We start from the raw sequence: 55,393 nt of genomic DNA, 5'->3' as shown, positions 1-55,393 counted from the left end.
TGCTTGCCTTCGGCCAGGGCCTGCTCGGCCGGCGACAGCTCCCCGGTCTCCTGCTGGGGGGTACCGGAGGTGGGGACGGTGCTGGGGGGCGCGGGGGGCGGAGTCGCCGCGGCGGCGGCGGCCGCCTCCTTCTTGCGGGCATCCGCCACCTGCGCCACCAGCTTCTCGTGCTCGGCCGCGAAGAGCCGGGTGTCGGCGCTCTCGTTCAGCGCCGTCTCGGCGTCGGCGAGCTTGCCGCTTGCCAGCGCGGCGCGGGCATTGGCCAGCCGCTCCTCCACCCGCTGCTCCGCCTTGGCCAGGCCCAGCAGCTTCTCCGCCTCCGCCGGCCGCCGGCCCTGCGCGTCCTTGGCATTGGAGAGGTAGTCCTGGGCCTTGGTGAACTCGCGGGCGTCGATGGCCTCCTGGGCCATGGCCAGCCGCTCCGCGAGCGAGGGACCCGTCGGCTCGGGAGCTGCCTCGGGCGGCGCCTCCGGAGGCTTCGCGGCGGTGTCCGGCTCGGTGTCGGGGGGCTGCCGCTCCTGCGTGGGCGGCTCCGGGTCCGTCCCCTGCTGCGCCACGGGCGCCACGGGGGGCTCCGAGGGCTGCATGCGCATGTAGTAGAAGCCCGCGGCAGCGACGCCCAGCAGCAGGGCGACGAACCCCGCCACCAGTGGCATCTTCGAGCGCGAGCCGCCCTCACCGGCGGGAAGCTCGTCCGCGGCGTCTCCGGCGTGGAGGAAGCGCAGCTTCACGTGCCCCAGCTCGATGACGTCGCCGGAGCCGAGCGTGGCCTGGGCGTAGCTCTCGCCATTGACGGTCAGCCCGTTGGCGGACTGCATGTCGATGACGCGCCACTCACCGCCGTCCTCGCGCACCAGCTTGGCGTGCGTGCGCGACAGCGAGCGATGATCCAACGTGATGTCGTTGTCGTCGGTGCGCCCGATGCGCAGCTCCGTGCGGATGCAGGCGAACTCCTGACCCTTGAGCTCATCCGGGGTCAGCACCAGCAGGCGCGGCGCGTCCTCGGCGGGCACGTCCATCAACTTGCGGGGGCGGTCCGCCTCCACCTGATCCAACCGGATGATGGAGGTGGAGTGCCGGCGCACCTCGGCGGAGGACGGCGGGGTGTGGTCGTGCTCGTCCCCGTCCCCCTCGTCCTCGGCGGCGGGAGAGGCGGAGGCGTCGTCTTCCTCCTCCTGTTCCTCCTGCTCGCCCATGGGCTCGAGCGCGGGCTCCGTCTTGCGGAGGGCAGAGGGTACCTTGGTCGTGATGGGGCCTGACACGCTGGCAGCGCCTTCGGCGGTCTGCAGGGCCAGGTCGTAGTCGCCGATCTGGATCAGGTCACCCTCTTTCAGGGGCGACTGACCCGCGATCCGCTCTCCGTTGATCCGGGTGCCATTGTAGCTCCCCAGGTCTTCCACCACGACGTGGCCATTCAGTCGTACCAATCGTGCGTGACGACGGGACACATTGCGTTCCGTCAGGCGGATGGTGTTTCCCTCCTGACGGCCAATGGTGATCTCGTCACGCACGAAGGGAACAACGGTCTTGCGCCCTTCGTCGTCTTCGATGATGAGCTTCAGCACGGGTCCGATCCGCGTACAGTCATAGCAGAACGGGCTTTACCTGCACAAGCCATGTATCCCCCTCAAAAGACAGGGCTTTCTCCCCAAGAGGAGGGGCAACCGGGCCTGTTGTCCATCGGTCAGTCGGCCGTGACGGGGGGGCCGGGAGGGTGGCCCTGGGTCACATTGGCCCTCGCGGTGGTGCTGGTGGGGGTGCACGGGGTGTTGGCCCTCGCCGGGCCGGTGGACGTGGACGCGCTGGTGCGGTGGGGGGCCAAGGCGGGGCCGCTGGTGGTGGAGGCAGGTCAGCCGTGGCGGCTGGTGACAGCCAACTTCCTGCACCGGGACTGGCCGCACCTGGGGCTCAACCTGCTGGTGCTGGTGGCGGCCGGCACGGCGCTGGAGCGGGTGTGCCGGCGCCGTGACTACGCCGCCCTGCTGGGGGCCGCGGGGCTGATCACCATGGCGGGCTCGCTGGGGTGGTCGGGCGCGGTGAGCGTGGGGGCCTCGGGGCTCGTCTACGCGTGCGTGGGCGCGCTGCTGGTGCTGAGCCGGCGCTACCGGGGGCGGCTCGCGAAGTCGCGGTGGATGTCCGGGGAGAGCGCGCTGCCCACGGTGCTCGTCTTCCTCTGGATGGGGTGGACGTCGGTGGGCGTGGACAACGCCGGGCACCTGGGCGGGCTGCTCACCGGGCTGCTCGTGGGCGCCTTCCTGGAGCCGCGAGCGCTCAGCCGGGGGCTCGTCCGCCCGGTGGGGCTCGTCATTGTCGCGGGCCTGGTGGCGGCGCTGGTGGTGGGGGAGCGCTCCGGCTGGCGGCTGGAGCGCGACGACACCTTCGGCGTGTCGGTGCTGTTGCCGGAGGGCTGGCGCGGCGAGGAGGACGGGCAGGGCAGGCGTTCCTTCTCCAACGGCTTGCCGGGCCTGGGGCGGGCCACCTTCTCCGCGGAGGTCATCGAGGTCGGCGAGCCCGGGGACGGCGCGGTGCAGGCGCGGCACTTCGAGGAGGAGACGCTGGTGCCCGGCGCGCCGGGGCCGGAGGGGCGGACGCTGAAGGTGACGGGGCCCGTGCCGACGCGGGTGGGCGGCCGGGACGCGCGGCGGGTGCGCGCACGGCTGGAGGGGCCGGGCGGGGACACGTTCCTCCTGGCCTTCTTCGTGCCGCGCGGCGAGTGGGTGTACCGGCTCGTCTTCACCTGGCCCGCGGCGTACCCGGACTACGAGGCGGTGGTGGACCGGATGGTGGCGGAGCTGCGCTTCGGCGAGCCCGCGCTGCTGCGCGAGGCCCGGGCGCGGGCGCTGCTGGTGCCGGGCGCACCGGGGCCGCTGCGGGTGCTGGGCGGCGAGCTGCGCCGCTGGGGGCAGGCCGAGGCCGCCGTGGGGCCGCTGACGGACGCGGTGCGGCTGGCGCCCTCGCACGTGGAGACGCGGGTGGAGCTGGCGCGGGCGCTCTTCGAGACGGGACGCGTGGACGAGGGCTGCCACGCGGCGGCGGAGGCGCGGGTGTACGGGCCCTCGGACACGGGGGCGCTGGAGGCCGGCGTGCGCTGCGAGCTGGCGCGCGGTGACGTGGCGCGCGCGCTGGAGCGCCTGGAGGAGGCGCGGCGGGTGGACCCCCGGGACGCGCGGCTGCGCGCCGCGGAGGTGTCGCTGCGGGCCGTGCTGGAAGCCCCGGCCCGTCCGTGAGGACGACCGGGCGCTCCGCGTGGGGGAGCGCCCGGCCTCGAGTGCCGTCAGTCCTCGTCCTTGAGCAGGAAGTCGTTGTTGATGACCTTGAACGACAGCCTGCCGCCGCCCAGCGTGGGCGAGGGCCGCTCGACGAGGGGCCTCACCACGATGCCCTCCTTGCGGTTCTTCGTGCCCGGGTAGAAGCCCTGGGCGAGCGTCAGGTAGTGCTCCAGGCCGTGGTCGAACGTCCGCGCCGCCTCGCCGGTGACGACATGCTCCACCGGCACGGTGCGCAGCCCGTGCTCAGCGCAGAAGGCGATGAAGTCCGCATGGCCCAGGAAGCGGCCCGTGCGCGTGTCGTGGACGCTGAAGATGAACAGGTCCGGCTCGGTGAGGCCCAGGCGGTTCTTCTGGATGCCGGGGCCGCACAGCTCGCCCTGCACCGCGAAGCCCGGGGGCAGCACGGTGTCGAGCGCGTACTTCGCCGCCGCGCTCCACACCGGGTTCGCCCCCCGCCGCAGCGCCCAGTTGCGCGAGCACGCCACCAGCTCGCCCTCCAGCGGCCGGAAGAACGTCGCCGAGGAGCCGTCCAGCTTCGTCGTCACGAAGAAGTCGTGGCCGCGCAACTCTTCCAGGACGCCCAGCGCCGACTGGAGGCGGATTTCGTCCGTCCTCGGCACCTGGCCCGGGAAGGGCCCGGCGACCTCCCGGATGTCGGGCAGCGCCGGCTCGAACTTCACGACGCCGAGCGCGTCGCGCACGTCCGTCCCCTGGGCCGGCACCTCGCCGGAGAGGATGGACGTGGGCAGCGCGAGCCCCTGCGACAGCACGCCCCTCAGGCGCGCCGTCTTCACCCGGAAGCCCCTCGGCCGCAGGAACTCCGCCCACGGCTGGCCCTCCGGCAGCAGGCTGTCGATTTCGAAGAAGACGCACGCGTCGCCCGGGGCGAACTCGCCCTTCTTCACCACCACGTCCCAGCCCATCACCCGCGCCTTCACGATGTTGTCGGCTCCGGGAATGGGCTCCACGTGGTCGATGCACTGAATCGAAACGAGCTTTCTCTCCATGTCGCCCTCCTTCCCGCCGGCAATGGCGCCGGGGCTCCCAGGGGACGGGAGTCGCCCTCCGGACTGACAGCAGTCTACGCGACGGCCAGGGCCGCCTTCGACGGCGCCCGTCTGGCAACGCGTCACCACCGCGCGCTGAAGGCCCGCACCGCGAGCGCGGCGCCCGCCGTCCACTCGCTCCCCCTCGCGAGCCCCGCGTCCCGGTGCACGTACGCGCCGGACACCTGCAGCACCACCGGCTGGTCCTCCACCGCGAACAGCACCCGCTCCACGCCCGCCCCGGCCCGAGCGCGGAAGAACGTGCCACCCTCGAAGCCCAGGCTCCAGCCCGCCAACCCGGACGCGTGCAGCGCCCACAGCCCGTCGGCGGACTCCAGCCCCGTGTCGAGCATCAGCGTGGTGAAGGGCGACACCGTGTGCTCGTTGCCGTCGCGCGAATGCCGCAGCGTGTGGCTCGCCGCCGGTCCCACGGCCAGCCACACGCGTGCCGTCTCCGCGCGCACCGGGTCCACCAGCAGCCCCACGCGCGCCGTCTCCAGCGTCCAGCCCGGGCCCTCCCAGACGCGCCGCTCCAGGTGGCCCAGGCGCGGCGCCAGCGTCACGTCGAAGGGGAAGGGGATGCGCACCGGGCGCGCGGTGGGCAGGAGGATGAAGCCCTCCTCCAGGTGGCGGCGCAGCGTGCCGTCATAGGCCGTGGCGGTGAGCCCGCGCTGCTCTCCGCCCCAGGCCTCCACGCCCAGCAGCCGGTGGCTGTTGAACCAGGGCGTGCCCTTGCTGCGGCTGGTGCGCCCCGTGCGGATGAGCACGCCGGCTCGCAGGGACTGCGCTCCCTCGCCGTCCCGCACGCGCAGGCCGGTGCCCAGCAGCAGCCCGTCTCCCGGGTCGAAGCAGATGGGGAACCGCCCCCCTCGCTCATCCGTGCGCAGGCAGGCCTCCGTCTCCGAAGCCGGGGACGCCTCCGTGGCCGTGGAGGCGAGCAGCAACGCCAGTCCGAGCGCGAGCACGCGCCTACTCCCTCGCGGCCGTGGCCATGGGGGCCGAGCGGCGCGCCGGGGCCCACAGCGAGAAGCGCAGCCCCGCGGAGGCCGACCACTCCCACCGCGCCGGGACGTTCCTCAGGTCCTCACGCCACGCGCCGCGCCCGTCCACCACCAGGCTCAGCGGCTGGTCGTTGATGGCCAGGAGGATGAGCTCGTAGCCGGCCTTCACGCCCAGCCGCTCGGGCCGCAGCGGGCGGCCCTCCACCGCGCGGGCCAGCAGCACCTTCTCCGCCTCCACGCCCAGGCGCAGGTGGTGGAAGCCGTCGCGGTCCAACGTCAAATCCCCCTCCAGCACCGCGCCCGGCACCAGCGTGGTGAAGCCGTTCTTGTAGTCGCGCTCCACGGACGGGCCGGCGCGCACGCGCACGTAGGACACCATGTCCTTCGAGTGCCACAGGTCCAGCGTCGCGTGCACCGCGCCCCAGGTGAGGAAGCCCGCCTCGGCGCCCTCGCGCTCCAGCTCCTCCACGCCCAGCACCTCCATCCACAGGCCCAGGTTGATGTTGATGTCGTACCGCCGCGGCTCACCGAAGAAGGTCGTCACGCGGAAGAGCGGCTTGGCGCGCTCCACGCTGAAGTCGTAGCGCATCAGCGTCGTCTCGAAGGACGGCAGGCCCAGGAACAGCTCCGTCTCCAGGAGGCGCAGCCGGTGCAGCAGCTTCCCCTCGCCCTTGAGCTCCATGGAGATGCCGAAGTCCGCGCGCATGCGGCCCTCCACCTCACCGTTGCGCCACAGCGGAGCCCAGGCGCCGCCCAGCCACAGGCGCCGGTTCAGGTCGAAGTTGAACTGCATCACCCGCCCGCGCTCGTCGCGGTACCAGCCCAGGGGCGCGTCGGCGACGGCGGGCTCCAGCCGGTACGTCTTCAGCCAGCGCGCGTCCTCGAAATAGGACTCGTCGGTGCAATGCCCCACCCGCTCCAGCGGACGCTCGGTCTCCACTCCGTCCGCGTCCAGCTCGTACATCGGCGCCACGAGGCACCGCTTCGTCGAGTCCATGCACTGCGCCCGCCACTTCCCCGACGGCACCGCCTTCGTCGGCGGCAGCGTCAGGCATACGGTGGCGATGTCCGGTCTCTGCACGGGAAGGGGCGAGGCCGGGGGCTGGATGACGGGAGGGCTGGCGGGTTGCTCGCCCAGGTGGGACAGGCGCTCCCGGGCCTGGGTCTCGGCGTCGTCGCCGCCTCCTGCCTGTGCGAGCAGGAGGGCACATCCCAGGGCCACGGCAGGTGCGAGCATGATGTCTCCTCGAAGGGGGCGGCCCGGGGCAGAAGAAAATCGGGAAGGGCCTGCGCGGGCAACCGTTACAAAGCCCGTGCCCCCGGCCGGTCTCCGGGCTTTCGCGGGGTTGGACTCCCCACACCGTGCAGGCTCCTGCACAATGGCGCGTCCCCCTGCACACCCCGGTGCCCCGTGGCCGTGGTCGACCGGAGGGGGCGGCGGGGATATAAGGCCGCGGTCCGTGCCCTGTCGCGCGGCCCATCCGCCCGAAACGACTCAAGGAGCTTCAGCCCGTGGCGAGCGAAGGCGAACAGCAGCGGGAGCAGACCTTCACCGAGGCCGTCCTCGGCAAGGAGACGCTCTCGGCGAATTGGATGAAGCGGTGGTTGGCGCTGTCCTTCAGTGCGCGCGTCGTGGTGGCCACGGCCGGCTTCGCGGCGCTGCTCTTCCTTCCCTACCTGGGGGCGGTGGGGCTCTGGGACTGCTGGGAGACGCACTACGGCGAGGTGGCTCGGATGATGATCGAGCGCCGCGACTACGTGTTCCCCTTCTGGGAAGGCTCCTGGTTCTTCTCCAAGCCGCCGCTCACCATGTGGATGCAGGCGCTGGGCATGGAAGTCGTGGGCACCGTGCGCACCGAGGGCGCGCTGGGCCTGTACACCGAGTGGGGCATGCGCGTGCCCTTCGCCCTGCTGAGCATCGCCGCGGTGGCGCTGCTGTCGCTGGCGGTGGCGCGCGTGGTGAGCCGCCGCGCGGGCCTGGCCACCGGCTTCATCCTGGCCACCATGCCGCTGTACTTCCTGCTCACCCGGCAGACGGTGACGGACACCCCCTTCGTCACCACGTTCATCTGCGCCATGGCGTGCGCGCTCATCGGGCAGCTGGATGAGACGACGAAGCACCGCGCCGCGTGGTGGTACGGCTTCTACTTCTTCGCCGGCCTGTCCACGCTGGCCAAGGGCCTGCTGGGCGTGGGCCTGCCCGCGGTCATCCTGGTGCTGTACGCCATCCTGGCCGTCATCCCCTGGGACGGCGCCAGCCTGGAGTCACACCTCAAGTGGCTGACGAGCAAGGGCTTCCGCAAGGACGTGCGCGAGGGCCGCAAGGCCATGCCGGTGCTGTGGGGGCAGATGTTCCGGATGCACCTGGGCACGGGCATCCTCGTGTTCCTCGCGGTGGCGGTGCCCTGGTACCTCACCATGTCCCTGTTCAAGAACGTGGACGATGAGGGCAAGCTCTTCTGGTACCGCTTCTTCGTCCACGACCACCTCAACCGCCTCACGGCGGGCGTGCACACCACCACGCCGGGCGGCAGCTTCATCTACTTCATCGAGCAGGGCGGCTACGCCATCTTCCCCTGGGTGGCCCTGCTGCCGGGCGCCTTCGCCGTCGTCTCGCGGCTGAAGCTGCGCTCGGCGAGCAAGGCGGACCACCTGGCCCTCATCGCCGTGCTGTGGGTGGCCTTCTCGTTCTGGCTGCTGGCCTCCAGCGCCACCAAGTTCCACCACTACGTCTTCCCCGTGCTGCCGGGCCTGGCCATCCTCCTGGCGCTCTTCGCCGACCGGCTGTGGGAGGAGGGCATCTCCGCGCACGCGGTGAGCCTCATCTTCGGGCTCGTGCTCTTCGTCCTCGTGGGCAAGGACCTGGCGGAGAACCCGAAGAACTTCACGGACCTGTTCGTCTACAACTACGACCGCCCGTACCCGCAGGACCTGGTGACCAAGCCCATCGCCTTCTTCGCCTCGCGCCCGCTGTGGACGGGCGACCTGGTGACGCTGGTGCTGCTGGCCTTCGGCGTGTACCTGTCCCTCGACGCCTTCTCGACGCGCTCGAAGGACAAGGCGACGCCGGGCTCCCGCACGGTGGCGCTGCTGCTCCTGCTGTGCGGCGCGGCCATGCTGGGCGCGGTGGCGTCGCAGGCGCAGGTGTCTGCGGAGGCCCTGCTGGGCCTGGCGCTGCTGGCCTCGGGAGGCTTCCTGGCCTGGCAGACCACGCGTCCGGACACGCAGGGGCGCTCCTCGCTCCGGATGCTGGCGGGCCTCATCGCGCTGGCGGGCGTGGCGCTCGCGGTGCGCGGCTTCCGCCAGCCGGTGGCGGAGGACTCGCTGCTCAAGGCGCTCTCCGAGCCCGTCAACATCAAGAGCACCCTGGGCTTCACCTTCGCGGTGGCCGGGGCGCTGGCGGTGGTGGCGGCCGTCCTGCGCGCGCGGGTGATGCTGTTCGGCACCTTCTGGGCGCTGGCCGCGGGCGTGGCCCTCTGGTTCAACTGGAGCCACTGGGTGGACCTGTCCCACCACTGGACGCAGCGCGACCTCTTCTGGCGGTACTACGCGCAGCGCAAGGCGGACGAGCCCATCGTCGCGTTCATGATGAACTGGCGCGGCGAGACGCTCTACTCGCGCAACACGGTGGAGCAGTACCGCAGCACGGACTCCAACACGCGCATGCGCAACCTGGCGGCGCGGCCCGGCCGCGAGTGGGTGCTGGTGGAGCACAACCGGCTCAACCTGCTGCGCAACGCGGTGGGCGCGGACAAGGTCGTCACGCCCGTGGACCGGGACATCAACAACAAGTTCGTCCTGGTGACGGTCGATTGAGCGGTATCCACGTCGAGGGCCTGGGAAAGCGCTTCGGGGACCGCACGGCGGTGGAGGGACTCTCCTTCCACGTGCGGCCCGGTGAGGTGTTCGGCCTGCTCGGGCCCAACGGCGCGGGGAAGACCACCACGGTGCGCATGCTCACCGGCCTGCTCAGCCCCAGCGAGGGCGTGGCCACCGTGTGGGGCCACCGCGTGGACCGCGACGGCGAGTCGCTGCGCAAGGTGGTGGGGCTGCTCACCGAGCAGCCCGGCCTCTACGACAGGCTCACTGCCCGGGAGAACCTGCGCTTCTTCATGAAGCTGCACGAGCTGGACGAGGCGAAGGCGTGGCCTCGCGCGCAGGACTACCTGCGCCGCTTCGGGCTGGGCGGGCGCGACGCGGAGCCGGTGGGCGGCTTCTCCAAGGGCATGCGCCAGAAGCTGGCCATCGTCCGCACGCTGGTGCACGACCCGCAGGTCATCTTCCTCGACGAGCCCACCAGCGGCCTGGACCCGGAGTCCGCGCGCACGGTGCGCGACGCGGTGGCGGAGCTGGCGTCGGAGGGGCGCACCATCGTCCTGTGCTCGCACAACCTGTCGGAGGTGGAGCGGCTGTGCGAGCGCGTGGGCGTGGTGAAGCGCCGGCTCTTGGCCATTGGCCCGGTGCGCGAATTGCGGCGCGCGGGGCAGGCGCTGGACGTGCGCGTGGAGGGCGAGGCGGAGCGCTTCCTCAACGTGGTGACGTCGCTGCCCTTCGCGCCCAACGTGCTGGCGGAAGGGGCGCGGCTGCGCGTCATGCTGACGGACGAGGCGCACGCCCCGGACGTGCTGGCGTGCCTGGTGGGCGCCGGGGCGCGGGTGCACAGCGCGGTGCCGGCCCAGCGGCCGCTCGAAGAGGTGTACCTGGACCTGCTGCAAGAGGGGAGGGGGTAGCCCATGGCGTTCCGTCCCCGGCGGGCGATGGCGGTCTTCTGGAAGGACTTCCTGGACCTGCGGAAGAACGTGGGCCTGCTGGCGTCCATGGCGGTGCTGCCCACCGTCATGGTGCTGGTGCCCATCGGCGTCGTCTGGTCCTACGTGCGCACGCCCAACCACGCGGACCTGCGCAGCGTGGCGCTGTTCTATGACCCCAGCCTGCCGCTGGGGGCGAGCGCGGCGCGCTTCCTCATCGACAAGACGCTCACCGACTGGTTCGGCATGTTCCTGGTGATGCCCGTCTTCGTCCCCATCCTCATCGCCTCGCAGAGCGTGGCGGGGGAGAAGGAGCGGCGCACGCTGGAGCCGCTGCTCGCCTCGCCGGTGACGGCGGCGGAGCTGGTGACGGGCAAGAGCCTGGCGGCGCTGGTGCCCGCGGTGGTGATTACCTGGGTGGCCTTCCTGTTCTTCTGCGTGGGCGTGGACATCGTCGCGTGGCCGCTGGTGCAGATGCCGCTGATGCCCAACGCGCTGTGGACCTTCGGCGTCTTCGTCATCGCCCCGCTGTTCGCCTTCTTCGGCAACGGCGTCGCAGTGCTCATCTCCGCGCGGGTGAGCGAGGCGCGCATGGCGCAGCAGCTCTCCGCGCTGGTGGTGCTGCCCCTCGTCGGCATGGTGGGCGGACAGGTGGCCGGCTTCCTCAAGGCGGGGCTGGGCTACTACGCGCTCCAGGGCGCCGTGGTGCTGGTGCTGGACGCCATCCTCTTGTGGGCGAGCATCCGCCTGCTGGACCGTGAGCGCCTCGTCAGCCGCTGGGGCTGACGTCCGCTACCGGGCCCTGAATGGCCGCCGGAAGGGCGAGCGGCTAGGCAATGGCCAGTGAAACTGGCATGTTGCGAGCAAGCAGCCGGGCGAAGGCGGGCGCGCTTTCGTCGTGGGTGCCACGTTCTTAAGAGGGGCGGGTGGCGGCGCGGGTTGACCGGCTGCCGACGCGGCCACGGAGGCGCTGACGAGCAATGGGTATCTTCGACAGCATCAAGGGCGAGGCGAAGCGCAACTTCATCGCGCGGGCGGACTCGGCGAAGGGCGAGATCATCTACAAGTATCCGGAGAACAACATCCGGATGCTGACCCAGCTGACCGTCGACGCCGACGAGGTCGCCCTCTTCGTGAAGGACGGCAAGGTCGAGGGCAAGCTGGGGCCCGGGCGGCACACGCTCGACACCAACAACATCCCCTTCCTCGCCCGGTTGATGGAGAGCTTCACCGGCGGCAACCTCTTCATCTCCGAGGTCTTCTTCGTCTCGGTGCGTGAGGTGGCCGGCGTGAAGTTCGGCGGGCCCATCGGTGACGTGAGGGACCCGGAGACGGGCCTGGGCATCGGCACCATGGTCTACGGCGACTTCTCCATCCGCGTGACGGACCCGGAGAAGCTGGTGGTGGGCCTGGTGGGCATGGGCCGCACCAGCAACGACGAGCTGCTGGGCTGGTTCAAGAACCAGGTGCTCAAGGTGACGCGCGACCGCATCGCCGAGCTGCTGGTGAAGAAGCGCTGGCCGCTGCTCGACGTGACGAGCGGCGCGTACACGGAGGAAATCGAGACCGAGGTCATCGGCGGGCTGAAGCCGCACGTGGACACCTACGGCCTCACCGTGGTGCGGATGGGCAACTTCCACGTCAGCATCAAGCCGGAGGACGAGGCGACGCTGAAGAAGCTGTCCAAGGACGTGGCGTACTCGCGCCTGGCGGGCGGCTTCCAGCAGTACGCGCAGGGGCAGGCGATGCTCGGCGCGGCCGAGGGCATGGCCAAGGGCGGCGGCGAAGGCGGCGGCGGTGCCGGCAACGCGCTGGGCGGCATGGGCATGGGCATGGGCTTCGGCATGGCCCAGCAGTTCATGAACCAGCAGGGCCAGCAGCAGCGCCCGCAGGAGCCGGCGCCCCAGGCGGCTCCCGCCGACACGCGCAGCCCCGCGCAGCGCCTGAAGGAAATCAAGGAGCTGAAGGACGCGGGCGTGCTCTCCGACGAGGAGTACAACGCCAAGCGCGCGGAGCTGATGAAGCTCCTGTAGTGCCGCGCTGACCGCGCTTCCCGGGGACAGGCTCCCGGGAGGATTGAAGGCCTCCGTCCTCGAGCAGGGCGGGGGCCTTCGCCGTTTCAGGGCTTCAGCGTCCGTCACCCGCCTGCGGCACCGGCGTCTTCGGTGCGGCCTGCTTCTGCTCGGGCGGCGGGGTGAACTCCTCCAATCCGGGTGCCGGGGGCGGCTGGGTGAAGTCCTCCAGCCCGGGCGCCGCGGGGAGGATGGCGTCCTCCACGCCCTCCAGGTGGAGCTTCATCGGCACCTGGAGCGTGGTGCCCAGCCGCAGCAGCAGCACGTCCGGGGAGATGGTCTTCTCGCCAATCGCCTCGGCCACCTCGCGCGCGGACAGCGCGTTGCCCTTCGCCCACAAGTCCCTGAGGAACTGGCCGGACTGCGTCGAGCGCCACCACGCCGGGCCGAAGCGCGCCTTGAGCTGCGCCTGGAGCTGCCCCGCGAGGAACCACGCGCGGAAGCTGTCCGCGGACTGGAAGAAGTCCTCCTGGTCCACGAGGTAGCGCGCCACGTCCTCGTCCGTCATCGGGATGTCGTCGGTGCGCGACATGACCTCGCGGTACAGCTCCTTCGGGTCCGCCTCCACGCGCCGGTGCAGCTCCAGTTGGTACAAGAGCCGCCCCGCCGCGTGACGGATGAGGTACAGCTTGTGCGCGCTGGACGCCGCCAGGTACTTCGAGCGCTGCTCGCCCGCGACGCCCGCGTGCTCCTCCAGCCACACCGGGTCCTCCACCAGGTCCTCGAAGAGCGCCGAGTACGCCTCGCCCACCGTGGGGTTGCCCAGCCGCGCCAGCTCGAAGCGCGTTTCCTTCGTGAAGGCCGAGTGCAGCGCATGTCCGAACTCATGCAGCACCCGGGCCTGGTGCAGCACGCCCGAGCCCGGCTTGAACGACAGCCGCACGTCGTCCGGCACCCGCACCGCCAGCGCCAGCGGGCGCGAGCTCTTGCGGGGCAAATCCCGCGAATCAATCTTCACGTTGGGCAGCTCTTCCAGGTCGATGTTCATCCCCGACAGCGTGCCGTGCGCCTTGAGCAGCGACTCGCCCTTGGGGAAGGCGTCCTCCACCTCGCGCGAGCGGAACAGCCGGGGGATGTCCGCGCGGGTGATGTCCTTGAAGGGCATGCCCAGCTCGCGCTGGCTCAGCCGCTCCATCACCACCCGGTACGGCGCCTGCGTGGCCTGGAGGATTTCCTCCGCCAGCACGCTCAGCTTCCCCAGGTCCGCCTGCCGCAGCTCGCCGCCGAAGGCCTCGTACGAGGCGAAGCCCAGCTCGCGCACCAGCTCCTCCGCGCGCTCCTCCTTCCGCCGCAGCGTCTGGTTGAGCCGCTCAATCGCGGGCGTGGCCGCCGCGTACATGGCGCGCCGCCGCGCCACCGTCCGCTCGTTGGCGAGCAGCCGCTCCAGGTCCCGGTAGCGCAACTCCTTCCCGTCGACAGTGAAGGTGAGGGACGCCTCCAGGTTGGCGGCCGCGTCGTTGAACTCGGCGAGCGCGCGCGAGAGGTACTCGCCGGCGAAGTGCGAGTGCAGCGCGGTGAGGGCGCGCACCTCGCGTGCGTCCGTGGTGAGCTGCCGGAGCCGGTCGATTTTGCGGATGTTCTCGATGCTGAACAGGGCCTCCTTGCCCGCGTACGTCCCGGCGACGTCCACGTGGCGGCCCTCCGTCCAGAAGACCCACACCAGCCGGTGCTGCGCCTCCAGGAGCGCCTCGGCCTGCGTGGTGAGGTCCTTCACGTCGGCGGTGAGCTGCTGCTGCTCGGAGAGCGCCTTCCGGGCATCCGCCGGTGGACCCTTGGGACAGGCGGTGATGCAGAAGGCAACAGCGAGCAGCAGGGGAATCCTTGGGTGCATGTGGGGCCTCATGTTACTTCCGCGCTGCCCATGCCCAACCTTTCTCAATGGCGGGCTGCCCGGGGGCGTCAGGCCCTCTACTCCGCCCTGCGACGTTTCTTCGCCTCCCATGACTACCTGGAGGTGGAAACGCCGCTCCTCATCCCCGCGCCCGGCATGGAGCCGCACATCAACGCCTTCGAGGCCGGCTTCATCCCGGAGACCGACGTCGGCCGCGCCCGCACCCTCTACCTCCACACCAGCCCCGAGTACGCGATGAAGCGCCTGCTCGCCGACGGGGCGGGGCCCCTGTTCCAAATCTGCAAGGTGTTCCGCAACGGTGAGGTATCCCCCACCCACAACCCGGAATTCACGATGCTGGAGTTCTACCGGCCCCGGGCGGACTACCACGACATCATGGAGGACCTGGAGGGTGCGCTCGCCGAGGCGGGACGCAGCGCGACGGAAGGGGAGCCCGGCGCGGACCCGGCCTTCTTCACGCGCACGCCCTACGAGCGGCTCACGGTGCGTGATGCGGTGCTGCGCGCCACGGGGGTGGACATCCGCGTCCATGCGGACGGGCCCTCGCTCAAGCGGGCGGCCGAGGCCGTGGGCGTGCGCACCGGCGACTCGGAGAGCTTCGACGACGTCTTCTTCCACCTCTTCCTGCAGCGGGTGGAGACCGGGCTGGGCCACGAGCGTCCCACCTTCCTGATTGAGTACCCGGCGTCCATGGCGGCCCTCTCCCGGCTGAAGCCCGGGGACCCTGCGGTGGCGGAGCGGGTGGAGCTGTACGCGAAGGGCCTGGAGCTGGCGAACGGGTTCTCCGAGCTGACAGACCCGCAAGAGCAGCGGGCCCGGTTGGTGGAAGAACAGGAACTCAGGCGTCGGCTGGGGCGGTCCGTGTATCCACTGGACGAGCGGTTCCTTGACGCGGTAGGTCGAATGCCGCCCTCGGCGGGCATCGCCGTGGGGCTCGACCGAATCCTGATGTTGCTGCTCGGGGTCCAGCGCATCTCGGATGTCCTCCTCTTCCCCGCCCACGAGTTCGTGTGATTCGCAAACTCCTGCAGACGGCGTTCGCCGGCTCGGCGGCGGTGGGCCTCACGGGCGTGTTCTCCACGGTGGTGTCGGCGCTGTCGCTGCGGGAGGACGTGGAGCGCGCGGACCAGGCCCTGGTGCTGTGGGGCCGCTCGGTGCTGGCGTCGGCGGGGGTGCGGCACGAGGCGGTGGGGCTGGAGAACATCCCGGCGGAAGGCCACGTCGTCTTCGTGAGCAACCACCAGTCGCATTTCGACGCGCCGCTGAACTTCGCGCACATCCGCAAGCACACGCGGTACGTGGCCAAGGCGGAGCTCTTCAAGATTCCGGTGTTCGGCGCGGCGCTGCGGCGCGCGGGCAACATCCCGGTGGAGCGCACAGGGGGCCGGGGTGACAGGGACCGCCTGTCCGAGGCCGCGCGGGCCGTGCGCGAGCGGGTGAGCGTGCTCTTCTTCGCGGAGGGCACGCGCAGCGAGGATGGCCTGCTGCGGCCGTTCAAGAAGGGGGCCGCGGCGCTCGCCATCCAGGCGGGCGTGCCGGTGGTGCCCCTGGCCGTGTCAGGCACACGGCTCATCCTTCCCAAGGGAGGCCGCGCGGTGCGGTGGGGCCAGCGCGTGGCGCTGGTGGTGGGCAAGCCCATCCCCACCGAGGGCCTGACGCTTCAAGACCGCGACGCGCTCACGCGCCAGCTGGAGGACGCGGTCGCTCAACTCTATGCCGAGGCGTGCAAGCGCTCGGGAGACGTCCCATGAAGAAGCCCGTACAGACCACATCCCAGGCTCACCCGTGGCATGGCATCACGCCCGGGGACGAAGCCCCTTCCATCGTCACCGCGTACATCGAAATCGTCCCCACGGACGCCGTGAAGTACGAGCTGGACAAGGAGTCCGGCATCCTGAAGCTGGACCGGCCGCAGCGCTTCAGCAGCCAGTGCCCCACGCTCTACGGCTTCATCCCGCAGACGTACTGCGATGACCTGGTGGCGAAGCGCTGCGCCGAGCGCACGGGGCGCAAGGACATCCAGGGCGACCGCGACCCGATTGATATCTGCGTGCTGACGGAGAAGGTCATCTCCAACGGCAACCTGCTCGTGCGCGCGGTGCCCATTGGCGGCTTCCGGATGGTCGACGGCAACGAGGCCGACGACAAGATCATCGCGGTGCTGGAGTCGGACCTGGTGTACGGCGAGCTGCAGCACATCGCCCAGCTGCCGCGCGCGCTGCTGGACCGGCTCAAGCACTACTTCCTCACCTACAAGCAGATTCCGGGGGAGGGGAAGCGCAGCGTGGAAATCGCCGAGGTCTACGACCAGCCCGAGGCGCTCGAGGTCATCAAGCGCAGCATGAAGGACTACGAGCGGCTCTACGGCCCGAAGGGCAACATGACGGAGAGCCGTGCGCGGCCGGCGCGCAAGGCGCGCACGCGGGCCCGCGCGAGCTAGCGGACCTCGAGCAGCCGCACGCGCTTGTAGATGCGGCGGTCCAGCGGCATGCGGGTGTCGATGAAGCCGAGCGCTTCGTCGAACTCGAAGGTGAAGGACGGGATGGGCGGGCTGATGGAGATGATCAGCTCGAACTGCCACAGGCTGGTGATGCGCTCGCGGTTGCCCACGGCTTCTGCGGGCGGTGGGGGCAGCTTCTCCGCCGCGGCGCGCACGTCCTTGATGGCTTCCTGGTCCACCTCGGGCTGGTGGCTGGGTTCCACGAGCTTCACGTCCAGGAGCTGTCCCTGCGCGTCCTGCACCACGCGGATGACGGCGCGGCGGGTGGCGCGGAACTCCTCGCGCATCTTCTGCCGCAGCTCGCGTCGGGTCTGCAGCGTGGCGTCTCCCGCCGTACTGACGGGCCTGCGCCGGTCCCCCTCCGGTGCGTCCTTCGCGCCGAAGGAGCCCGAGTTGCCGTAGTGCTCCGCGCGCTCCATCCAGATGCGCGAGTAGGCCCGGCCGCGCTCCATGCCCATGTCGAAGTAGCCCTGCAGGCCGTGCTCCTTCACCGAGCGGTCCGCGTCCCACGCCTTCATCAGCGCCTTGCCGAGCTGGCTGAAGTACGGGTGCACGAGCCCGCGCTCCACCTTGCCCCGGCCGATGCCCTCGGAGACCAGGTCCTGCACGAGCGCCTGCGCCGAGTCCCGCGGGTCCGGTACTCCCGCGTCGAGCGTGGCCACCGGGTCTCCCCGGTCCACCGGCGCCGTCACCGCTCGCGCCGCGAGCAACAGCCGCGAGCCCGTCCCTTCCGCGCGGGGCATGTCCGTGGGGAACAGGTCCGCTCGCTGCCCCTCCGCGCGGGGCATGTCCGTGGGACGGGGTTCCGCTGGCTGCACGTCGGCGCGAGGGGACACGTCCGCTCGTGGCACGTCCGAGGGCGGGGCCCCGTCCGTTCGGGGGCGGGCCACTTCAGCCCGGGCCACCTCGGCGGGAGGTGTGTCTGGAGCCTTCGGGCTGTCGCCGCGCGGAATCGCTGACGGTGGGGGCGGGGCCGTCCGTGGCCTGTCCTCGCGCGGCCCCTTCATGTCCGGGGAGGGAGGGGCCGGAGCCTCCGCCACGGCAGCCGGCTTCGGTGCGGGCGGGGGCTCGGGCGCATTCGGCCCGGCCACCTCCACCTCGACCCACTCCACCGGGGACGCAACCGGCGCCGGAGCACGGCGCACCTCACGGGACTCCCCGAGTACGAGGAGCCACAGGAGCCCATGGACGCCAAGACTGGCCACGAGCGCGAAGAGGAGTCGTCGAGAGGGAGCCGGCGACATGGCCCCTGCTTTTAACCCCGCCTGCTCTCCGCGCCCGTGAAACCGTGGGGCAAAAGGGGGGAAGGGTAGGAAAGACCACCCTCCCGCGCTTAGGCTTCTCCTACACGGAGGAGTACACCCAGGATGGCAACCTCGCTGCTCGCGACGGACGGCTACAAGTTCAGCATGGCGGAGGCGGGCTGGCCCCTGCGCCAGGAGACCTTCTACTACTCGCACCGCAAGGGCGGCCTCCAGGTCATGCCGCTCGACCTGGCCGCCTACGTCAAGGCGATGCTCCCCGACCCGAAGCCCGAGGACTACGAGTTCCTCGCACGCTACGACTACGAGATGGGCGTCGGCTTCAAGGCCGCCATCCTCCGCAAGGAGAAGCTCACCGTCCGCGCGATTCCCCGCGGAGCCCTCTTCTTCCCGCGCGAGCCCATCCTCACCGTCACTGGTCCCTCCGCCCTGGTGTCCTGGGTGGAGCCGCTGCTCCTGCAACTCAACTACCGCATCCAGGTGGCCACCCAGGCGCTCGCGGACCGTGACGTGCTCGCCCGCGCGCTCGCCACCGTCACCTGCGAGGAGCAGAAGGCCATCGCGCTGGAGACGCTCGACGCCGTCGGCGTGAAGGCCGTCCCCATCACCGTCGACACGGAGGGCTACCTGCGCCGCGTGCGCGCCACCGTGAAGGAGCTCATCGACATCGTCGAGGACCCGGCCCGCATCTTCGAGGTGGGCCTGCGCGCCGCCACCTGCATGGAGCACCACGAGCTGGCCCTGCGTGCCTGCAAGGAAGCGGGCGTCCAGCGCACCTCCAATGTCGAGGGTGCGCGCAGGATGGGGATGATTCCGGTGGGCACCATGGGGCACGAGCACGTGCAGCGCTACGGCTCGGACGATGCCGCCTTCCGCGCCATGCGCGAGCGCCGGCCCGGCCGCTCCAGCTACCTGCTGGACACCTTCGACACGCTCACCTCCGGCATCCCCGCCGCCTTCCAGCTCATCCGCGAGGACCCGAGCGCCCAGGACTCCATTCGCTTCGACTCGGGCAACAAGAAGCTCCAGTACCTCTACGCCGTGACGCGCGCGCGCGACATGGGCATCCGCCCCGTCAACATCCTCGAGGACGGCCTGGACGCCCAGGCCACGCGCGAGTTCGAGGACCTGCGGCGCCAGGTGGACTGGGAGCCGTCCGCGCAGTTCTACGGCTACGGCGGCCACATCGTCGCCCGCACCATGGACTGTCCCTTCACGAGAGACCGCGTCGCCGCCATCTACAAGCTGTCCAGCACGGGCCGCACCCCGGTGATGAAGTTCGGCAACGAGCTGGCGGAAGGCAAGCAGAGCGTCCCCGGCACGCCCGTCCTCTTCCGTCGCCGCCATGGCTCGGGGCCCATCGGCCTCGTGGGCCAGGAGGGCGAGGCCGTGCCCGAGGGCTACTTCCCCCTCATGGACAGCGCGGCCGAGGCCCCGTCGCTCGTGGGCGCGCAGGAGGTCTCCGCCGACGCCCGCATCGGCTACACCCCGGCCACCCAGGCGCTCGTGGAGGAGCTGACGCGCCGCCACTTCCCCAAGGGCCGCTAGAGAGAGAGAGAGGACGCCATGCCCCTGCCCATGCCCCGCTTCCACGAGGACACGCGCGCCGGCCAGCTCTACCTGGAGCGCGGCGCGGAGGTGGCCGAGGAGGCCCGCCGCTACGCCGCCGAGCACCGCATCCGTCCCGCCCGTGAGGACGGGCTGCGCATCGCCGCCTTCGGCATCGACGTGCAGGTGGCCTTCTGCACTCCCGGCGCCAGCCTCTTCGTCCCCGGCGCCGTCGAGGACACGCAGCGCGCGCTGCGCTTCCTCTACGCGCACCTGGACCGCATCACCGAGCTGGTGTTCTCGCTCGACACCCATCGCGCGTTTCAAATCTTCCACCCCGCCTGGTGGCGCGACGCGGAGGGGCGGCCACCCGCGCCCCTGTCGGTGATTACGGCGGCGGACGTGCGGGCGGGGCGCTGGCAGGCCACCCGCTTCCCGGAGGAGAGCCTCGCCTACTGCGAGCGGCTGGAGGCCACCGGCCGGTACGTGCTCACCATCTGGCCCTTCCATGCCCTGCTGGGGGGACTCAGCCACGCGCTGGTGCCCGCCGTCTACGAGGCCAGCCTCTTCCACGCCCTGGTGCGCGACACGCCCACGTGGTTCGAGCTCAAGGGCGAGCACCCCCTCACCGAGAACTACTCCGTCCTCTCGCCCGAAGTGACGGAGGTGAAGGGGCAGAAGGTGGGCGAGTTCAACACGCGCCTCTTCGAGCACCTCATGTCGTTCGACCGCGTGTACGTGTTCGGCCAGGCCAAGTCCCACTGCGTGCTGTCCACGCTGGCGGACCTGCGGCAGCACATCGAGCGGACGGACCGCTCGAAGATGGGGCGCGTCTTCATCCTGGAGGACGCCATGAGCCCCGTGCCGGCGCCCCCGCTGGACCCGCTGCCTCCCGCGCTGGACTTCCCCCGCGTGGCGGACGCGGCCCTGCGGGACTTCCGCGCGGCGGGCATGCGCGTGGTGCGGACCACGGATTCGCTCGACGGCTGATTCCCTTCCCGCCCCGGTGTCACACCGGGTGGGGCTACCGCCCGCTCTTGAGGCGCGCCGCGGCCCAGCGCGCCGAGGCCTCGCAGAGCGCCTTCGACGCGGAGTCCTCCGGGCGGGCCTGGGTGGACAGGTCCACCACCTCGTGGAAGAGGTCCAGCTCCAGCCCGTCCTTGCGGTCCACGCAGCCGGCGAAGAGCACCACCGGCGTGCCGTGCTCGCGGGCCAGCCGCGCCAGTCCGCCCGGGCCCTTGCCCAGCGACGTCTGCCGGTCGAAGCGGCCCTCGCCCGTGAGCACCACGTCCGCCATCAGCACGCGCCGCTCCAGGCCCAGCGCGCGCGACACCAGCTCGTAGCCGGGCACCAGCCGCGCGCCCGCCAGCGCAACCAACCCGAAGCCGAAGCCTCCCGCCGCGCCCGTGCCGGGCCAGCCCGCGGACGTCGCGCCCACCACCGAGGTCAGGTGCGCCAGCGCCGCCTCCAATTCCTCCACCGCCGCCGCGTCCGCGCCCTTCTGCGGTCCGAAGAGGTGCGCGGCCCCGTCCGGCCCCAGCAGGGGAGACGTCACGTCCGTGGCGCCCAGCACCTCCACCGTCCCCAGCCGCGGGTGCCGTCCGCTCGCGTCCACCTTCACGAGCCGCGAGAGCGCCGCGCCACCGGGAGGCAGCGGCTGTCCCTGGGCGTCCAGGAAGCGGTAGCCCAGCGCGGTGAGCGCGCCCGTGCCGCCGTCCGTGGTGGCGCTGCCGCCCAGCCCGACGATGAGTCGCTCGCAGCCGGAGTCCAGTGCCGCGCGCAGCAGTTCGCCCGTGCCGTACGTGGAGGCGTTGCGCGCGTCCAGCTCCTCGGGCGCCAGCCGCGACAGGCCGGAGGCCGCGGCCATCTCCACCACCGCGACGCGCCCGTCATCGAGCAGCGCCCAGTGCGCCTCCACGGGCGCGCCCAGCGGCCCCCGCACCACCTGCGTGCGGCGCTCGCCCCGCGTGCCCGCCAGCAGCGCGTCCACGGTGCCCGGGCCGCCGTCCGCCAGCGGCGCGACGTCCAGCACCACCTCCGGCGAGGACTCGCGAATGCCCTTCGCCATCGCCTCCGCGGCCTCGGCGGAGGTGAGCGTGCCCTTGAACTCCTGCGGTGCGACGAGCCAGCGGGGAGAAATCACGGGGAGGGCACCGAGTCCTTCCTGGGAGCATCCGAGGGCGTGGCGGCAGGCGGGGCGGGGCGTATGTCCAGCCCGCCTTCGGGCAGGGCCAGCGACTCGCACCGCTCCTCGAGTCCCAGCTCCACGCAGCGCTCGTCCGAGCGGCACCGGCCGCGACAGGGCAGCGGCAGGCAGTAGCCCGTCTCCGCGTCGCACGTGGTGCCCACGGGACAGGTGGCGTAGCAGCCCCCCGCGGCACGCTGCGCGGCGGCGCTGCCCATGGCGATGCTGGTGTTGACGAGCGCGTTGACGACGGCCCCGTCCGCGCCCCGGCAGCCGGCAAAGACAACCAGCGCGATGAGCCACCGACGCTTCCCTGCCGCCCTCATCGTGCTCCGCTCTCCCGCCATGGCCTGAGTCCCGGTGTATCACTCCGCCGGCCTTCCGGATCCGCGGTTCGGCATGCCAGCGACACAGGTATTCTGGAGTTGCGGTATTGCCCTGAATCCAGACGCGAAATCACGTTTCCTCCGTGTCCGCGGCGACCCGGGCCTCCGCGTGCCAGTCCAGCAGGGGGCGGGGGGACTTCAGGGAGGGCGCCACGCGCTGGGAGATGCGCTCCAGGCGCTCCAACAGTGCGCCCACCGTCTCGGCCGGCTGTCTGGCCGGGCCGCGGATGCGCTCGCAGAAGAAGGTGCGGCAGCCGAAGGGCCGGTCCGCGTACACGGTGCAGCGCAGGCCCGCGGCGTCCAGGTAGGGACAGCCTCCGTCCTCACGCGGTGGCGGCAGCGGGCGGCCCCGGGAGAGCAGCTCCCACTCCGGCTGCCACAGCCAGGGCTGACGGCCGGTGCGCGCCAATTGGCAGCACTCACCACTGGCCGGGCAGGAGAAGGGAGCGTACGCCGCGTCCGCCTGGCGGTAGACGGTGCGCACCTCCTTCAGTGCGCGCTCCCGCTCCCGGGTGCCCCCTGTTGGCGAGTCGTCATCCTGCGCGTCCCAGTCCCGCGTCCGCATGGCACCGCTGTTCTCGCACGTCTCCCGGGCCAGGGTCGACGTGCCGGGTGGGTTGTCCTCAGAGCACCCGGAGCACGAAGCACTTGAGGTAGCGCGTCTCGCGCAGGTTCAGCAGCACGGGGTGGTCCCTCCCCGCGCCGCGCCGCTCGATAATCTGCACACGCCGCTTCGCGTCCGCCGCGGCCGAGGCCAGCATGTCCTCGAAGGCCTGCTCGTCCACGTGGTACGTGCAGCTCGCGCTGATGAGGACGCCGCCGGGCCTGAGCAGCTGCATGGCGCGGAGGTTGATTTCCTTGTACCCGCGCAGCGCGGCGGCGATGGCGTCCTTGTTCTTCGCGAAGGACGGCGGGTCCAGGACGATGGTGTCGAAGTGCTTGCCCTCGTCCACCGCGTCGCGGAGGAAGTCGAAGGCGTTGGCCACCACCACGTCCAGGTTGGTCAGCTTGTTGGCGGCGGCATTCTCCCGGAGCTGCGCGGCCGCGGCGTCGGAGATTTCAATCGCCGTCACCGTCTTTGCCCGCGTGGCGAGCTGCAGCGCGAAGCCGCCCACGTAGGAGAAGCAGTCCAGCGCCTCGCCGTGGGCGTAGTGCGCCGCCATGACGTGGTTCTCCCGCTGGTCCAGGAAGGCGCCCGTCTTCTGGCCCTCGAGCAGGTCCGCGCGCATGCGCACCAGGCCCTCGTCGAAGGACACGGGGCCGGGCACTTCGCCGCGCAAGAGGCCCTTCTCCGGGGTGAGCCCCTCCAGGTTGCGCACGCCCACGTCCGAGCGGTTGATGATGCCGCGCGGGTGGAACTGCGCCTCCAGCAGGTCCACGAAGAGCGCCTTGCGCTGCTCCGTCGCCGGCACGAGGAACTGGACGCTGAGGTAGTCGCCGTAGCGGTCCACCACGAGGCCCGGAATCCCGTCCGCCTCGCCGTGGACGAGGCGGTACGTCTTCTCACCCGGCAGCGCGCGGCGGCGCAGCTCGTCCGCGGCCAGCAGGCGCTGGCGGAAGAAGTCCGCGTCCACCGCCACGTCGTCGAAGCTGAGCCAGCGCAGCGAAATCTTCGACTGCTTCGAATAGAAGGCCTTGCCGAGGAACCAGCCGCGGCTGTCCGTCACCCGCACCACCTCGCCGCCGGCGAGGCCCGGGTCGCCGTTGAGGTCCGCGCGGTAGATCCACGGGTGACCGGCCTGCCAGCGCTCGACGCCGCGGCGCACCAGGGACACCTGGGGCAGGCCGTCGGGGCCGATATCCGGCGTGGTGCGGTCCGGGGCGGGCTTCTCCGGGCGGCCGTGGGGCCGGTTGCGGCCCTGCTGCGGGGAGTTGCGGCCCTGCTGCGGAGAGGAGGGCCTCCCACCGCGGTGGGGATTCGGGGGCTTGGGGGAGGTGGGCATGGCGTTCGCGGCGTATACTCGCAACCCGCGTGAGATACGAGTTGCTCCTCCAGACGATGACGCCGGGTGTCCCCTACGAGCCGGAGAAGGTGGACGCCCTCCTGGCCGAGCGGCGGGTGGCCGCCCGCCCGGATGGGCTGCGCGTGTGGCACCTGCGCGGCGGCGACGTGGAGGTGGGCGAGCTGCGAGAGGGCGGCCAGGTGGTGGCCACCGAGCTGCGCGTGCCGCTGTCGGACCGGCCGGACCTGGTGCGGGAGGTGGTGACCGAGGCGGCGACGCTGGCCGCCGCCGCCGGGGCCCGGCTGGTGGATCCGCAGCTTGGCCGCTCGCTGTCCGCCAACGACGACGGCGTCGTGGTGGAGCAGTACATGCGCACCGCCTGGTACGCGGGCCACGTGGCCGGCGTCTCCGAGGCGATGGGCACGGTGAGCTCCTCCGCGGCCACGCGCGAGTCGCGGGGCTTCATGCCGTCCGGGCGCCTCGTCCTCATCGCCGTCGGCGTGTTGTTCGCCCTGTACCTCGTGGTGGACTCGCTCCTGTCGAACCTCGGCGGGAGGTAGGCGCCGCCGGGCCGGTTGTCCGGCGCGGGCGCTCCCGGCGCGTTAGGTTGGGGGCGTGTTCAAGTACCTCCTGCTGGCCTTCACCGTGGTGCCCTTCATCGAGCTGTACCTGCTGCTGGCCATTGGCCGGGAGGTGGGCTTCCTGCCCACGCTCGCCATGGTGCTGGTGACGGGGCTGGTGGGCGCGTGGCTGGCCCGGCGGGAGGGCGGCCGCGTGCTGCGGAGCTGGCGCGAGTCCATGGCCCGGGGCCAGGTGCCCGAGGAGGGCATCGTCAGCGGCGCGCTGGTGCTGGTGGGCGGCGCGCTGCTCGTGGCGCCGGGCGTGTTCACCGATGTAACGGGGCTGCTGCTGCTCATCCCTCCGACGCGCCGCTTCGTGGCCGCGCGGCTGCGCAAGTCCCTGGAGCGCAAGGTGCGGGACGGCTCCGTGCGCATCACCACCGTGGGGATGGGCGGCTTCGGTGGGGCTCGGGGGCCGTTCGCCGGGGGCACCTTCGAGGAGGTGGCTCCGCGCTCACGTCAGGGCGGCACCCGGGCCGAGGTGGACGCGGAGTTCACCGAGGACAAGCCGCGGCACTGACGGAGGGCACGCGGAGCTCAGCCGCGCGTGCCGACGCGGGTGCCGCCGAGGTTGGTTTCCAGCGTGGTGGAGCCCGCCCGCCAGGGACGCGCCTGCTGACGCACCCAGCGCCCGGCGCGGGCCACCAGCGCGCAGGCCACCAGCAGCGCCAGTCCCACGCCCAGCGCGGCGGGGAGGCCCAGCGTGGGCCCGATGCGCCCCGCCAGTCCGGCGATGTCCGCCCAGCCGTAGACCACCGGCAGGTGCAGCACGTAGACCCAGAGCGACAGTCGGCCGAGCGGGGCCAGCAGCCCGCTGAGCCGCCGCGGCGCCAGGTTCACCGCGCCCAGCACCATCAGCCCCTGGCCCACCCGGTACATCACCATCCACGGGCTCGTGGCGCTCCAGTCCGGCGGCAGCACCTGCGTCAGCGCGAGCAGCCCGGCCCCCAGCGCCAGCAGCGCGAGGCCCTGCGGCCAGCCCGGACGCAGCAGGTGCAGCACGTGCGCGGCCAGCGCGCCCGCGAAGAAGAAGCCCGACCAGGGGAAGAAGGGGAAGCGGCTGCCCTCGGCGCTGCCGATGAACTGCTGCACCGGCCCGGGCAGCCCGGCGCCCAGGCGCCACATGGTCGCGCTCACCAGGGGGATGCCCACCGCCAGCGCGAGCAGCACCCCCGCCCGGCCCCAGCGGGGCGGCGCCATCGCGAGCAGCGTGGAGCCGAAGAGCAGCGCGAAGCCGATGCACTGGAGCGCGTCGAAGGAGAGGACGTGCGTGAGCATCTGCTCCGTCCACCCCATGCCCCGCACCGCGCCCCAGCCCGGCCAGTGCAGCAGGTAGCCCAGGAACAGCAGCAGCAGTGCCCGGCGCACGCGGCGCCCGTAGATGTCGCGCGCCGCCGTGGGCTTCGTCCCCAGCGCCGCCACCACCGCCCAGCCGCTCACCAGCAGGAACAGCGGCGCGGTGACGCCCCGGAAGGCCCAGTAGTGCTGCACCCAGGGCAGCGCGCGCGCCGCCGGCGTCAGCAGCGCGTCCAGCGTGTGCCCCATCACCATCGCCAAGACAGCCAGACCGCGCGCCCCATCCAGTCCTGGGTGGCGGGTGGGCTGCTTCTCGAAAGTGAATGAGGGGCCGAGTCTCTTCACGCGACCCGGAGCATAGGACGATGTGCGGGCCACGTCTTGAAAACGCACAAAACGAGTGTGGCTCTCTTCACTCCGGGGACAGACGCCCGGACAGGTCGTGTGGTGCTACATGTCTGGGTATGCGACCGACGCGACGCTTCCTCCTCTCCCTGCTGCTCGTCCTGCCCGGCATGTCCGCCCGGGGCGCGGCCGGTGACGACTGGCTCGGCCCGGACAAGGCGAAGCACTTTGCCGCGTGCACCGTCCTCGCGGGCGCGGGTTATGGCGGGGGTGCGCTCCTCTTCGACGCGCCCTCGGCGCGGTGGCTCACCGGCGCGGGGCTGGCGATGGGGGCCGGGCTGGGCAAGGAGCTGTACGACACCCGGAGCGGAGGCTCGGGCTTCTCCATGAAGGACCTGGCGTGGGACGCGGTGGGGACGGCCACGGGGCTGGGCGTGGCGTACCTGGTGGACCGGTTCGTCTTCGGGCGGGAGGAGCCGGCGTCGCAGCCCGTGGGCCTACGGACCGTTGCCCCGCTCGTCCTCGACGGGCATGGCGGCGCGCGGGTCCTCGGCGGGCGCGGCGGCGGTGCCTCGCGCCTTGCGCTCGACGAGCTGCACCAGCTTCTCGCGCTGAAGGCGCGGGTCCACCATCAGCATGGCGCCGCCCCGGCCGTCGCCGCTGGTGACGAGCACGGTGACCTGCCCGCGCGGGCACTGGTTCATGCAGCCGGTGGGCAGGACGCGGACCTGCTCGGACAGGCCCCGCTCGGCGAACGCACCCTGGAGCCAGCGCGGCAGGTCCAGGCCCCCGCCTCGCGCGCCACCGCGCATGAGGCACTTGCGGCACACGAGGACCTCCACCTCCCGCGCCGTGCCCACCGCTTCATCCCCGCCGTCGTCCTGCATCCATCCTCCTCCGCCATGGAGTCTCGGGCGCCCGATGCGCCGCTGCGCGTTCCGCTGACGGCTTCGGGAGCCGCCTGGAGCAAAGGAGTTAGCCGCGCGCCCACCTCCCCGCAGCCATGGCCCGCCCGAGCGTGCGCCGGACGGGCAGGGGGGCGCTCCAGGCCCCGGGTGTGCTGATGGGTACGGAAAGTCCGGATGACGGTGCGACACTGCGTCGGGAAACGCTTCGCGCGCACCTGCTGGTAGCGTCCCGACCCATGCTTCGACACCGTCCGCTCTCGCTCCTCACGTTGTTTGCCCTGGGCGCCACCTCGCTCCCCGCGTGCGAGCGCAGCCCGGAGCCCGTGCCGACGCCCGCGCCCGCCGTGGAGGCTCCCGTCGCCGCGAAGCGGCCCGCGCCGAAGCCGCTGACGCCCGAGCAGCTCGGCCACTTCTTCCTGCCGCTGCCGCCGGCGAAGGACGCGAAGCCCGCGCCGAAGGACACCGAGGCCCAGGTGGCGCTGGGGCGCATGCTCTACTTCGAGCCGCGCCTGTCGAAGAACCACGACGTGTCCTGCAACACCTGCCACGGCCTGACGACGTTCGGCGTGGACAACAAGCCGCTGTCGGACGGGCACAAGGGGCAGAAGGGCACTCGCAACTCGCCCACCGTGTACAACGCCGCCGGCCACATCGCGCAGTTCTGGGACGGGCGCGCGGACACGCTCGAGGCGCAGGCGCAGGGCCCCATCCTCAATCCGGCGGAGATGGCCATGCCGGACGAGAAGCGCGTGGTGGCCACGCTGGCCTCCATCCCCGAGTACACCACCCGCTTCCGCGAGGCCTTCCCCGGCGAGAAGCGGCCGGTGTCGCTGGCCAACGCCGCGCGCGCCATCGCCGCCTTCGAGCGCCGGCTCACCACGCCCTCGCGCTTCGACCAGTACCTCACGGGTCGGCACGACGCGCTCTCCGCGCAGGAGCAGCGCGGCCTCCAGCTCTTCGCCAGCACCGGCTGCACCACGTGCCACAACGGCCCGGCGGTGGGCGGCACGTCCTTCCAGAAGCTCGGCCTGGTGGAGGACTACCCGGGCCTCACGGACGCCGGCCGCTTCGACGCGACGAAGAACGAGGACGACCGGGGCAAGTTCCGCGTGCCCACGCTGCTCAACGTGGACAAGACGGGCCCCTACCTCCATGACGGCAGCGTGACGGACCTGCCCACCATGGTGCGCCTCATGGCGAAGCACCAGCTGGCGCGGACGCTCACGGACGCCGAGGTGGACGACCTGGTCGCCTTCCTCAAGAGCCTCACCGGCGAGCTGCCCGCCCAGGAGCTCATCTCCGCGCCGCCCCTGCCGGCCAGCACGAAGAAGACGCCCAAGCCGGACCCGTCGTGAAACGTGCGTGGCGCCCCGCGCGTTGCTAAGCAGCGGGGTCCATGGACCGAATGTTCTTCTACGCCCACTCCGGGCTGCGCTACCTGGTGCTGCTCGCCGGGGTGCTGGCCCTCGCCTACTTCGCCTTCGGGCTCGCCACGAAGCGACCCTTCGACAAGGGCGGGCGCATCCTCGGCGCCTCCTTCGCGGGCCTGCTCCACACCCAGGTGCTGCTCGGCATCCTCGTGCTGGTGACGCGCATCTACTACCCCGCGCTCATCGGCCACATCGTGCTGATGGTGTTCGCGGCCGCCACGGCCCAGGTGGCCATGTCCGTCAACCGGCGCCGCCCCCAGCCGGGCTTCGTGCTGCCCCTGATGGGCGTGGTGCTGGCCCTCGTCTTCATCGTCGGCGGCATCATGGCCATCGGCCGCGGTGTGTTCACCACCACCGCGATGTGAGGCGGGCTTGGCGCGAGCGCACCGTCCCTGTTGGGGAAAATGCTGCGCTCGCGCGGGCCTCGCGGCGCAAAAGCTGCGTCGGCCTCGCGGCTCTGTCCGGATGTCTGCCCGCATGTTGGCAAGCGGGCATCCTGGCCCCCTCATTGCAGTCGTGCCCCAGCGTGCCGGGCAGTGAGCCCGGCCACTCCTGGAGGGGCACGCGGCGATGCGGATACAGGCCCTGGGTGGACGAAGGCCCGCGCGCGGGCTCTCCCCCGTCATTCAGCTCCTCGTCCTGCTGGCGGCGCCCGCCGCGCTGGCTCAGGGCGCCTCGCAGGGCGCGAAGCTCTTCGCGCAGCGCTGCGGGAGCTGCCACTCGGTGGGCGAGGGCGACCGCGTGGGTCCCGACCTGCACGGCGTGCTGGAGCGCCGTGACGAGGCGTGGGTTGCCCGCTTCCTGAAGAGCCCGGGCGCGCTCATCGACTCCGGCGACGCGGTAGCCACCGGGTTGCTGAAGCAGTTCAATGGCGTGCGCATGCCGGACCAGGAGCTCTCCGAGGAGGAGCGCGCCGGCCTCTTCGCCTTCTTCCGCGACTGCACGGCGAAGGGGAAGGGGAGCTGCCGGCCGTCACCCACCGCGAAGCCGGGGACGGACGCGACGCCGGAGGAGGTCGCCCGGGGCCGTCAGCTCTTCGAGGGCACCCAGGCGCTGTCCCACGGCGGACCCGCGTGCCTCGGCTGCCATGACGTGCGCGGGCTGGGCGTGGCCGGTGGCGGCACGCTGGGCCCCAACCTCACCTTCACCTTCGCGCGCCTCGGAGACCGGGGGCTGACCCCGCTGCTGGCGAAGCTGGACACGCCGCTGATGCGCGAGCTGTACGCGAAGACGCCCCTCACGGAGGAGGAGCAGTACGCCGTGAAGGCGTACCTCGCGGATGTCTCGCGCGACGGCAGCCGGCCGCGCCAGGACAGGGACTTCTTCTTCCTCGGCGTCGTCGGGCTCATCGCCGCGCTGGGATTCATCGGACTCGTCTGGGGGCCGCGCGGGACGGACCCGCGCGCCCACTGACGGCGCTGCTCGTGCGAGGCAACCCGTGAGCGACTCCCTCCTCTTCTCCTTCCTTCCCTACGCGGCCGCCATCGCCGCCGTGGCGGGCACGGTGCACCGGGTGACGGTGCGCGCGCCGGCACTGGCTCCCGGTGAGCCCTGGACGCCCGCGGGCCGCGCGGTGCTGGCCGGCGGCGTCACCGTGGTCCTCAACCACCTGCTGGGACTGGCCGCGCCCCGGGCGATGCAGGCCTTCGTCGCGTCCCCGGCGCGCCTCTTCACGCTGGAAGCGGTGAGCCTCATCGGCGGCATGCTGCTGGGCTGGGGGCTGCTGAGCCTCACCCTGCGTCGCGCTCGCGAGGGGCAGTGGGTGCTGGCCGGCTTCCTCGGGCTGGTGCTGGCGCAGGTGCTCACGGGGCTGCACATCGCCGTGGCGCTGCGCTGGGGCTCCGCCTGGTACCTCCACCTCGCGGTGCCGTACCTGCGCTCGCTGCTGAGCTTCCAGCCGGACGCGACGCTGATGGAGAAGGCGCCGCTCGTCTTCCAGGTCCACACCCTGGCCGGCTTCGTGCTGCTGGCGCTGGCCCCGTTCGCCCGCGAGCGCAAGGCGGCGGCCCCGGCGCGGGTGCCTCCGGCCTCGGAGTCGAACCTGCTCGCCACGCCCCGGGAGGAGACCGCCCGCTGAAGCGCGCGGCCCACCGCCATGAACGACGCCTCGACTCGCCTCTCACGTCCCACCCGCGCCGCCGGCCACGCGGGCGCGCTGCTGGCCCTGGCCCTGGCCGGGTGCAGCGGCCCGGTGAACAACCAGCAGGGCTACATGCCCGAGCAGCCCGTGGCCTTCTCCCATGCCGTGCACGCCGGCCAGTACGAGCTGGACTGCCAGTACTGCCACGTGGGCGCGGAGAAGAGCCGCCATGCCGGCGTGCCTGCCTCCAGCGTGTGCATGAACTGCCACACGCAGGTGAAGACGGACTCGCCCGAAATCCAGAAGGTGGCGGCCGCGGTGGCGAAGAACCAGCCCATCGAGTGGGTGCGCATCCACCGCCTGCCGGACCATGCCTTCTTCAACCACGCCAGCCACGTCACCGCGGGGCTGGCGTGCCAGACGTGCCACGGGAAGGTGCAGGAGATGGTGCGCGTGGAGCAGGCGGAGCCCATGACGATGGGCTGGTGCCTGGACTGCCACCGCAAGACGGCGGCGGAGCAGGTGTCCGCGCCGCCGCCTTCCTCGCCGCGCTCCGGCGAGCTGCTCGCCCTGTCCACCCGGGCCCCGGCGCCCGCGCCGCTGAAGGCTCCCCGCATCCTGCAGCCCCCCACGGACTGCTCCAGCTGTCACCGCTGAGGACCTCCTCCATGTCCGACCCACTTCCGAAATACTGGCAGAGCCTGGCCGAGCGCGCCGGCACGCTGCCCGAGCACACGCGCAACGAATTCCCCGAGGAATTGCCGGTGGGCGTGGCCGCGGTGCCCCCGGACGCGAGCAGCCGCCGCGACTTCTTCAAGGTGATGGGCCTGAGCGCCGCCGCCGCCATGGTGGCCTGCCAGCGCGCTCCCGTGCAGAAGGTCATTCCCTACGTCTCACGGCCGGACGAAGTCACCCCGGGCCTGTCGCTCTGGTACGCGTCCACCTGCAACGGGTGCAGCGCCCAGTGCGGCGTGCTGCTGAAGACGCGCGATGGGCGCCCCATCAAGGTGGAGGGCAACGACGAGCACCCCGTCTCGAAGGGCGGCGTGTGCGCGGTGGGACAGGCGTCCGTCCTCTCCCTCTACGACGCCAGCCGCGCCCGCTTCCCCTCGCTGTCCTGCCAGCGCACCGCGTGGGCGGCGCTGGATGGGAAGGTGACGGACGGGCTGCGGCAGGCCGCCGAGGCGGGCATGTCCATCCGCCTGGTGCTGCCCTGGGTGATGGGGCCCACGGCGGAAGCCGCGGTGAAGCGCTTCCTCACCGCGTACCCCACGGCGCGCACGGTGCGCTACGAGCCGCTCGGGGAGCTTGCCGCCATCGGTGAGGCCCACCACGTCACGCACGGCGTGCGCGTGGTGCCCGACTACCGCTTCGACAACGCGAAGGTCATCGCCAGCTTCGGCGCCGACTTCCTCGGCACCTGGGTGTCGCCGGTGGCCTTCACCCGCCAGTACACCGCCGCGCGCGACGCGGCCGGCACGCGGGACATGGCGCGGCACTACCAGGTGGAGCCGGTGCTGACGCTCACCGGTGCCGCGGCGGACCGGCGCTTCGTCGTGTCCCCGTCCGACGTGACGCCCGCCCTGGCCGACCTCGTGCGGCGGCTGGCGCGCAAGGCGGAGCGTGAGGTGCCGGCAGTCGCGTCAGTGCCCGCGCCCGCGCTGGACGAGGCCGCGCTGGAGGAAATGGCGGAGGCGCTGTGGGCGCAGCGGGGCAGGGCGCTCGTGGTGGCGGGCGGTGACGACGTGGCCGCGCAGGTGCTGGCCAACACGGCCAACGCGCTGCTGGGCAACGAGGGCCGCACGGTGTCGGTGGCGGACGGCGTGGCGCTGGACGCGGACGCGCTGACGTACGGCGAGCTGCTGTCGGAGCTGCGCGCGGGCGGCGTGGGCGCGGTGCTCTTCCTCGGCGTCAACCCCGCCTACGCGGACCCGCGCGGCGACGAGCTGGGAACGTTGCTCAAGTCCGTGCTCCTCACCGTGGCCACCAACGACAGGCTGGACGAGACGGCCACCCTGGCGCGCTTCCATGCGCCGGACGTCACCGCCCTCGAGTCGTGGGGCGACGCGGAGCCCCGGCGCGGCGTGGTGTCCCTGCGTCAGCCGGCGGTGGCGCCCCTGCACGACACCCGCCCCGTGGTGGAGTCGCTGCTCCTCTGGGCGGGTGCTCCCCGCTCGCATTACGACTTCCTGCGCGAGCGCTGGCAGGCGGAGGTCTTCCCGCGCGCGGGCGTGGCCGGACAGGACTTCGGCGCGTTCTGGGATGATGCCGTGCGCCGGGGCGTGGTGATGCTGCCCGCGACGCCGGTGGCCGCGCCGGCCTTCCGCGAGGACGGGCTGGCGAAGGCGCTGGCCGGTGTGGCCCGCGCGTCCGCGGACTGGGAGCTGGTGCTGTACCCCACGGTGGCGCTGCGTGACGGCGCTCCCGCCAACAACGGCTGGCTGCAGGAGGTGCCGGACCCCATCACCAAGGTGACGTGGGGCAACCCCGCCTGCATCGCTCCGGCGCGCGCGAAGGCGCTGGGCCTGTCCGACGGCGACGTGGTGCGGGTGCGCTCGGGCGCGAGGACGGTGGAGCTGCCGGTGCTCATCCAGGCGGGCACGCACCCGTCCGTCATCGCCGTGCCGGTGGGCTACGGCCGCACCAAGGCGGGCCGCATCGCGGATGGCATCGGCGCCAATGGCTACCCGCTGGCCTCGGTGGTGGGCGGCCAGTCCCGGCGCTCGGTGCCGGGCGTGACGGTGGAGGCCACCGGCGAGAAGCAGCCCCTGGCCCTCACCCAGACGTACCACCGGCTCGACGGGCGTCCCCACGTGCGCGAGGCGGAGTTGGCCGCGTTCCTCGCCAACCCGCGCGCGGGCAACGAGGAGCATGACGCGCACGGCGGCAACGGCAAGCACCCGCTCTCCATCTGGTCCGGCCACGAGTACAAAGGCCACCGGTGGGCGCTGGCGGTGGACCTGAGCGCGTGCACGGGCTGCTCGGCGTGTGTAGTTTCCTGCCAGGCGGAGAACAACATCCCCAGCGTCGGGCGCGACGAGGTGCTGCGCTCGCGCGAGATGCACTGGATGCGCATCGACCGGTACTACGCCGGGGACGACGCCAACCCCCAGGTCGTCCACCAGCCGATGATGTGCCAGCACTGCGAGAATGCGCCGTGCGAGACGGTGTGCCCGGTGCTCGCCACGGTGCACTCCAGCGAGGGGCTCAACCAGCAGGTCTACAACCGCTGCGTGGGCACCCGGTACTGCGCCAACAACTGCCCCACCAAGGTCCGCCGCTTCAACTGGTTCGACTACAAGCACGACGAGCCGCTGGAGCGGATGGTGCTCAACCCGGACGTCGTCGTGCGCAGCCGCGGCGTCATGGAGAAGTGCTCCATGTGCGTGCAGCGCGTGCAGGAGGCCAAGGCCAGCGCGAATCGCGAGGGCAGGCCCCTCCGGGACGGCGACGTGCAGACGGCCTGCCAGCAGAGCTGCCCCGCGAAGGCCATCCACTTCGGAGACCTGAACGACTCCGGCAGCGCCGTGGCGAAGCTCGCGAAGGACGGCCGCGCCTTCCGGCTGCTGGAGGAGCTGAACATCGGGTCGTCCATCACCTACCTCACGAAGATCCGCAACGCCGGGTCGGGAAGCGAAACATGAGCCACCAGCACCTGTCGCCGCTGCGCGTGCCGCTCGTCAGCGAGGCGCGCAGCCTGGGCCAGCTCACCGAGGAAATCTGTGCGCCCATGGAGCGTGCCCCCACCTGGCGGTGGTGGGCGGCGTTCGCGGTGGCGGTGTCGATTCTGGGCACCGGCGCCGGCATCGTCGCCTACCAGGTGGGCACGGGCATCGGCGTGTGGGGCCTGAACAAGACGGTGGGCTGGGCCTTCGACATCACCAACTTCGTGTTCTGGGTGGGCATCGGCCACGCGGGCACGCTCATCTCCGCCATCCTCTTCCTCTTCCGGCAGAAGTGGCGCACCAGCATCAACCGCGCGGCCGAGGCGATGACGCTCTTCGCCGTCATGTGCGCGGCGCTCTTCCCCGTCATCCACATGGGCCGCCCGTGGCTGGCCTTCTGGGTGCTGCCGTATCCGAACTCGCGCGGCAGCCTGTGGGTGAACTTCCGCTCGCCGCTCTTGTGGGACGTGTTCGCCATCTCCACCTACTTCACCGTGTCCGCGGTGTTCTGGTACGTGGGCCTCATCCCCGACCTGGCCACGGTGCGCGACAGGGCGAAGGCCGGCCTGCGCAAGGCCGTGTTCAAGGTGCTGTCGCTGGGGTGGACGGGCTCGCACCGGACGTGGAGCCGCTACGAGACGGTGTACCTGCTGCTCGCGGGGCTGGCGACGCCGCTCGTCCTGAGCGTGCACACCATCGTCTCCATGGACTTCGCCACGTCCGTCATCCCCGGCTGGCACACCACCATCTTCCCGCCGTACTTCGTGGCCGGCGCGGTGTTCAGCGGCTTCGCCATGGTGCTGACGCTGATGATCATCACCCGCGTCGTGCTGGGCTACGAGCACCTGATTACGATTCGGCACCTGGAGAACATGACGAAGGTCATCATCGTCACCGGGGGCCTGGTGTCGCTGGCCTACGGGACGGAGGTCTTCGTCGCCTGGTACTCGGGCAACCCCTACGAGCGCTTCGCCTTCCTCAACCGCGCCTTCGGTCCGTACGCCTGGGCCTACTGGACGATGGTGACGTGCAACGTGGTGTCGCCGCACCTGTTCTGGTTCAAGAAGGTGCGCACCTCGCCCGCCGCCATCTTCGCCCTGTCGCTGGTCATCAACGTGGGCATGTGGTTCGAGCGCTTCGTCATCATCGTCACCAGCCTGCACCGTGACTTCCTGCCTTCGAGCTGGTCCATGTACACGCCGACGATGGTGGAGGTGGGCACCTTCATCGGCACGTTCGGCCTGTTCTTCACCCTGTTCCTCCTGTTCGTGCGCGTGTTGCCCATCATCTCCATCGGCGAGGTGAAGAGCGTGCTGGGCTTCGCGCGGGACACGCACGGCGAGGCGGCCGCCCCCGGGCCCCGCAAGGTCGCGCCCGTCGCCGCGGAAGTCGTGCCCGCGCCTGCGTTGGCCCTCGCCACCCGAAAGGATGTCACCGTATGAGCGCCCCCGTCCTCGTCGGCTACTTCGACAGCGAGGAGAAGGTCCTCGGCGCCACCCGCGCCATGCGCGAGGCCGGCTACGTCCTGCACGACGTGTACACGCCCTATGCCGTGCATGGCCTGGACGAGGCCATGGGCCTGAAGCCCAGCCGCCTCACCTGGGTGTGCTTCGGGGCGGGGCTGCTGGGCGGCTCGCTGGCCCTGGCGCTCCAGCTGTACACCAGCGTGGTGAGCTGGCCGCTCAACGTGGGCGGCAAGCCCTTCAACTCGTTCCCCGCCTTCATCCCCGTGGCGTTCGAGCTGACGGTGCTCTTCGCGGCCCTCATCACCGTGGGCTCCTTCCTGGCGCGCGTGAAGCTCTTCCCGGGCAGCCGCCGGGTGGCGCTGCCCCGGGTGACGGATGACCGGTTCGCGATTGCCCTGGAGGCACGCGAGCCGCCCGAGGGCGCGTCCCTCGCGGAGGAGTTGCTGCGCCGACACGGCGCGGTGGAGACGGCCCGGATGGAGGTGGCGTCGTGAGGAAGGTATTCCCCGCGGTGGTGGCCCTGGCCCTGGCCGCCGGCTGTGAGCAGGACGAGACACGGCCCAACTACGAGTACGCGCCGGACATGGTGTCCTCGGTGCCGTACGACAGCTTCGCGCCCAACCCCAACACGTCGGATGGCAAGACGCTGCTGGGGCCGGCGAAGGGCACGGTGCCGCGCGGGCACCAGCCGCTGCACCTCGCCGCCGGCCCCGAGGAGGCGGTGCGGGCCGGGCGCGACTTCAAGAATCCCTATCCCGCCACGCCCGAGGTGCTGGCGCGCGGCCAGACGGCCTTCCAGCGGTATTGCAGCCCGTGCCACGGCTCGGGCGGGCTGGGGGACGGCCTGGTGACGGCGCGCTTCCCCATGCCGCCGTCGCTGCTGGCGGAGCATGCGAAGGCGCTGCCGGACGGAAAGGTGTTCCACATCATCACCCATGGCCAGGGGCTGATGCCGGCCCATGGCTCGCAGGTGGCGCCGGAGGACCGGTGGAAGATCGTCCACTACCTCCGGACGCTGCAGAACCCCGCGCGGACGGCGCGGAAGGACGTGCCATGAGCGCCCCCGTGCATGAGGTACCTCCGGCTTCGGGCGGAGGCTTCGAGGTGGCCCCGGCCGTGCGCCGCGCGGCTCTGGCCCTGGCGGTGGCGGGCCTGGGGACGCTGGCCGTGGGGCTGGCGCTGCACCCGGCCCGCGCGCTGTCCAGCCTGCTCACCAGCGGCTTCTACTTCCTGTGCCTGGGCCTGGGCGGCACCCTGTTCCTGGCGCTGATGTACGTGGCCAACGCGGGCTGGTTCACCGTCTTCAAGCGCATCCCGGAGGCGTTCGCCGCCTACGTGCCCTGGGGCGCGGTGCCGCTGCTGGTGCTGGTGCCCTTCGCGCCGAAGCTCTACCTGTGGGCGCGGCCCGGCATCATGGAGACGGACCACCTGCTGCACCAGAAGGCGGCGTTCCTCAACGTGCCGTTCTTCGGCGTGCGCATGGTGCTGATGCTCGCGCTGTGGACGGGCTTCACGTGGATGCTGAGGCGCAACTCGCTGCGGCAGGACGTGGAGCGGACGGAGGCGCAGACGAGGCGCAACGTGGCGGTGTCCGCGGTGTTCCTCGTGAGCTTCGGCCTGACGTTCTGCCTGGCGGCGTTCGACTGGCTGATGAGCCTGGAGCCGCACTGGTTCAGCACCATCTACGCGCTCTACAACGTCGCGGGGCTGCTCAGCTCCAGCGTGTGCGCGATTACCGTGGCCGCGATTCTGCTGCACCGGGCGGGCGCGCTGCCCCAGCTCAACTCCAGCCACCTGCATGACCTGGGCAAGCTGATGTTCGGCTTCGCCACGCTGTGGGCCTACCTCTGGTTCTCGCAGTTCCTGCTCATCTGGTACGCGAACATCCCGGAGGAGACGGTCTACTTCATCGCGCGGATGCACGGCGGGTGGGCGGTGCCGTTCTATCTGAACCTGGTGCTGAACTGGGCGCTGCCCTTCGTCCTGCTGCTGCCGCGACCGGCGAAGCGCAGCCCGGCGCACCTGCTGAGGGTGGCGGCCGTGCTGCTGGCGGGGCGCTGGCTGGACCTGCACCTGATGGTGGCTCCGGCGAACCACCCAGAGGGCGCGGGGCTCGGGGTGTACGAGGTGGCGGCCTTCCTGGGCGTGGGTGCGCTCTTCACTCTGGCGGTGACGCGCGCGGTGCGCTCGGCGCCCATGATTCCCGCGGGGGACCCGTACCTGGTGGAGAGCCTGCACCACCACACGTGACAGCTGACCGTGGGCCGCGGACCGCCAGGCAGCTGCTGCCCGGAGGCCTGGACCGCGCGGTCCCGGGAGTGGCGCCGCCCGACCTCCTCGGCGGGCGGCGCCGCGTCTTTTTCAGGGCAGGTGCCCGGAGCTCCTGCGCCGCCGCGCGAGCGGCACCTGGGCCGTACGTCAGGGCAGGTGCCCGGAGCTCCGGCGCCGCCGCGCGAGCGGCACCAGCAGCAGCACGAGCAGGGCGGCGAGGCCCGGCGCAGCGCCGCAGCCGCCGCCGCCAGAGTCCGAGTCGTCGTCGATGCGGATGGGGCCCGCGTCCGTTCCGCCCGAGCTTCCACCGTCGCTGCCCATGCTCGGGCCCGCGTCCGCGGAAGTCCCGGCATCACCGGGGCTTCCCGTGCCGGCGTCGCTGCAATCCCCCAGGGAGTGCTCCAGCGCGCCGAGGCTGTAGTCAGACCCTGTCGGCCGGGGCCGCGCGCAGTAGTCCTCCGTCACCGAGGCTCGCGCCGCCGCCGCACCGATGAGCTGCGAGACATCCCCCTTGATGCGCAGGTCGCCAGCCAGCGGCGCCTGGTACCAGGAGGACCACGTGCCCGTCGCCACGTTCATCAGGTTGGTGCCCGCGACGAAGCTCCCGGTGTCGCGGTCCCGAATCACCGAGGACATCACGTTGCCATGGGCCCCGCCGGTGCTGGAGGCGAAGCGGAAGTCCACGCCCTTGGTTTCGATGAGGGTGTTGAACAGCACCTGCGTGTTCTTCGCCTTGTTGAGATAGATGGCCACGTCCGAGCAGTTGATGACGACGTTGTTCACCAGCACGCCATCCGAGTGCTCCGGGTCGCAGGGCACGCTCGGGTCGAACTTCGGCGCGCAGTACTCGTTCCCCGTGCCGCCGCCGCCGAAGGACAGGCCGATGCGCGTGTTCCCCGCCGCCGCGTCCTTGGTGCAGATGACGAGGTTGCGCTCGAAGACGCCCCGGCGACCTCCGCTCTTCATGAAAGCGCCGTAGGAGATGCCACCCGCCTTGGCGAAGTCGTGCACGTAGTTGTCCCGCACCACCCAGTCGTCGCCGGTGTCGATGTTGAGCTTCGTCACCGGGGTGCCCGTGTTCCGGGCGCGCGTGTCGTAGACCTCGTTGCGCTCGATGAGGCCCCGGTGCGGCATCTCGTAGACACCGCTGCCGTTCTTGCTCGCGTTCACCTTGAGCTGCGCGTTGAAGTTGCGGACCCGGCTGTTGCGCAGGACGAAGTTCTCCGCGTGTCCGGTGACGTGGAAGGCGTGCTCGCAGCTGCTGTCCTGCGCGCACACGCCCTCGATGTCCAGCCCGTCGAACGTCCAGTAGCGGCCGGAGACCTTGAAGCCCTCCGTGGCATTGAACCGGATGTGCGCCGCATGCCGGTTCGCCGCGCGTACGACGATGGGCTGCAACGCGGTGCCCTCCGCTGAACACCCGAGATTCTGGCTGACGTCATAGGTGCCGTCCGCGAGCACAATCTCATCGCCGGCCTGTGCGGAGGAGAGCGCGGACTGGAGCTGGGAGACGTTGGCGACGTTCTTCACCGCCGCGAGACTGGGGCCGGACAGCAACAGCAGCACGGCCAGGGACAAGGGACGCATGGGGGGTTCTTCCTCAAGGGGGGAGCCCTGATGCTATTCAGTTACGTGAGGATTGATACATGACTGTGCGTGTGGCGCTGCTGGGCCATGGCTTCGCGGGAAGAACATTCCACGCTCCGCTGATTCGGGCGGTGCAGGGGCTGGAGCTGCGCGTCGTCGCGTCCAGCCAGCCTGAGAATGTGCAGGCCCGGCTGCCGGGCGTGACGGTGGTGGCGTCCGCGCGGGAGGCCGCCACGCACCCGGACGTGGACCTCGTCGTCATCGCCACGCCCAACGACAGCCACGCCCCACTGGCCGAGGCCGCGCTCCGGGCAGGCAAACACGTCGTCGTCGACAAGCCCTTCACCGTCACGCTGGCGGAGGCGCGCGCGCTGTGCGCGCTGGCGGAGGAGCGGGGCCGGATGCTGTCGGTGTTCCACAACCGGCGGTGGGACAGTGACTTCCTCGCGCTGCGGGCCCTGCTCGCGGACGGAGCCTTGGGGCGGGTGACGCATGTGGAGTCGCGGTTCGACCGCTTCCGTCCCGAGGTCCGTCCGCGCTGGCGAGAGCAGGCGCGGCCGGGCGCGGGCGTGTGGTTCGACCTCGGCCCCCACCTGGTCGACCAGGCGCTTCAGTTGTTCGGGCTGCCCGACACCGTGGCGGCGGCCCTCGGGCGACATCGCGAGGGAGCGCAGGTGGATGACTGGTGCCAGGTCACCCTCGCGTATCCGCGGCGGCATGTCGTGCTCCAGGCGTCCATGCTCGTGGCCGGAGGTCTGCCCCGGTTCGCGGTGCATGGCACGAAGGGCTCGTGGCTCAAGCATGGGATGGACTCGCAGGAAGATGGGCTGCGCGCGGACGTGACTCCCGGGGCACCGGGGTGGGGTGAGGACCCTTCACCCGGACGGCTCACGGACGGTGTGACGGGCTCGGTGCGCACCACCGGGGCGCCTCCCGGGGACTACCGTCGCTACTACAGCGGCCTGCGAGACGCGCTGGAGGGCAGGGGGCCCAACCCCGTGACGCCCGCGGAGGCGCTGGCGGTGATGTCCGTCCTGGAGGCCGCGAGCCTGGCGGCGGAGCGCGGGTGTGCGCAGCGGCCGGACCTCACGGCGGCGGAGCAGGCCGCCTTCACGGCCGACGCTTCACCGATGCCGTGAGAAGGGCAACACGCCCATCGGCGGTGTGAGCCCGTGCGTGGGTCGGCGCGCTGCCCGTCGAGCACTTCGCTCGAGGCCTCGCCGGAGCCCGGACGGCCGGAAGCGCAAGAGGGCGTTGCCCGTCGAGCATCTGCCCCCACATCGGGATTTGCTTCCGGGAGCGGCCTGCTACGGTGCCCCTGCCCGCACCTGTCGCGTGCAAGGACCCGTGAGGAACGATTGAGCTCGAAGAAGCCCGGCCGCAATGACCCGTGCCCCTGTGGGAGCGGCCTGAAGTACAAGGTCTGCCATGCCGCCGAGGACCGGGCGAAGGCCGCGCCGCCCCCCGCTCCCGCGCACCCGCTGGCCGCGGACCTCAAGGCCGCGATGGAGATTCTGGGAGACCCGGACACGTCCCGGCTGTCCGGCTGCCTGGTGCGCCTGGGCGCGCTGCTGGCCGAGTGGGGCCCCTTGCCGGGCCTGCGCTTCGACGCGAAGGCGTTCTCCGACCACGTGGGCCCGGAGCTGGCGCGGCTGTCCGACAAGGAGGGCCAGGACGCCACCAGCGCCCGGCGCGAGCTGCTCGTGGGGACGGTGCGCAAGCTGGGCACGCCCGCGTTCCTGGAGGGGCTCGGCACCGCGCTGCTCGCCCGCGCCTCCGAGCCGGGGCTCGCCGCGGGAGACCGGCAGGCCCTGAGCGTGGGCGTGCTGTTCGCCTCCGCGTCGAAGAAGCTCGGCCGCTCGCGCGCGGAGGACAACCCGCTGCTGGACGTGGTGTTCGACGCGCAGTTTCGCGAGTGGAGCGCGAAGCACGCGGAGCTGGTGAAGAAGTACGAGGCGCTCGCTGGCGGCTTCGCCGAGGAGACGCTGCCGCCCGAGGCGCGCGAGGCCCTCCAGCAGGCGCGCGGCGGCGACGTGGACGCGCTGCTGCGCTACGTGCAGTCGGACCCGGGAATCGCCGAGCGCATCGCCCGCGAGGCCCGGGAGCGCGCCGCCCGCGTCGAGGCCCGGATGCGCGAGCCCGCCTCGCCGCCCGTCTTCGCGCCCGAGGAGGAGCTCTGGCTCACCTGCGTCCTCTGGGAGCCGATGCAGGCGCTGAAGTCCCTGCCGCAGGACGCGGAGCCGGCGACGCGGCGGGAGGCCGTGACGACGCTGATGTGCGCGGTGAAGGGCGCGCTCGACGAGGACTTCCTGGCGGGACTGCTGGGGCGCCTGCGGGAGAAGGCAAAGGACGCGGCCGCCGACGAGGCCACCCGCGCGGCCTTCATGGACACCGCCATCGCCTTCGAGGCGGAGCCCGCGCGCATGACGCTCGCCGCGCTGCTCACCTCGCGGCAGGAGGCCGCGGGGCGCTCGGCGGAAGAGATGGTGATGCTCGCCGACCTCAAGGCGCTCACCACGTGGACGCCGGAGACGTTCGAGCCCTACCGGGAGCTGCTGAACGGCATGGGCCTTTCGGCCGCCGCCGCGCGCATCCAGCGCTGCCAGGAGTGGCTGCGCGAGCACCCGGTGACACTGCGGGCCGAGACGGCGTGAGGGACGCGCCCTCCGTCCTTCGCGAAGCACATGGGCTGACTCCAGCCATCGTGGGCCGTCAGCGCTCCGGTCGACGCCGCGTCCGCTTCGCCGCCTCCTGGCGGAGCGCATCCAGGTCCACGTGGTTCACCTTCGTGCACCACTCCTGGACGTGGGCCCGGCATTCACCATGGGTTTCGACCGGATAGGTCCCGATGACCTCGGCCTGATGGTCCCTGGCGTATTGACGGGCCACGGCCAGGCAGCTCGAACAGAAGAGGGACGCCTCCCCGTAGTCGTCGAAGACGTAATCGACCTCGCACGGGAGTCCCTCATTCACGGCCCTCGAGGCATGGGGGCAGCAGTGCGTGCCTGGCCCCAGGCCGTGAGTCTCGCATTCCATCATGGGGCGTCCCGGCCTGCCGGCTGGGTCTCCGCCAGCAGCACGGAGGCGCGGCGGGCCGCCGTGAGCAGCTCGTCCGACAGGGGCGTCCCCGCCGTCGCCTTGGCGATGCTCAGCGCCCCGATGCAGAGCGCGTAGGCCGCCAGCGCGCGCTCCCGGGCGCTCGCGCGGGCATCTCCGGAGAGGTTCGCGGCGATGCCCTGCACCATCAAGTCAATCTGCTGGGACAGCGTCTCCTTCAGCTCCGGCTCCCCGCGCGTCACCTCGGACACCACCGAGGGCAGCGGACACACGGGCACCTCCGCGTCGCGATGGGCCCGCGAGAGGTAGCGCCGCACGAGGTGGCTCATCCACTCCGCGCCCCGCAGGTCCTCCAGCCCCTGGAACCACTCTCCGCGGTTCTTGCTCATGATGCGCGTGAGCGACTCGACGAGCAGCGCCTGCTTCGAGCCGAAGTGCGCGTAGAAGCCGCCCACCGTCAGCCCGGCCGCGCGCATCACGTTCTCCACGCTCGTGGCGGAGAAGCCCTGCTGGCGGAACAGCTTCCCCGCCGCCTCCAGGATGCGCTCGTGTGTGGCCTGCTTCTGCTCCGGGGGGTGCCCCATCCGTTCTCACCTCGCTGCTCCGGATTATATCCATCATCCGGAGCCCGGTGGCCACGCCAGACCGTGACCTGGAAGGAGAAACGTTCAGGAAGGACGTGTGGCAGCCATACGGGCTTGCGACCATATTATGGCGATAATATGGTAGCCGGGCGATGACCGGGGCACGAGGCCTCGCCGCGAGTGGGAAGGGGTTTGCTGATGGATGCCTACATTCTGGATGCGGTCCGGACGCCGAGGGCCCGTGCGAAGCCTGGGAAGGGCGCGCTCAGCGGGCTGCACCCGCAGGAGTTGCTGGCGCAGACGCTGCAACAGCTTCCACAGCGCACGAGCGTGGACCTGTCGGAAGTCGACGACGTGGTGATGGGCTGCGTGGCCCAGGTGGAGGCCCAGGGCGCCAACATCGCGCGGCAGGCGCTGCTGGCGGCCCACTGGCCCATCACGGTGCCCGCGTTCAGCCTCAACCGCTTCTGCGGCTCGGGGCTGCAGGCGCTGTCGCTGGCCGCCATGGGCGTGGCTTCGGGAGCGCAGCGGCTCGTGGTGGCGGGCGGCGTCGAGCAGATGAGCCGGCTGGGCCTGGGGGCGGACGGCGGAGGGACGGACGGGGGCAACACCCGCCTGCGCGAGCGCCTCTTCCAGATTCCCCAGGGCATCTCCGCCGACCTCATCGCCACGCTGGAGGGCTTCTCGCGCGCGGAGCTGGATGCGTTCGGCCTTCGCTCCCAGCAGCTCGCCACGCGGGCGCAGGCGGAGGGGCGCTTCAGCCGGAGCCTCTTCCCCGTGAAGCACCCGGACACCGGCGAGGTGCTGCTGGCCGCCGATGACTCTCCGCGCGCGGACACCTCCATCGAGAAGCTGGCGGCGCTCTCCGCTTCCTTCACGCAGCTGGGCGCCCTGGCCGCCGGCCTCGACGGCGAGACGCTGGATGCGCTGGCGGTGCGCGCGTTTCCCCGGGCCCGCGAGGTGCGGCACCTGCACACGGCCGGCACGTCCAGCGGCATCGTGGACGGCGCGGCGGCCATGCTGGTGGCTTCGGGTGACTACGTGCGGGCGCACGGGCTGAAGCCTCGCGCGAGGGTGCGGGCCGTCTCCGCCGTGGGGAGCGACCCGGTGTTGATGCTGACGGGGCCGGCTCCCGCCGCGCTCAAGGCCCTCAAGGCCGCGGGCATGACGGCGCGCGACGTGGACCTGTGGGAAATCAACGAGGCCTTCGCGGCCGTCGTCCTCCAGACGGCGCGCGCGCTGGAAGTGGACCTGGAGCGCGTCAATGTGAATGGCGGCGCCATCGCCCTGGGCCATCCGCTGGGCGCCACCGGGGCCATGCTCGTCGGGACCGCCGTGGACGAGCTGGAGCGGCGAGGCGGCACGGTGGCCGTCGTCGCGCTGTGCACGAGCGGCGGCCAGGCGGTGGCGGCGGTGCTCGAGCGCGTGTAGACCTCGAGGCCGGGAGGTCCGCATGGCCGCACCGCTGGAGTTCTGGTTCGAGTTCGGGAGCACCTACTCGTACGTGGGGGCGCTGAGAATCGAGGAGGAGTGCCGGGCTGCCGGTGTGCCCCTGGTGTGGAAGCCGTTCCTCCTGGGGCCGCTGTTCACCGCGCAGCTCGGCATCAAGGACTCGCCGTTCAACGTGAACCCGGTTCGTGGCCGGTACATGTGGCGCGACCTGGAGCGGCTGTGCGCGAGGCACGGCCTGCCCTGGCGCCGGCCGAGCGTCTTCCCGCGAGGCACCATCCTCGCGTCGCGGGTGGCCTGCGCGGGCGAGGGTGAGCCCTGGCTCGGGGACTTCATCCGCGCCGTCTTCCGCGCCAACTTCGCCGAGGACCGCGACATCTCTCAGCCCGCCATCCTCGCGGAGGTGTTGGGCGGGCTGGGAGTCGACTCCGAGCGGGTGCTCGCCGCGGCTGTCACCGAGGAGAACAAGGCCCGGCTCCGCGCGAACACCGACCAGGCCGCGGCGCTGGGCATCTTCGGCGCGCCCAACTGCGTCACCCGGGGAGAGCTGTTCTTCGGGCAGGACCGCATCGGCGACGCCATCTCCTGGGCCCTGTCCTAGGGTTTCAGGCATCTCCAGGCCGCGTCCGCCAACACCTTCTCGATGCCAGGCTTCAGCTCGCCCCGGCCGCTGGCCCAGTAGCGCAGCAACTCCTGCGCGGGTCCGAGCAGCAGCGGCATGTACGCGGTGGACGGCAGGTGGAGCAGCTGGCCTTCCCTGGCGAAGGTCTTCAGCCGGGTGAAGCCCTCACGCAGGAAGTCGCCCGTCGCGGACTGAATCTCCGGCTCGGCGGCGGCCACCGCTTCTTCGCGGCGCATCCGGATGAGGTAGCGCGCCGCGTCCGGGTTCGCGCGCGACCAAGTGATGTGGTGCATGACGACGGTGCGCACGAAGCCCTCCGCGTCGTGCTCGCGCTCCAGCCGCGCGCGCAGCACCTCCTGATGCTGGCGCAGGCAGTCGATGTAGAGGGCGACGGCGATGCCCTCCTTCGCTCCGAAGTGGTGGTAGACGCTGCCCACGCTGGCACCGCTGGCCTTGCGGATGTCCTCGATGGTCGTCGCCGCCCACCCCAGCCGGGTGAAGCATTCGAGCGCGGCGTCCAGGATGGCGCGGCGGCTCCGCTCTCCCACGGCGCTTCGGCGTGACTTCTCCATGAAGGGAGCTTGTTTCCCACAGCCCCGCTCCAGTCAACGCCGCCTTCGCCCCTGCCGCGCGTCATGGTGTTCCGTGCGGGCGTGCTAGCGTCCGCCCCGTACGGGGGGCGTGATGGACCTGGAAGCAGAGCTCCGCGTTGCCCTGGCGGAGGGATTCGTCTCACGTGAAGAGGCAACCGCGCTGCTGGAGGAGGCCCGCCAGCGCAGGTGCGGGCTCCTGGCGCTGCTCGTCGAGCAGGGCCGGGTGTCCGAGGCATCCCTGGCGCGCCTGGGGGGAGGCCTGGTTTCTCCGGCAGGGCATGAGGCCGCGGCGACGCTGACGCTCGGTGGAGACCCTCCCTCCGCGGGACGCTCCGATGCCGGGCCCACGTTCCCGGTGCCCGGGTGGGAGCGGTACCAACCCGTGCGCTTCCTGGGCCAGGGAGGCATGGGCCGGGTGTTCCTCGCGCATGACCCACGCCTGGGCCGTCACGTCGCCCTCAAGTTCGTCCACGGCGGAGCTCCTGATTTGGTGCGCCGCCTGTTGTTCGAGGCCTCCGCGCAGGCGCGCGTGGAGCATGCGTGCGTTTGCCGGGTGTACGAAGTGGGCGAGGTCCAGGGCCACCCCTTCATCGCCATGCAGTACGTCGATGGCCAGCCGCTCCACCTGCTGGAGCCCGGCCTCACCGTGCGTCAGAAGGCGCAGGTGCTTCGCGACGTCTGTGAGGGCGTCCACGCCGCGCACCGTGCCGGGCTCATCCACCGTGACATCAAGCCCTCCAACATCCTGGTGGAGCGCACGGAAGAGGGCGGGCTTCGGCCCTACGTCATGGACTTCGGCCTGGCGCGGGACTGGAAGGAGGGTGTCACCGCCAGTGGCTCCGTGCTCGGCACGCCGCAGTACATGGCTCCCGAGCAGGCCCGGGGAGAGGTGTCCCGGCTGGACCGGCGTGCGGACGTCTACAGCCTGGGCGCCACGCTGTATCACCTCCTCACGGGGACGCCTCCCGTCTCGGGTGCCAATGCCCTGGAAGTGCTCGCCCGTGTGGCCACCGAGGAGCCCCGGCCGCTGCGCGCACTGGAGCCAGACCTGCCCGCGGACCTGGAGGCCATCACGCTCAAGTGCCTGGAGAAGGAGCGGGGCGCGCGCTATGGCTCGGCGCGGGAGCTGGCCGACGACCTGGGGCGCTTCCTCGCGGGGGAGCCCGTGCGAGCCCGGCCCTTCGGATGGAGCTACAGCCTGCGCAAGTGGCTGGGACGGCACCGGAGGCTCGTCGCGGTGGCCGCCGTGGCGCTGGGGGTGACCGTCGCGCTGCTGGGGCGCATCGCCGCCGTCCGCCATGAGGCGGCCCAGCGCGAAGCCCTCGCACGGCGCTTCACCGAGCAGGTGGAGCGCCTCGAGGCGATGGCCCGCTACTCGGGCCTGGCCCGGCTGCATGACACGCGAAAGGAGCGCGAGGCGCTGCGCGTGCAGCTGGAGCACCTCGTGGAGGAGGTGCGCGCGGCCCGGGACCTGGCGGGTGGACCGGGGCAGTACGCGCTGGGGCGTGGCTTCCTCGTGCTGGGAGACGATGCCAGGGCGCGTGAGCACCTGGAGGCCGCATGGCGCATGGGCTACCAGGAGCCTCGCGTCGCCTGGGCCCTGGCGTTGGTGCTGGGGCGCCTGTACCGGGAGCCGCTGCTGGAGGCGGAGCGCCTGCCGGACGCCCGGCAGCGCCAGAAGCGCCGCGAGGCGTTGGCGCGCGACTACCGCGAGCCGGCCCTGACCTGGTTGCGCGCGAGCGAGAACGCGGAGGTGCCTTCGACGGGCTATGTCGCGGCGCTGCTCGCCTTCTACGAGGACCGGCTGGACGAGGCCCTGTCGCGGCTGGATTCCGCGGGGCCGCAACAGGCGTGGTCCCACGAAGTGCTCCTGCTGCGCGGCGACATCTATCAGGTGCGGGCCGCCCGGCGGTGGAGCTCGGGAGACAGGGAGGGGGCACGGGCCGACCTGGAGGCCGGGCGTCACGCCTGCACGGAGGCCGCCGCCATTGCCGAGAGCGTCCCCGAGGTGCACTACGCCCTGGCGCGGCTGGAGTACGCGGAGCTGGTGATGGAGCTGTATGGCAGGGGCGAGGTGCTTCCCGCGTATACCCGGGGGCTGAAGGCGGTGGCGCGGGCGCTCACGGCGGATGCCGGCTTCGCGTCGGCGAAGCTCCTGGAGGCCCGCTTCCACAACAGGCTCGCCGAGTACGAGATGATGCGGGGCGAGGACGTCGAGGCTCCGCTCCAGCAGGCGATGGCCGCCGCGCGAGAGGCGCTGGCGCTCCGCCCCGAGCTCGTCAAGGCGCGCATGGAGCTGGGGCAGAGCCTCTGGCGCCGTGCCCGCTCCCTTCAAGGCCGGGGGAAGGACCCGAGCGAGCCGGTGCGCCAGGCCATCGAGGTGCTCGAGGGCATCCCCGAGAGCTCACGCGATTACGAGCTCCACGCCACGCGCTGCCTGGTCTTCCGCGTCCAGGCGGACCACGCGGAGGCCACGGGGGGAGACCCGCTCCCCGCGCGCGAGCGGGCCATCCAGGCCTGCCGCGACGCCATCCAACTGGACGAGGCGCTGCCGGATGCGTGGCTCAACCTGGGAATGACCTACCTGGCAAGGGCCGCCTGGCCGGGGGCTCCGGATGCGGAGGGAGACCTGCGGCAGGCGCTCGTCGCGCAGGAGAAGGCCCTGGAGCTCAATCCCCGCAACTACGTGCCGTACTTCCTGGGCGGTACCCTTCACCAGCAGCTGGCCGAGCGCCGCGTGCGCGGCGGAGGAGATGGCCGTCCGGACCTGGAAGCAGCCCTGCACCTGTACCAGCGCGGTGTCGCCATCAACGCGCGTGTCCCCCAGCTGCACCATGGCGTGAGCGCGACGCTGCTGGCGCTGGCACGCGAGACGTGGGAGCAGGGCGCGGATGCCTTCCCCGTCCTGGAGCAGGCGCGGGCCGCGTGCGAGCAGGCCATCGCCGTGGCTCCGCGGCAGGGGTATGGGCAGAACAACCTCGGAGAGGTGCATACCCTGCGGGCCGTCTACGAGTGGCTCCTGGGCAGGGAGCCGGAGGCCTCGGCCCGCGCCGCGGAGGCGGCGTATCGCGAGGCCGTCGAGCTGCTGCCGGGAATGGCCCTGCCCTGGGTCAACCTCGCCAGGGTGCATCACCTGCGGGCCACCGTGCTGCTGGAGCGGGGGAGGGACCCGGGCGCGGAGGTGGCCAGGGCGGAGGCGGCCCTGCGGGAGGCCTTCAAACGCAACCCCGAGGAGGCCGAGGCCTGGCTGTATCAGGGCCGGGTCCACGAGGTGCTCGCTCGCGGGTTCGCCTCGCGAGGGCAGCTTCCGCGCGCGCGGGAGTCCTTCGACGTGGCGGCACGCGCCTTCGACACGGCGCTCCAGCGGATGCCCGTGAGCCAGGACTTCCAGCTCGCCTTCGGTCAGTTCTGCCGTGAGCGCGCGCGCTTCGCGCGGAAGGCGGGGGAGGCTCCCGGGGCATGGCTGGAGCGGGGCGTGAACGTGGCGGACGCGCTGCTCGCCGCGCGCCCGCGGTGGGCGGACGCGCTGCTGCTGCGGGCGAGCCTGCTGCGCGAGCTGGAGCCACGCGCGTCCACGGAGGCCTCGGCGGCGGAGCGGGCCCGTGAGGACCTCGAGGCGGCACTCGCCCGCAACCCCTCGCTGAGGCACGAGTGGTCGCGGCGGGTGGTGGCGGGTGCCGGCTCCGCGCCTTGAGCGGGCGCTACCGCCGCCCGCCGTCCCGCCTGTCTTCGAAGGGGTCGGTGGTCGTGGCGATCTCCACGGTGCCAGTGATGGGAACGAGCGCGGCGCCGGCATCGGTACCGGCGTCCGAGGGGTTGCAGAGGGAGGTCATGGACCAGGCGGTGCTGCCTGTCGCATTTATCGAGATGTCCAGGTCGCAGGAGTTCTCCGCCCTGGGGAGGGAGATGGTGACGGTGCCTGCGTTGTCTGTCGCCGTGCCGCCCCCGTCCGACTGGCACACCGTGCTCTTGAAGAGCCCTCCATCCGTGAAGACGGTGAACGTCACGGGACTCGCGGCACAACTGGACTCGAACGTCACGGTGCCGTTCGGGATGACACAGGCGTAGTTCTGGCGCGCCACGCCGCCGTCAACCGCGTCGAGTGTGTAGTCATTCGTGACGGCACCGCCATCCGCGCAGCCCGCGTCCCGCGCCGTGGTCAGGCGCGCGCTGCCTGCTCCGATGCGCTCGCGTCCCTCCTCCGGCGCAGCGGGGGCCTGTTGCGGGGTGGCCTTCGTGGTGCAGCCGGCGGTCCCCACCAGCGCGGCCGTCAGCATCCCTCCGAGACTCCGGGCGTACGGCCACCTCGACTCAAATCTGCTCATGTCTGTCCAACCCTCCCTGAGGTGATGCGATTGCAATGCGTGCACCACCACGCCTCAACGGAGCCCCAGTTCCTTCAGGCGGCGGCCCAGCGCGCGGCGGGACACCTCGAGCGTGCGCACCATGGTGTCCAGGTCACCCTGGCACGCGTGGAAGCAGCGGGTGAGCTCCTCCACGCTCAGGTCCCCGGCGGTGCGCAGGTGGGGCGTGCGCTCGATGAGGTCATAGACGGAGGTGCGGTGGATGCCGAGCCGGTCCGCAGCGGCCTGGAGGTCCCAGCCGACCTCCCGGAGCGTGGCGAGGAGCTCCTCCGTGGAGATGTCCGAGGGCTTGCGGCGGACGACGGCGGAGCCGGCCGGCGCCGGGGGGGCGGCAGCGCGGCCCGCGGTGGACGGGGCGGCCAGGGCCAGCTCCTGCTCGAGCTGTGCATCGAGCCGCAGGTGGGGCTGGCCCCGGTTGCTGATGACGAGCTGCCGCGCCACGTTGCGAAGCTGGCGGATGTTGCCGGGCCACGCGTGGCGCACCAGGCGGACCGCCAGGGGCGCCGGGAGCCACGGCCCGCAGAAGGGGTCTTCCGGCTCCAGCCGGTGGGCCTCCCCGAGCGGCTGGAGCTCCTCTCGCGCGAAGTGGTGGAAGAGGGGGCCCACGTCCTCGAGCCGCTCGCGCAGCGGAGGCACGCGGAGGGAGTAGCCCGCCAGCCGGTGCAGCAGCGGCGCCTTGAAGCGGCCGTCACGAATCTGTTCCTCCAGGTGCGCGTCCGTGGCGGCCACCAGCCGCACGTCCACCTTCAGCGCCGTGCGCGAGCCGACGGGGAAGATTTCCCCCGACTCCAGCACGCGCAGCAGCATGACCTGGACCTCGGGGGGCGCCTCGCCCACCTCGTCGAGGAAGAGCGTGCCGCCGTGGGCGGTCTGGAAGAAGCCCTCCTGGTCCTTCACCGCGCCGGTGAACGCGCCCTTGCGCGCGCCGAACAGCTCGGAGGCGGCCAGCTCCCGGGGGATGGCGCCCAGGTTGACGCTGACGAAGGGCTGCGTGCGCCGGGGGCTGCGCTGGTGGATGGCGCGGGCGATGAGCTCCTTGCCCGAGCCCGTCTCACCCCGGATGAGGACGGGCACGCCCAGGTCCGCCACCTGCTCCACGTGGCGGCGCACCCGCTGGAGCCCGGCGCTGGTGCCCACCATGCCCAGCGTGTCAGGCGACGTGGGGAGCTCGGGGTCCGCCAGGTGGAGCAGCAGCACCACCCGCCCGGCCAGCACCAGCGGCACGCCCGCGGCCACCTCCCCGGCGGACAGCTCCCAGGCGCCGTCCAGCGGCGCTCCTCCGAGCGACACCTTCGTGTTGTCGCCGGGCTCGAGGCGCACGTGCCCCTGGGGACCGGGGCACAAGCGCAGCGGCTTGCGGCTGAGGAAGGGGTCCGCCAGGGGAAGGCCCACCGCGCTCCCGGGACGCACGAACAGGGGGCCACCGCGGGAGAGGTGGACCTCGCGGCCGGCGGCGAGCGCATCCAATAACAGCCGTTCTCCCACGCGCCGGGGCTGGGGATGCGAGACGACGGTCAGCGCGGGAACGAGCGGGGCGTCATGAGGATGCCGCTCCTCACCAGACTCACGAACGTTGGCCGTGGAGAAGTCCTCGAAGGGCGGCTCGCGCATGGGGCTCCACCGGGAGAGGGGGACGGCAAGTCTACTTCGGCCGGAGCCGCTCGCGCCTTCCAGTTCTCCTGGGTGCCAGCAGACCCGGCGGGCGGAGTGGAAGGGGTTGACCGCCGCCACGCGTGGAGTTCGAGGGTTCCACGCGTGGAAACGCCCTCCGAAGTCTGTCTTTCAGGGGAGGCGCCCCGGGCACAGCGCTTGCTGTCGGGTCCTGCGCAGTCGAGAGGGCAGTCCAACGCAACTCCATACTCAGGGGTGACTCCAATGAATTATCTGTCTGGCTCCGCCACGTCTTGGTTTGACGGGAAGAACTCTCACATCCGCGTCTATGCCCTGGCGACGGATTCCAAGCTCCGCGAGTTCTGCTGGGACACGGACCACTGGGAGCCCGGTGCCTTCACCAACCAGTTCTCCGCCATCGAGCCTTCGGCGGTGGCGTCGTGGTCCGTGGGCGGGCAGATCCACCTGCGCGTCTATGCCCTGGGCAGCAACGGCAAGCTGCAGGAGTACTGCTGGGACTCCGACAAGTGGTACGTCGGCGCCCTGTCCAACCAGTTCTCCGGCATCGGCGCGCCCGCGGCGACCGCGTGGGTGGACCGGGGCGGGCAGGCGCACCTGCGCGTCTACACCCTGGGCACGGACTACAAGCTGCAGGAGTACTGCTGGGACTCCGACAAGTGGTACTCCGGGGCCCTCTCCGGCAAGTACTCCGCGACCCACTCGCCCGCGGCCACCTCGTGGGTGGATGGCGGCGGCCAGGCCCACCTGCGCGTCTACGCCCAGGGGGCGGACTACAAGCTGCAGGAGTACTGCTGGGACTCCGACAAGTGGTACCCCGGCGCCCTGTCCGAGAAGTACTTCCTCGTCGGCGCGCCCGCGGCCACCTCGTGGGTGGATGGCGGCGGCCAGGCCCACCTGCGCGTGTACGCCGTGGCCGCGGACTCGAAGATGCAGGAGTACTGCTGGGACTCCGACAAGTGGTACGTGGGCGCCTTCACCAACCAGTTCTCCGCCAGCGGCTCGCCCGCCGTGACGTCCCGGCTGCAGGGGCAGCAGATCCACATCCGCGTCTACGCCCTGGGCGGCGACCAGCAGCTCCACGAGTACTGCTGGGACAGCGACCGGTGGTACGTCGGCCAGTTCCCCGGCAGGTGAGCCGGGTGTCCTGAGGGCGGGAGCCCGGCCCTCGTCTGCTCACGGGCCGGGCTTCGTCGATGGCTTGGGCGCGCGTCAGGTCACTCCGCCGCCGCGTCCTCGCCGAGCAGCAGCCGGCGGACGATGGGCACGGGCGGGTAGCCGTGGGAGACCACCTCGTCATGGAAGCGCTGGAGGGTGAAGTCCTTGCCCCACTTCACCTTCGCGTCCTCGCGCAGCTCCATCAGCATCTTCTTGCCCAGCACGTACACGAGGTACGTCGGGTCCGACGTGCCCCGGCGCGCCTCACGCTCCGCGTTGACGTGCGTCATGTACGCCTCCTCCTCGAAGAGGCGCACCGCCTGCTCGTACGTCATGCCGCGCGTGTGCAGCGACAGTCCCGCCAGGTAGCGCGCCAGCCGCTGGAGGTAGAGCGCGAGCTGGTTCAGCCGCAGCCGGTCCGCCTGCGCGCCCGTGCCGCCGTAGCCCTCGTCGAGCATCATCTGCTCGGTGTACAGGCCCCAGCCCTCGCTGAACGAGCCCGAGCCGAACAGCCGGCGCACCTTCGACTGGATGCGGTTCGTCCAGAGGAATTGCACGTAGTGTCCGGGGTACGCCTCGTGGATGGAAACGATTGGCAGCGCGTAGCGGTTGTAGAAGCTCATGTGCTGCGAGGTCTGCTCCGGGTTCCACGTCGGGTCCGGCGGCGTGACGTAGTAGTACGCCTCCGTCGCCTTCGTCTCGAACGGGCCCGGCGTGCTCATGCTCGCGAAGGACAGCGCGCGGTTGAACGCCGGCGTCTCCGCCACCCGTGCGCGGACCTCGCTGGGCACGGTGATGATGCGGCGGTCGATGAGGAACTGGCGGATGTCCTCCAGCGTCGCCGTCGTCGTGGACACCAGCTCCGCGGGCGCGGGGTGGTCCTTGCCCAGCTCACGGTACACGTCCATGGGCGCCTTGCCCGGCGCGAGCCGTCCCGCCACCTCGCGGAACTGCTCCTGCGTGCGCTTCATCTCCGCGCGGCCCCAGGCCAGCAGTGAGTCGATGCTCTCGGTGACGCCCTCCTCGTACTGGAGCTTCTGGCGGTACGTCTCCTCTCCAATCGCGAAGGCCCCGTTCGAGCGCGGCAGCAGGTCCTCCTTCAGGAAGCGGATGTAGCCGTCGATGGCCTCCAGGCAGCGGGCCTGCTCCTTCTTGAAGGCGTCCTGGAGCGCGGCGTCCTTCACCGGCTCGAAGGCCAGGGGCAGCGTCTGCGCATAGAGCGCGCGGGTGCCCTTCACCTGCTCGAGGGCAATCTCCGTCCACAGCTTCGGTGGGTTCTGGAGGTTCGCCCGGGCCGCCGCGAAGACCTCCGGCACCACCGACATGCGCTTCACCGCCGAGCGCATCCGGTCCTCCAGCGGCGCGAAGTCCCGGTTGATGAGCTGGAACACGGAGTTCGAGGCGAAGCCCAGGTACGCGTTCGGGTTGCGCTCCCACGAGCGCACCGTCTCCAGGTCCAGGATTTTCGCCCGGAAGTGGTTCTCCAGCATGTCGTAGTCGGCCCGGTCCCCGGGCGGCAGCGCGGCGCGGTCCACCGCCCTGGGCAGCGCGGCGAGCCGGTCCTTCAGGTACGCCAGGTTCGAGGCCCGCTCCTCGGGCCGGAAGCCGCGCAGCTCGCCGTCATAGGTGTGGAGGCCCGCGGACGTGGCGGCCATCGGCGAGCGGCGGAAGTGCTCCTTGAGGTGCGCGTCCACGAAGGCGCGCAGCGCCACCTGGGCGGGAGCCAGCGCGGGCGTGGCGGCCTGGGCGGCCGGAGACTCCACCTGCGCGGGCGGGCGCGAGGTGGTGCAGCCAGGGGAGAGCAGCAGCAACGCGGCGAGGATGCTCGTGGGGCGCAGTGCGTTCATGGAGCCTTTGGGGAAGGGGACGCGTGAGGAGCGCCGGGAGCGTCGCCGAAGGCCCCGGAGGCGACAAGCGCCAGGCGGCATCCCGGGCCAGGGCGGTGTCACCCGTCAGCCTGCTCGGCGCCCTCGAACGTCGTCCAACTCTTCGACGTTTGATTACATTGTCGCATCCCCAGGGCCGCGCTCAGTGGCAGCGAGCCGGGGCCACCGCGCGGTAGACGAGCACCGCCGCCGCCAGCAGTGGCACCGCCCGCTGGAGGACGAAGGCCGCGGCGCGGGGCCGGTGCTTCCATAGTCCCGCCTGGAGCTGTGCTCCGAGCAGCGCGGGCAGGCCGCCCAGCGCGAAGGCCCCCAGCACCAGCGCGCCGCCACCGAAGGAGCCGCTCGCCAGCGCCGCCGCGAAGACACCGTACAGCAGGCCACAGGGCAGCAGCGGCGTCACCGCCCCCAGTGCCCCCGCGCGGCCCGTCCACGAAAACTTTGCGCCCCGGCGCGAGACGTACCGCACGACGTGCGCCAGACCCGGCAGCGGGCGCAGCCGCTTGCCCACCTCCAGCGCGGAGGCCACCAGCGCCGCCGCCATCAGCCAGGGCAGCCAGGGACGCGTGGACAC

At 71.6% G+C, this 55,393-nt stretch carries 48 protein-coding genes (2 of these 48 running past the window's edge); 28 read left to right on the top strand and 20 right to left on the bottom strand.

What is annotated here, in order from left to right; genetic code table 11:
- Positions 1-1,565 carry the 5' portion of an FHA domain-containing protein gene (locus ACX9TP_RS35945; RefSeq protein WP_482975169.1) on the bottom strand. 229 nt of this gene lie to the left of the window's left edge, so 1,565 of the gene's 1,794 nt are visible here — the first part of the coding sequence; it begins with the start codon at positions 1,563-1,565; its stop codon lies beyond the left edge, outside the window.
- Positions 1,566-1,616: 51 nt separating this feature from the next.
- Between ACX9TP_RS35945 and ACX9TP_RS35940 the strand changes: the two genes are divergently transcribed.
- Entirely contained in the window at positions 1,617-3,227 is a 1,611-nt protein-coding gene (locus tag ACX9TP_RS35940) for a rhomboid family intramembrane serine protease (RefSeq protein ID WP_482975168.1), read from the top strand.
- Between the two features lie 47 nt (positions 3,228-3,274).
- On the opposite strand, the gene ACX9TP_RS35935 is transcribed toward ACX9TP_RS35940, so the two are convergent.
- The 3 genes from ACX9TP_RS35935 to ACX9TP_RS35925 all read right to left on the bottom strand — a co-directional run bounded on the left by ACX9TP_RS35935 (position 3,275) and on the right by ACX9TP_RS35925 (position 6,553).
- On the bottom strand, positions 3,275-4,276 hold the full coding sequence (locus ACX9TP_RS35935; protein ID WP_482975167.1) for an RNA ligase (ATP): 1,002 nt from the start codon (positions 4,274-4,276) through the stop codon (positions 3,275-3,277).
- Positions 4,277-4,398: 122 nt separating this feature from the next.
- On the bottom strand, positions 4,399-5,280 hold the full coding sequence (locus ACX9TP_RS35930) for a hypothetical protein (protein ID WP_482975166.1): 882 nt from the start codon (positions 5,278-5,280) through the stop codon (positions 4,399-4,401).
- A 4-nt stretch (positions 5,281-5,284) separates the two neighbouring features.
- Positions 5,285-6,553 (bottom strand): hypothetical protein, encoded by a 1,269-nt coding sequence (locus ACX9TP_RS35925; RefSeq protein ID WP_482975165.1) that lies wholly within the window; start codon positions 6,551-6,553, stop codon positions 5,285-5,287.
- Between the two features lie 275 nt (positions 6,554-6,828).
- Here ACX9TP_RS35925 and ACX9TP_RS35920 point away from each other — a divergent pair, with 275 nt between their 5' ends.
- From ACX9TP_RS35920 to ACX9TP_RS35905, 4 genes are all read left to right on the top strand, one after another.
- The gene (locus ACX9TP_RS35920; RefSeq protein WP_482975164.1) at positions 6,829-9,132 is read left to right on the top strand and encodes an ArnT family glycosyltransferase; all 2,304 of its coding nucleotides are present in this window, start codon (positions 6,829-6,831) and stop codon (positions 9,130-9,132) included.
- Positions 9,129-10,046 (top strand): ABC transporter ATP-binding protein, encoded by a 918-nt coding sequence (locus ACX9TP_RS35915; protein ID WP_482975163.1) that lies wholly within the window; start codon positions 9,129-9,131, stop codon positions 10,044-10,046. The genes ACX9TP_RS35920 and ACX9TP_RS35915 overlap by 4 nt, the downstream gene beginning before the upstream one ends.
- 3 nt (positions 10,047-10,049) lie before the next feature.
- Complete coding sequence (locus tag ACX9TP_RS35910) at positions 10,050-10,850, top strand: ABC transporter permease subunit (RefSeq protein WP_482975162.1); 801 nt, start codon at positions 10,050-10,052, stop codon at positions 10,848-10,850.
- Between the two features lie 194 nt (positions 10,851-11,044).
- Positions 11,045-12,097, top strand: a complete 1,053-nt coding sequence (locus ACX9TP_RS35905) for an SPFH domain-containing protein (RefSeq protein ID WP_482975161.1) — start codon at positions 11,045-11,047, stop codon at positions 12,095-12,097.
- Positions 12,098-12,191: 94 nt separating this feature from the next.
- Here ACX9TP_RS35905 and ACX9TP_RS35900 read toward each other — a convergent pair whose 3' ends face one another.
- Positions 12,192-13,967 carry a gluzincin family metallopeptidase gene (locus ACX9TP_RS35900; protein ID WP_482975160.1) on the bottom strand — a complete coding sequence of 592 codons (1,776 nt, stop codon included), beginning with the start codon at positions 13,965-13,967 and terminating at the stop codon, positions 12,192-12,194.
- 30 nt (positions 13,968-13,997) lie between these two features.
- Here ACX9TP_RS35900 and epmA point away from each other — a divergent pair, with 30 nt between their 5' ends.
- From epmA to ACX9TP_RS35885, 3 genes are read left to right on the top strand one after another with little or no spacing between them, the layout of a single operon-like run.
- Positions 13,998-15,002 (top strand): EF-P lysine aminoacylase EpmA, encoded by a 1,005-nt coding sequence (epmA, locus tag ACX9TP_RS35895; RefSeq protein WP_482975159.1) that lies wholly within the window; start codon positions 13,998-14,000, stop codon positions 15,000-15,002.
- Positions 14,999-15,739: a lysophospholipid acyltransferase family protein gene (locus ACX9TP_RS35890; protein ID WP_482975158.1), complete on the top strand. Its 741-nt coding sequence runs from the start codon at positions 14,999-15,001 to the stop codon at positions 15,737-15,739. Before epmA ends, ACX9TP_RS35890 begins: the two co-directional genes overlap by 4 nt.
- Complete coding sequence (locus ACX9TP_RS35885; RefSeq protein WP_482975157.1) at positions 15,736-16,428, top strand: inorganic pyrophosphatase; 693 nt, start codon at positions 15,736-15,738, stop codon at positions 16,426-16,428. Before ACX9TP_RS35890 ends, ACX9TP_RS35885 begins: the two co-directional genes overlap by 4 nt.
- Here ACX9TP_RS35885 and ACX9TP_RS35880 read toward each other — a convergent pair.
- The gene (locus ACX9TP_RS35880) at positions 16,425-17,324 is read right to left on the bottom strand and encodes an energy transducer TonB family protein (RefSeq protein ID WP_482975156.1); all 900 of its coding nucleotides are present in this window, start codon (positions 17,322-17,324) and stop codon (positions 16,425-16,427) included. The two genes, ACX9TP_RS35885 and ACX9TP_RS35880, sit on opposite strands and share 4 nt — an antisense overlap.
- A 531-nt stretch (positions 17,325-17,855) precedes the next feature.
- Between ACX9TP_RS35880 and ACX9TP_RS35875 the strand changes: the two genes are divergently transcribed.
- Both ACX9TP_RS35875 and ACX9TP_RS35870 read left to right on the top strand, forming a co-directional pair.
- Positions 17,856-19,298 carry a nicotinate phosphoribosyltransferase gene (locus ACX9TP_RS35875; RefSeq protein WP_482975155.1) on the top strand — a complete coding sequence of 481 codons (1,443 nt, stop codon included), beginning with the start codon at positions 17,856-17,858 and terminating at the stop codon, positions 19,296-19,298.
- An 18-nt stretch (positions 19,299-19,316) separates the two neighbouring features.
- Complete coding sequence (locus ACX9TP_RS35870; RefSeq protein ID WP_482975154.1) at positions 19,317-20,288, top strand: cysteine hydrolase family protein; 972 nt, start codon at positions 19,317-19,319, stop codon at positions 20,286-20,288.
- A gap of 34 nt (positions 20,289-20,322) precedes the next feature.
- On the opposite strand, the gene ACX9TP_RS35865 is transcribed toward ACX9TP_RS35870, so the two are convergent.
- The 4 genes from ACX9TP_RS35865 to ACX9TP_RS35850 form a co-directional block, all read right to left on the bottom strand.
- Positions 20,323-21,441, bottom strand: a complete 1,119-nt coding sequence (locus ACX9TP_RS35865) for a glycerate kinase (RefSeq protein ID WP_482975153.1) — start codon at positions 21,439-21,441, stop codon at positions 20,323-20,325.
- A complete protein-coding gene (locus ACX9TP_RS35860) occupies positions 21,438-21,809 on the bottom strand; it encodes a hypothetical protein (protein WP_482975152.1) in 372 nt (123 codons plus the stop codon). Before ACX9TP_RS35860 ends, ACX9TP_RS35865 begins: the two co-directional genes overlap by 4 nt.
- 130 nt (positions 21,810-21,939) lie before the next feature.
- On the bottom strand, positions 21,940-22,434 hold the full coding sequence (locus ACX9TP_RS35855) for a YkgJ family cysteine cluster protein (RefSeq protein ID WP_482975151.1): 495 nt from the start codon (positions 22,432-22,434) through the stop codon (positions 21,940-21,942).
- A gap of 58 nt (positions 22,435-22,492) precedes the next feature.
- Entirely contained in the window at positions 22,493-23,812 is a 1,320-nt protein-coding gene (locus tag ACX9TP_RS35850; protein ID WP_482975150.1) for a class I SAM-dependent rRNA methyltransferase, read from the bottom strand.
- A gap of 29 nt (positions 23,813-23,841) precedes the next feature.
- Here ACX9TP_RS35850 and ACX9TP_RS35845 point away from each other — a divergent pair, with 29 nt between their 5' ends.
- A complete protein-coding gene (locus ACX9TP_RS35845) occupies positions 23,842-24,372 on the top strand; it encodes a hypothetical protein (protein WP_482975149.1) in 531 nt (176 codons plus the stop codon).
- A 55-nt stretch (positions 24,373-24,427) separates the two neighbouring features.
- The gene (locus ACX9TP_RS35840) at positions 24,428-24,952 is read left to right on the top strand and encodes an FxsA family protein (RefSeq protein WP_482975148.1); all 525 of its coding nucleotides are present in this window, start codon (positions 24,428-24,430) and stop codon (positions 24,950-24,952) included.
- 17 nt (positions 24,953-24,969) lie between these two features.
- Here the strand turns inward: ACX9TP_RS35840 and ACX9TP_RS35835 are convergent, their stop codons facing one another.
- A complete protein-coding gene (locus ACX9TP_RS35835; protein ID WP_482975147.1) occupies positions 24,970-26,121 on the bottom strand; it encodes an acyltransferase family protein in 1,152 nt (383 codons plus the stop codon).
- 449 nt (positions 26,122-26,570) lie between these two features.
- Positions 26,571-26,960 (bottom strand): hypothetical protein, encoded by a 390-nt coding sequence (locus ACX9TP_RS35830; protein WP_482975146.1) that lies wholly within the window; start codon positions 26,958-26,960, stop codon positions 26,571-26,573.
- Between the two features lie 257 nt (positions 26,961-27,217).
- Here ACX9TP_RS35830 and ACX9TP_RS35825 point away from each other — a divergent pair, with 257 nt between their 5' ends.
- The 10 genes from ACX9TP_RS35825 (at position 27,218) to ACX9TP_RS35780 (ending at position 37,872) form a co-directional block, all read left to right on the top strand.
- Positions 27,218-28,336 (top strand): cytochrome-c peroxidase, encoded by a 1,119-nt coding sequence (locus ACX9TP_RS35825; RefSeq protein WP_482975145.1) that lies wholly within the window; start codon positions 27,218-27,220, stop codon positions 28,334-28,336.
- Between the two features lie 41 nt (positions 28,337-28,377).
- Positions 28,378-28,776 carry a hypothetical protein gene (locus ACX9TP_RS35820; protein ID WP_164002607.1) on the top strand — a complete coding sequence of 133 codons (399 nt, stop codon included), beginning with the start codon at positions 28,378-28,380 and terminating at the stop codon, positions 28,774-28,776.
- A 205-nt stretch (positions 28,777-28,981) separates the two neighbouring features.
- A complete protein-coding gene (locus ACX9TP_RS35815; RefSeq protein ID WP_482975144.1) occupies positions 28,982-29,824 on the top strand; it encodes a c-type cytochrome in 843 nt (280 codons plus the stop codon).
- Between the two features lie 25 nt (positions 29,825-29,849).
- Positions 29,850-30,488: a respiratory nitrate reductase subunit gamma gene (locus ACX9TP_RS35810; protein WP_482975143.1), complete on the top strand. Its 639-nt coding sequence runs from the start codon at positions 29,850-29,852 to the stop codon at positions 30,486-30,488.
- A gap of 18 nt (positions 30,489-30,506) precedes the next feature.
- Positions 30,507-31,148 carry a cytochrome c3 family protein gene (locus ACX9TP_RS35805; protein ID WP_482975142.1) on the top strand — a complete coding sequence of 214 codons (642 nt, stop codon included), beginning with the start codon at positions 30,507-30,509 and terminating at the stop codon, positions 31,146-31,148.
- An 11-nt stretch (positions 31,149-31,159) separates the two neighbouring features.
- The gene (locus ACX9TP_RS35800; protein WP_482975141.1) at positions 31,160-34,135 is read left to right on the top strand and encodes a TAT-variant-translocated molybdopterin oxidoreductase; all 2,976 of its coding nucleotides are present in this window, start codon (positions 31,160-31,162) and stop codon (positions 34,133-34,135) included.
- Positions 34,132-35,598, top strand: a complete 1,467-nt coding sequence (gene nrfD, locus ACX9TP_RS35795; protein ID WP_482975140.1) for an NrfD/PsrC family molybdoenzyme membrane anchor subunit — start codon at positions 34,132-34,134, stop codon at positions 35,596-35,598. The genes ACX9TP_RS35800 and nrfD overlap by 4 nt, the downstream gene beginning before the upstream one ends.
- A complete protein-coding gene (locus ACX9TP_RS35790) occupies positions 35,595-36,116 on the top strand; it encodes a DUF3341 domain-containing protein (RefSeq protein ID WP_482975139.1) in 522 nt (173 codons plus the stop codon). Before nrfD ends, ACX9TP_RS35790 begins: the two co-directional genes overlap by 4 nt.
- The gene (locus tag ACX9TP_RS35785; protein WP_482975138.1) at positions 36,113-36,679 is read left to right on the top strand and encodes a c-type cytochrome; all 567 of its coding nucleotides are present in this window, start codon (positions 36,113-36,115) and stop codon (positions 36,677-36,679) included. The genes ACX9TP_RS35790 and ACX9TP_RS35785 overlap by 4 nt, the downstream gene beginning before the upstream one ends.
- Positions 36,676-37,872: a hypothetical protein gene (locus ACX9TP_RS35780; protein ID WP_482975137.1), complete on the top strand. Its 1,197-nt coding sequence runs from the start codon at positions 36,676-36,678 to the stop codon at positions 37,870-37,872. Before ACX9TP_RS35785 ends, ACX9TP_RS35780 begins: the two co-directional genes overlap by 4 nt.
- A 168-nt stretch (positions 37,873-38,040) precedes the next feature.
- On the opposite strand, the gene ACX9TP_RS35775 is transcribed toward ACX9TP_RS35780, so the two are convergent.
- Positions 38,041-39,480, bottom strand: coding sequence for a chondroitinase-B domain-containing protein (locus ACX9TP_RS35775; protein WP_482975136.1), 1,440 nt, complete (start codon positions 39,478-39,480; stop codon positions 38,041-38,043).
- A gap of 59 nt (positions 39,481-39,539) precedes the next feature.
- Here ACX9TP_RS35775 and ACX9TP_RS35770 point away from each other — a divergent pair, with 59 nt between their 5' ends.
- Both ACX9TP_RS35770 and ACX9TP_RS35765 read left to right on the top strand, forming a co-directional pair.
- Complete coding sequence (locus ACX9TP_RS35770; protein WP_482975135.1) at positions 39,540-40,619, top strand: oxidoreductase; 1,080 nt, start codon at positions 39,540-39,542, stop codon at positions 40,617-40,619.
- Between the two features lie 219 nt (positions 40,620-40,838).
- The gene (locus tag ACX9TP_RS35765) at positions 40,839-42,134 is read left to right on the top strand and encodes a YecA family protein (protein ID WP_482975134.1); all 1,296 of its coding nucleotides are present in this window, start codon (positions 40,839-40,841) and stop codon (positions 42,132-42,134) included.
- Between the two features lie 58 nt (positions 42,135-42,192).
- Here ACX9TP_RS35765 and ACX9TP_RS35760 read toward each other — a convergent pair whose 3' ends face one another.
- Positions 42,193-42,453: a hypothetical protein gene (locus ACX9TP_RS35760; protein ID WP_482975133.1), complete on the bottom strand. Its 261-nt coding sequence runs from the start codon at positions 42,451-42,453 to the stop codon at positions 42,193-42,195.
- A 62-nt stretch (positions 42,454-42,515) separates the two neighbouring features.
- The gene (locus ACX9TP_RS35755) at positions 42,516-43,121 is read right to left on the bottom strand and encodes a TetR/AcrR family transcriptional regulator (RefSeq protein WP_482975132.1); all 606 of its coding nucleotides are present in this window, start codon (positions 43,119-43,121) and stop codon (positions 42,516-42,518) included.
- A gap of 198 nt (positions 43,122-43,319) precedes the next feature.
- On the opposite strand from ACX9TP_RS35755, the gene ACX9TP_RS35750 reads away from it, so the two are divergent.
- Positions 43,320-44,552: an acetyl-CoA C-acyltransferase gene (locus ACX9TP_RS35750; protein WP_482975131.1), complete on the top strand. Its 1,233-nt coding sequence runs from the start codon at positions 43,320-43,322 to the stop codon at positions 44,550-44,552.
- A 22-nt stretch (positions 44,553-44,574) separates the two neighbouring features.
- The gene (locus tag ACX9TP_RS35745) at positions 44,575-45,171 is read left to right on the top strand and encodes a DsbA family protein (RefSeq protein ID WP_482975130.1); all 597 of its coding nucleotides are present in this window, start codon (positions 44,575-44,577) and stop codon (positions 45,169-45,171) included.
- On the opposite strand, the gene ACX9TP_RS35740 is transcribed toward ACX9TP_RS35745, so the two are convergent.
- Entirely contained in the window at positions 45,168-45,764 is a 597-nt protein-coding gene (locus tag ACX9TP_RS35740) for a TetR/AcrR family transcriptional regulator (protein ID WP_482975129.1), read from the bottom strand. The genes ACX9TP_RS35745 and ACX9TP_RS35740 overlap by 4 nt on opposite strands.
- A gap of 112 nt (positions 45,765-45,876) precedes the next feature.
- Here ACX9TP_RS35740 and ACX9TP_RS35735 point away from each other — a divergent pair, with 112 nt between their 5' ends.
- Positions 45,877-49,479 (top strand): serine/threonine-protein kinase, encoded by a 3,603-nt coding sequence (locus ACX9TP_RS35735; protein WP_482975128.1) that lies wholly within the window; start codon positions 45,877-45,879, stop codon positions 49,477-49,479.
- Between the two features lie 7 nt (positions 49,480-49,486).
- Here the strand turns inward: ACX9TP_RS35735 and ACX9TP_RS35730 are convergent, their stop codons facing one another.
- Positions 49,487-50,062: a hypothetical protein gene (locus ACX9TP_RS35730; protein ID WP_482975127.1), complete on the bottom strand. Its 576-nt coding sequence runs from the start codon at positions 50,060-50,062 to the stop codon at positions 49,487-49,489.
- Between the two features lie 102 nt (positions 50,063-50,164).
- Positions 50,165-51,760 (bottom strand): sigma 54-interacting transcriptional regulator, encoded by a 1,596-nt coding sequence (locus tag ACX9TP_RS35725; RefSeq protein WP_482975126.1) that lies wholly within the window; start codon positions 51,758-51,760, stop codon positions 50,165-50,167.
- 264 nt (positions 51,761-52,024) lie between these two features.
- On the opposite strand from ACX9TP_RS35725, the gene ACX9TP_RS35720 reads away from it, so the two are divergent.
- On the top strand, positions 52,025-52,915 hold the full coding sequence (locus ACX9TP_RS35720) for a hypothetical protein (RefSeq protein WP_482975125.1): 891 nt from the start codon (positions 52,025-52,027) through the stop codon (positions 52,913-52,915).
- A gap of 80 nt (positions 52,916-52,995) precedes the next feature.
- Here the strand turns inward: ACX9TP_RS35720 and ACX9TP_RS35715 are convergent, their stop codons facing one another.
- Together ACX9TP_RS35715 and ACX9TP_RS35710 are read right to left on the bottom strand one after the other, a co-directional pair.
- The gene (locus ACX9TP_RS35715) at positions 52,996-54,783 is read right to left on the bottom strand and encodes a DUF885 domain-containing protein (RefSeq protein WP_482975124.1); all 1,788 of its coding nucleotides are present in this window, start codon (positions 54,781-54,783) and stop codon (positions 52,996-52,998) included.
- A gap of 181 nt (positions 54,784-54,964) precedes the next feature.
- On the bottom strand, positions 54,965-55,393 hold the 3' portion of the coding sequence (locus ACX9TP_RS35710; RefSeq protein ID WP_482975123.1) for a sulfite exporter TauE/SafE family protein. 279 nt of this gene lie beyond the right edge of the window; only the last 429 of its 708 coding nucleotides appear in the window; the start codon falls outside the window, past its right edge — the gene reads right to left on this strand; its stop codon occupies positions 54,965-54,967.

Source organism: Pyxidicoccus sp. M15, assembly GCF_056858435.1.
The sequence above is the reverse complement of the archived record's forward strand: the minus strand, read 5'-3'. Positions and strand labels throughout refer to the sequence as shown.

What these genes read in the sequence shown, in the direction of transcription:
- ACX9TP_RS35735 (WP_482975128.1), top strand. Translation starts at nt 45,877, where the DNA reads ATGGACCTGGAAGCAGAGCTCCGCGTTGCCCTGGCGGAGGGATTCGTC.
- ACX9TP_RS35940 (WP_482975168.1), top strand. Translation starts at nt 1,617, where the DNA reads ATGTATCCCCCTCAAAAGACAGGGCTTTCTCCCCAAGAGGAGGGGCAA.
- ACX9TP_RS35775 (WP_482975136.1), bottom strand. Translation starts at nt 39,480, where the DNA reads ATGCGTCCCTTGTCCCTGGCCGTGCTGCTGTTGCTGTCCGGCCCCAGT.
- ACX9TP_RS35745 (WP_482975130.1), top strand. Translation starts at nt 44,575, where the DNA reads ATGGCCGCACCGCTGGAGTTCTGGTTCGAGTTCGGGAGCACCTACTCG.
- epmA (WP_482975159.1), top strand. Translation starts at nt 13,998, where the DNA reads ATGCCCAACCTTTCTCAATGGCGGGCTGCCCGGGGGCGTCAGGCCCTC.
- ACX9TP_RS35820 (WP_164002607.1), top strand. Translation starts at nt 28,378, where the DNA reads ATGGACCGAATGTTCTTCTACGCCCACTCCGGGCTGCGCTACCTGGTG.
- ACX9TP_RS35830 (WP_482975146.1), bottom strand. Translation starts at nt 26,960, where the DNA reads ATGCAGGACGACGGCGGGGATGAAGCGGTGGGCACGGCGCGGGAGGTG.
- ACX9TP_RS35850 (WP_482975150.1), bottom strand. Translation starts at nt 23,812, where the DNA reads ATGCCCACCTCCCCCAAGCCCCCGAATCCCCACCGCGGTGGGAGGCCC.
- ACX9TP_RS35935 (WP_482975167.1), bottom strand. Translation starts at nt 4,276, where the DNA reads ATGGAGAGAAAGCTCGTTTCGATTCAGTGCATCGACCACGTGGAGCCC.
- ACX9TP_RS35905 (WP_482975161.1), top strand. Translation starts at nt 11,045, where the DNA reads ATGGGTATCTTCGACAGCATCAAGGGCGAGGCGAAGCGCAACTTCATC.
- ACX9TP_RS35790 (WP_482975139.1), top strand. Translation starts at nt 35,595, where the DNA reads ATGAGCGCCCCCGTCCTCGTCGGCTACTTCGACAGCGAGGAGAAGGTC.
- ACX9TP_RS35805 (WP_482975142.1), top strand. Translation starts at nt 30,507, where the DNA reads ATGAACGACGCCTCGACTCGCCTCTCACGTCCCACCCGCGCCGCCGGC.
- ACX9TP_RS35770 (WP_482975135.1), top strand. Translation starts at nt 39,540, where the DNA reads ATGACTGTGCGTGTGGCGCTGCTGGGCCATGGCTTCGCGGGAAGAACA.
- ACX9TP_RS35925 (WP_482975165.1), bottom strand. Translation starts at nt 6,553, where the DNA reads ATGCTCGCACCTGCCGTGGCCCTGGGATGTGCCCTCCTGCTCGCACAG.
- ACX9TP_RS35780 (WP_482975137.1), top strand. Translation starts at nt 36,676, where the DNA reads ATGAGCGCCCCCGTGCATGAGGTACCTCCGGCTTCGGGCGGAGGCTTC.
- ACX9TP_RS35715 (WP_482975124.1), bottom strand. Translation starts at nt 54,783, where the DNA reads ATGAACGCACTGCGCCCCACGAGCATCCTCGCCGCGTTGCTGCTGCTC.
- ACX9TP_RS35755 (WP_482975132.1), bottom strand. Translation starts at nt 43,121, where the DNA reads ATGGGGCACCCCCCGGAGCAGAAGCAGGCCACACACGAGCGCATCCTG.
- ACX9TP_RS35800 (WP_482975141.1), top strand. Translation starts at nt 31,160, where the DNA reads ATGTCCGACCCACTTCCGAAATACTGGCAGAGCCTGGCCGAGCGCGCC.
- ACX9TP_RS35815 (WP_482975144.1), top strand. Translation starts at nt 28,982, where the DNA reads ATGCGGATACAGGCCCTGGGTGGACGAAGGCCCGCGCGCGGGCTCTCC.
- ACX9TP_RS35730 (WP_482975127.1), bottom strand. Translation starts at nt 50,062, where the DNA reads ATGCTGACGGCCGCGCTGGTGGGGACCGCCGGCTGCACCACGAAGGCC.
- ACX9TP_RS35855 (WP_482975151.1), bottom strand. Translation starts at nt 22,434, where the DNA reads ATGCGGACGCGGGACTGGGACGCGCAGGATGACGACTCGCCAACAGGG.
- ACX9TP_RS35910 (WP_482975162.1), top strand. Translation starts at nt 10,050, where the DNA reads ATGGCGTTCCGTCCCCGGCGGGCGATGGCGGTCTTCTGGAAGGACTTC.
- ACX9TP_RS35750 (WP_482975131.1), top strand. Translation starts at nt 43,320, where the DNA reads ATGGATGCCTACATTCTGGATGCGGTCCGGACGCCGAGGGCCCGTGCG.
- ACX9TP_RS35725 (WP_482975126.1), bottom strand. Translation starts at nt 51,760, where the DNA reads ATGCGCGAGCCGCCCTTCGAGGACTTCTCCACGGCCAACGTTCGTGAG.
- ACX9TP_RS35860 (WP_482975152.1), bottom strand. Translation starts at nt 21,809, where the DNA reads ATGAGGGCGGCAGGGAAGCGTCGGTGGCTCATCGCGCTGGTTGTCTTT.
- ACX9TP_RS35875 (WP_482975155.1), top strand. Translation starts at nt 17,856, where the DNA reads ATGGCAACCTCGCTGCTCGCGACGGACGGCTACAAGTTCAGCATGGCG.
- ACX9TP_RS35885 (WP_482975157.1), top strand. Translation starts at nt 15,736, where the DNA reads ATGAAGAAGCCCGTACAGACCACATCCCAGGCTCACCCGTGGCATGGC.
- ACX9TP_RS35740 (WP_482975129.1), bottom strand. Translation starts at nt 45,764, where the DNA reads ATGGAGAAGTCACGCCGAAGCGCCGTGGGAGAGCGGAGCCGCCGCGCC.
- ACX9TP_RS35825 (WP_482975145.1), top strand. Translation starts at nt 27,218, where the DNA reads ATGCTTCGACACCGTCCGCTCTCGCTCCTCACGTTGTTTGCCCTGGGC.
- ACX9TP_RS35720 (WP_482975125.1), top strand. Translation starts at nt 52,025, where the DNA reads ATGAATTATCTGTCTGGCTCCGCCACGTCTTGGTTTGACGGGAAGAAC.
- ACX9TP_RS35870 (WP_482975154.1), top strand. Translation starts at nt 19,317, where the DNA reads ATGCCCCTGCCCATGCCCCGCTTCCACGAGGACACGCGCGCCGGCCAG.
- nrfD (WP_482975140.1), top strand. Translation starts at nt 34,132, where the DNA reads ATGAGCCACCAGCACCTGTCGCCGCTGCGCGTGCCGCTCGTCAGCGAG.
- ACX9TP_RS35900 (WP_482975160.1), bottom strand. Translation starts at nt 13,967, where the DNA reads ATGCACCCAAGGATTCCCCTGCTGCTCGCTGTTGCCTTCTGCATCACC.